Genomic DNA, 56,225 nt, shown 5'->3' on the forward strand with positions numbered 1-56,225 from the left:
AGTCGGCGCCATGCAGGCGCGCCAGCTGCTCGGTAGCGAAGAAACTGATCCCGCATTCCCCCAGCTTCTGGCTGTAGCCCTTGATATCCAGGTGGCTTGGCATGGGGCTATCGGAAATCACCAGGTCCAGGCGCTGGATGGCCAGGTCGGCGAGCAGGCGTTCCAGCTTGTCTTCACGGCAGGTGAGGCGGATCGGTTCGCTCAGCTCCATGGTCGGGGCGATCAGCCGGTAGACGATGGACTTGGGCACCACATCCGCCACTCCCACGCGGAACTGGATCTGCTGTTCATCGGGGCGGGCCCGGAGCATGGCCTCCAGTTCGCCGCCGAGCTGGAACATCTGCTCGGCATAGGGCAGCGTCTGGCGCCCGGCTTCGGTCAGCTCCAGTTGGCGCCCGACCCGGCGAAACAGTTCCACGCCATAGGTCTGCTCCAGCAGGGTGATCTGCCCGCTGATGGTCTGGGGCGTCAGGTTGAGCTGCTCGCAGGCGCGGACGATGCTGCCGGTCTTGGCCACGACCCAGAAGTAGTGCAATTGGCGGTAGTTGAGCATGGCTGGCCTGTATTCGAAAAAATCGAAGTATAACTGCTAAAAATACGAATTTTCCTGAAGTATCGCGCTCCTTAGAATGCCACGCCATCGACGGGCCATCCCTTGGTCCTGTCCGTTCTATCGAGGAAAGAGCATGTCATTGAAGAACCTGGGCGCGGTCACGCTGCTGGCCCTCTCTATGCTGACCCTGGCGGGCTGTGATCAGGCGGAAAAGAGTGCCCAGCACGTGCTGGATAAAACGGCGCAAGTGGCCAAGCAAGCCATCGACGACACTCACAAGGCGGCGGAGCAGGCCCTGAGCGATGCCACCCGCGGTGTCGTCGGCAAGGACAAAGACCAGGATGAGGACGCCAAGCAGGCCGAAGCGTCCCAGGAAATCTGACCTTTCATTCAACCGAGCCAGGATTGAACCATGGATTACCTTTTACAGCTTGCCGCCAGCCCCACCGCCTGGGTCGCCCTGGCGACCCTGGTGGTGATGGAGATCGTGCTTGGCATCGATAACCTGATCTTCATTTCCATCCTCACCAACAAGTTGCCGGAACAGCACCGGGCCAAGGCGCGGCGGCTGGGTATCGGCATGGCCCTGTTCATGCGCCTGGCCTTGCTCAGCACGGTGGCGTTCATCGTCCAGCTCACCGAGCCGGTGATCGAGGTGATGGGGCAGAGCTTCTCCTGGAAGGACATGATCCTGATCGCCGGCGGCCTGTTCCTGGTATGGAAAGCCACGACGGAAATCCATCACAGCATGGATTCCAAGCCTGAAGAGGCCAAGCCCGAGACGCCCAGCGTGGCCATCGGCTTCGCCGCGGCGATCGGCCAGATCCTGCTGCTGGACATGGTGTTCTCCATCGACAGCATCATTACCGCCGTGGGCATGACCGAGCACCTGCCGATCATGATCATCGCCGTAGTGGTCTCGGTGCTGGTGATGCTGCTGGCCGCCGAGCCGCTGGCCAAGTTCATCAATGACAACCCGACCGTGGTAATGCTGGCGCTGGGCTTCTTGATCATGATCGGCATGACCCTGATCGCCGAAGGTTTCGGTGCCCACGTGCCCAAGGGCTATGTCTATGCGGCGATGGCGTTCTCGGCTGCCATCGAGTGCCTGAACATGCTGGCCCGCCGGGCCCGGCAGAAACGCCAGGAGAGCCAGGCCCAGGCCTGACCTGGACGGCAGGCATGCCCCGCGGCCGCCTTGACTCCCTGGAGTCGGGCGGCCGCTTGGTTTCTGGACTTGGGGTCAGTCAATGGACAGTGGCGGGGCGGCGATCGGCCTTTTGCACGGGGGCGGCGGCGGGTTGCCGTGAATGGTGATGGCGCCGGGTGATGCGCAACACGCCCCAGAGCATGGCGCCGGCTACGGCCAGCCAGCCCAGGACCAGCATCAGGATCGTTGTCGTCAGGCTCATAAGTGCCTCCTTTCGTGCCCTTGTGGGGCACACACTCTTACTAATCGACAGTCTAGTAGGCTCTGTGTTTCAAGCTATTGACCAATAGTCGAGCGTCTTCGAACACTTCGCTCTATGGTTTTAAATTAACTGCCCCCCGGCGCTATACCCCTGCTCGCGAGAGCCCTATGATCAGGGCCCCAGCCGGGAGCGGGTCGCCCGGCAGCAGATATATAGAGAGCGATGATGGTGCGGGTATTTCCTCGATTTCGAGCGGCGCTGCTGGCCAGCGCCTGTGTCTTGGGCCTGGTCGGTTGTGCCGGCAGTGTGCCGCCGCAGCTCAAGCGCTTGCCTGAGCGGGTGGAACTGAGCAGCGTGCCGTTCTTCCGTGGCGAGATGTACCAGAGCGGACCAGGGGCGTTGGCCAGCATGCTGTCGCAGCAGGGCATCGTGATCACCCCAGGGTTGCTGGACAAGCCCCTGCATTTGCCGGGAGCCGAGGCCCAGTTGCAGCAGAACATGCAGAACCTGGCCCGGGAATACGGCATGGTGGTCTATCCCCTGGACGATAACCTGGCGGCCTTGCTGACCCAGGTGGCCGCCGGTTATCCGGTACTGGTGCGCTTCACCGAAGGCAAGGCATTCTGGAGCGAACCGCGCTATGCGGTGCTGGCGGGTTACAACCAGGATAAGCAGACGGTGCTGCTGCGGGGGGCCAAGTTGCGTCGGCAGTTGATGGAATTCGGCGAGTTCGAGTCGGCCTGGAAGGATGCCGGTAGCTTCGCGGTGCTGATCCAGGCTCCCGAGCAACTGCCGGCGGGTGTCGATCGCCAGCGTTGGCTGAAGGCGGTCAATGAGCTGGCCCAGGCTGGCCAGGAGCAGGCAGCTGCCAGGGCCGGCAAGGCCCTCGACAAACGTTGAACCTGTAATAACGACAACGGCGCCCGAAGGCGCCGTTGTTGCAAGAGAGGGCTGCGGATCAGTGGGAGGCCTGGGTGGCTCCCACCTGCCGGCTCTTGAGGTTCTTCTCGGCCTTGTAGCGCAGGGCCACATCCGGCACCGAGCCGCTCTTGCCGGTCTCTACCCAGTTGCGGATCCGGCTGGCATCGGCGAAGTGGGTGTACTTGCCGAAGGCATCGAGAATCACCAGGGCCACCGGACGATTGCCCATGCTGGTCACCAGCACCAGGCAATGACCGGCCTCGTTGGTGAAGCCGGTCTTGGTGATCTTGATGTCCCATTTTTCCTTGTTCACCAAATGGTCGGTATTGCGAAAGCCCAGGGTGTAGTTGGGCTTGCGGAATGCCACGGTCTTTTCCTTGGTGGTGCTCAGTTCGCTGAGCATCGGATATTTGCGTGCGGCCAGCAGCAGCTTGCTCAGGTCGCGGGCGGTGGACACGTTATGGATCGACAGGCCGGTGGGCTCCACGTAGCGGGTGTGGGTCATGCCCAGGGACTTGGCCTTGGCGTTCATCGCGGCGATGAAGGCGGCGTAGCCACCCGGGTAGTGGTGGGCCAGGCTGGCGGCGGCGCGGTTTTCCGAGGACATCAGGGTGATCAGGAGCATTTCATGGCGGCTGAGCTCGCTATTGAGCTTGACTCGGGAGAACACGCCTTTCATTTCCGGGGTGTCGCTGATATTGACGGAAATGTATTCGTTCATGGGCTGCTTGGCGTCCAGCACCACCATGGCGGTCATGAGCTTGGTGACCGAGGCGATGGGCACCACGACGTCCGGGTTGCTGGAATAGATGACTTTGTTGGTCTGCAGGTCGAGCAGCAGGGCGCTGCCGGAGGCGATGTGCAATTGTGAAGTGTCTCTTGGCGCCGCGGTGGTTTCGGCGGCGTCGACGCTCTGCGCGACCAGGGTACCGGACACAGCAAACAACAAGCTGAGGATGGAGAGACGAATTTTCACGCTGGTGGACTCGATAGGATGGATATGCCGTCTTGCAACGGGCTTTCTTGGAAAAACGTTACATTCTATGAGTATGGCTGAAGAACTGTCGATTGCTCTTCAGCAGTCAGGTGAAAGCCCTTCAAAACCAAGAAAAAAACCGATTTTTTCCTGAACGGTAGTGCATGGTCGGTCTGGTTCGCATGGCAGGCGCCGGGCCAGAAGTCGCCAGCGATAAGGGGAGGTAAATACTGGGGTGTTACAGAATAAAGAAAGCCCGCCGATGGCGGGCTTTTGTGTGCGCAAGGGCGCTCAGCTGTGCAGCGTTTCGGCGGCGTACAGGGTATTTTCCAGCAGGCAGGCGCGGGTCATGGGGCCTACGCCACCTGGCACCGGCGTAATCCAGCCGGCACGGGGCAGGGCGGTGTCATACACCACGTCGCCCACCAGCTTGCCGTCTTCCTGGCGGTTGATGCCGACGTCGATGACGATCGCGCCTTCCTTGATCCATTCGCCCTTGACCAGGCCCGGCTTGCCGGCGGCCACGACTACCAGGTCGGCACGGCTGACATGGCCGGCCAGGTCCTTGGTGAAGCGATGGGTCACGGTCACGGTGCAGCCGGCCAGCAGCAACTCCATGGCCATGGGGCGGCCGACGATGTTGGATGCGCCTACGACGACCGCATCCATGCCGTACAGGTCGGCACCGGTGCTCTCCAGCAGGGTCATGATGCCCTTGGGGGTGCAGGGGCGCAGCAGCGGGATACGCTGGGCCAGGCGACCGACGTTATAAGGATGGAAGCCATCCACGTCCTTGTCCGGGCGGATGCGCTCCAGCAACAGAGAAGAGTCCAGATGCTCCGGCAGAGGCAGTTGCAGCAGGACGCCATCGATATTCGGGTCATCGTTGAGGCGGTCGATCAGGCCGGCCAGGGCCTCTTGGGTGGTATCGGCCGGTAGATCGTAGGCTTGGGAAAGGAAGCCTACCTCTTCGCAGTCTTTACGCTTGTGCGAGACATAGACCTGGGAGGCCGGGTCGCTGCCGACCAGAATCACCGCAAGACCAGGAGTACGCAGGCCTTGCTGGCGACGCTCGGCGACACGCTTGGCGATCTGCTGGCGCAGGCTAGCGGCGATCGCTTTGCCGTCGATTAGTTGTGCAGTCATGACGCGTGATTAACCATCGAGAGGGAGAGAAAATGGGAACACATTCTCGCATGTCGGAACGAGAGGGCAAAGGCGCTTGGTCCGTGAATTGCCCTAACTCCTTTAATTAAATGAATTTTTTTTAAAAAAGAGTTGACGACCTAACGGCTCGTCTATAACATTCGTCGCACTTGTCGGGCACAGCCTAGCACTGGTTAAGAAGGTCGGGCAGAGTTGAAGTTAAACTCGTAACGACTGAAGCAATTAGTTTGTAGTCATCTAAGAGTACAGATTAATAAGGCGCCCGTAGCTCAGCTGGATAGAGCATCCGCCTTCTAAGCGGATGGTCGCAGGTTCGAGTCCTGCCGGGTGCGCCATTAGGCAGCTTTGGCACAAGTAACGCAATATGGTGGGCGTAGCTCAGTTGGTAGAGCACAGGATTGTGACTCCTGTTGTCGTGGGTTCGATCCCCATCGTCCACCCCATATTCGAAAAGGCGCCAGATTAATAGTCTGGCGCCTTTGCTTTAAAAGTCTGTTACGCGGACGTGGTGGAATTGGTAGACACACTGGATTTAGGTTCCAGCGCCGCAAGGTGTAAGAGTTCGAGTCTCTTCGTCCGCACCAATAAAGTAGCTAGTTAATAGCAGATGACGGCGCAGTACCTGAAAAGGTCTGCGCCGTTTTCGTTTCCGGTCTTGGTGCGTCCCGTGCGCGCGGCACGCCAGGTGGTGAAATGCCCGTGCTGTATTCGTCAGCTTTCTCGGCGAATGGCTGCTGTTGGCTGGTACGTTCGAGGGGCTCGTTCAGGTTCCTTCTATATATAGAGGGGCTGATGCTGAGGCCCTGGTTCGGTTCGTAGTATTTGCTCTCATGGCGGGGCTGGAACCTTTGTCCCCGTCTTCACATTGCTGGCCGCTTTTTACCCGTTTTCAGTAGGGTGACTTCTTGAGTTCGACCCACTAGAATGCATGCCCTTGATTCTGGGGTCGGAAAACGGCCGGCTAATCGTCTGTGCAACGAGGAATATCCATGCAAGTTTCTGTTGAAAATACTTCTGCTCTTGAGCGCCGCATGAGCATCACCGTGCCGGCTGAGCGCATCGAGAGCCAGGTCAACAAGCGTCTGCAGCAGACTGCCCAAAAGGCCAAAATCCCAGGCTTCCGTCCTGGCAAGGTTCCAATGAGCGTGATTCGCCAGCGTTATGAGGCTGATGCACGTCAAGAAGCAGTAGGTGATGTGATCCAGGCTTCCTTTTATGAGGCCGTTGTCGAGCAGAAGCTGAACCCGGCTGGCGCTCCTTCGGTCGAGCCTAAGGTGCTGGAAAAAGGCAAGGACCTGGAATACGTCGCCACTTTCGAAGTTTTCCCTGAGTTCACCGTTGCCGGTTTCGAAGGTATCTCTGTCGAGCGCCTGAGCGCCGAAGTGGCTGATGCCGATCTGGACAAGATGCTAGAAATCCTGCGCAAGCAAAACGTTCGTTTCGAAGTGGCCGACCGCGCTGCCCAGAACGATGACCAGCTGAACATCGATTTTGTTGGCAAGATCGACGGCGAAGCTTTCGCTGGCGGTTCGGCCAAGGGCACCCAGCTGGTATTGGGTTCCGGCCGCATGATCCCGGGCTTCGAAGATGGCCTGGTTGGCGCCAAGGCTGGTGAAGAGCGCGTTCTGAATCTGACCTTCCCCGAGAACTACCAGAACCTGGACCTGGCCAATAAGGCTGCCGAGTTCACCGTTACCGTCAACAGCGTTTCCGAACCCAAGCTGCCTGAACTGACTGAAGAGTTCTTCGCGCAATTCGGTATCAAGGAAGCTGGCCTGGATGGTTTCCGTGCCGAAGTTCGCAAGAACATGGAGCGTGAACTGCGTCAGGCCATCAAGTCAAAGGTGAAGAACCAGGTCATGGATGGTCTGCTGGCCGCCAACCCGATCGAAGTACCGAAGGCTCTGCTGGATAACGAAGTCAACCGTCTGCGCGTTCAGGCTGTTCAGCAGTTCGGTGGCAATATCAAGCCTGATCAACTGCCAGCCGAGCTGTTCGAAGAACAAGCCAAGCGCCGCGTAGTACTGGGTCTGATCGTTGCTGAAGTGGTCAAGCAATTCGACCTCAAGCCTGACGAAGCACGCGTTCGTGAACTGATCCAGGAAATGGCTTCTGCCTACCAGGAACCAGAGCAAGTCGTGTCCTGGTACTACAAGAACGAGCAGCAACTGAACGAAGTTCGTTCGGTTGTGCTGGAAGAACAAGTTGTGGATACTGTTCTGCAGAAAGCTAGCGTGACCGACAAATCGGTCTCTTACGAAGAAGCGGTCAAGCCGGTAGAAGCACCTCAAGCCGACTAATCTTCTTTATCGTTCGAAGCACACACCATAAGCCAGCCTTCGTGCTGGCTTATGCGTATTCAAGACATGACTATTTGGGAGTAACTGCAGGACATGTCCCGCAATTCTTATTATCAGCAGAGCTCTGACATTCAGGCCGCAGGTGGTCTGGTCCCGATGGTTATCGAGCAGTCCGCCCGTGGCGAGCGCGCCTACGACATCTACTCGCGCCTCCTCAAGGAGCGGGTGATCTTCCTGATCGGCCCGGTAGAAGACTACATGGCCAACCTGGTTGCGGCGCAGCTGCTTTTCCTTGAAGCCGAAAACCCGGACAAGGACATCCATCTGTACATCAACTCGCCAGGTGGTTCGGTGACCGCCGGCATGTCGATCTACGACACCATGCAGTTCATCAAGCCTGACGTTTCCACTATTTGCATCGGCCAGGCATGCAGCATGGGTGCATTCCTGCTTGCAGGTGGTGCGGCTGGCAAGCGCCACTGCCTGCCGAACTCGCGCATGATGATCCACCAGCCGCTCGGCGGTTTCCAAGGCCAGGCGTCGGATATCGACATCCATGCCAAGGAAATCCTGCACATCCGTTCGCGACTGAACTCGCTGCTGGCCCATCACACTGGCCAGAGCCTGGAAACGATTGAGCGTGATACCGAGCGCGATAACTTCATGAGCGCCGAGCGCGCTGCGGAGTACGGCCTGATCGACTCCGTGATCAACAAGCGTCAAATGCCCGCCTAAGCAACTTGAATGGAGGCGACTGGTTTGACCGGTCGCCTGCGGACTTGAAAAAGCCCGCAATTGCCTTCATCTTGTGTTGCAAGCCTATCGGATTTGGATCGATCGAATGACTGACACCCGCAACGGCGAGGACAACGGCAAACTGCTTTATTGCTCCTTCTGTGGCAAAAGCCAGCATGAAGTGCGCAAATTGATTGCCGGCCCCTCGGTCTTTATCTGCGACGAGTGCGTCGACCTGTGCAATGACATCATCCGTGAGGAGGTGCAGGAAGCACAGGCTGAGAGCAGCGCGCACAAATTGCCTTCGCCTAAAGAAATCAGCGGCATCCTTGATCAGTATGTGATTGGTCAGGAGCGTGCGAAGAAGGTTCTGGCGGTAGCGGTGTACAACCACTACAAGCGTCTGAACCAGCGTGACAAGAAAAGTGACGATGTCGAACTCGGCAAGAGCAACATTTTGCTGATCGGCCCTACAGGTTCGGGTAAAACACTGTTGGCCGAAACCTTGGCGCGCCTGTTGAACGTGCCTTTCACCATTGCCGACGCGACCACCCTGACCGAAGCCGGTTACGTGGGTGAGGACGTCGAGAACATCATTCAGAAGCTGCTGCAGAAGTGCGACTACGATGTGGAAAAAGCCCAGATGGGCATTGTCTACATCGATGAAATCGACAAGATTTCCCGCAAGTCCGACAACCCTTCGATTACCCGGGACGTTTCCGGCGAAGGCGTGCAGCAGGCATTGTTGAAGCTGATCGAAGGCACGGTCGCCTCGGTTCCACCTCAAGGTGGCCGCAAGCATCCCCAGCAGGAGTTCCTGCAGGTCGACACCCGCAACATCCTGTTCATCTGTGGCGGTGCGTTCTCCGGCCTGGAGAAGGTCATCCAGAATCGCTCCACTCGCGGTGGCATCGGCTTCAATGCCGAAGTCCGCAGCAAGGAAGAGGGCAAGAAGGTTGGCGAGTCCCTGCGTGAAGTCGAGCCTGACGATCTGGTCAAGTTTGGCCTGATTCCAGAGTTCGTCGGTCGTCTGCCGGTTCTGGCAACCCTGGACGAGCTGGATGAGGCTGCGCTGATCCAGATCCTCACCGAACCGAAGAACGCCTTGACCAAGCAGTACGGCAAGCTGTTCGAGATGGAAGGTGTCGACCTGGAGTTCCGCACGGACGCACTGAAGGCCGTCGCCAAGCGGGCGTTGGAGCGCAAGACTGGCGCCCGTGGGCTGCGCTCGATTCTCGAAGGCGTGCTGCTCGACACTATGTACGAGATCCCCTCGCAGTCCGAGGTGAGTAAAGTAGTGATCGACGAAAGCGTTATTGAAGGCAAGTCCCAGCCACTGTTCATTTATGAAAACAGTGAGCCGACTGCCAAGGCGGCTCCCGACGCGTAAGCTTCGGGCTGTTCGAGTGAAAGAAGGGGCCTTCGGGCCCCTTTGTTTTTAGCGTCTTTGAAACGCTGTCTTTGAGCTTGTTTTTTTTTCAGGCAGCCCCCATCTTGGTTTCACGTTTACTTCCACCTGTTTACGGCCGTATGGCCGCCGTAGAGGCGAAATCATGAAGACAACCATCGAATTGCCTCTCCTGCCATTGCGTGATGTCGTAGTTTATCCGCACATGGTTATCCCGCTGTTCGTGGGGCGCGAGAAGTCGATCGAAGCCCTTGAGGCAGCGATGACGGGCGACAAGCAGATTCTGCTGCTGGCACAGAGAAACCCTGCTGATGACGATCCCGGTGAGGATGCACTCTATCGCGTAGGTACCATTGCGACTGTGTTGCAGTTGCTCAAGCTGCCCGATGGCACTGTCAAGGTGCTTGTCGAGGGCGAGCAGCGCGGCGCTGTCGAGCGCTTCAGCGAAGTGGACGGCCACTGCCGTGCCGAAGTCGCCCTGATTGATGAGGTCGAAGCTCCCGACCGCGAGTCGGAAGTTTTCGTTCGCAGCTTGCTGTCTCAGTTCGAGCAATATGTACAGCTGGGCAAGAAGGTCCCTGCCGAAGTTCTTTCTTCCCTCAATAGTATCGATGAGCCCAGTCGCCTGGTGGATACCATGGCGGCGCACATGGCGCTGAAGATCGAGCAGAAGCAGGAAATCCTCGAGATCATCGACCTGTCCGCACGGGTCGAGCATGTCCTGGCCCTGCTGGATGCCGAGATCGATCTGCTGCAAGTGGAAAAACGCATCCGTGGTCGCGTCAAGAAGCAGATGGAGCGCAGCCAGCGCGAGTACTACCTGAATGAGCAGATGAAGGCCATTCAGAAAGAGCTGGGCGATGGTGACGAAGGTCACAACGAAATCGAAGAACTGAAGAAGCGCATCGATGCCGCCGGGCTGCCGAAGGACGCCATGGCCAAGGCCCAGGCCGAGCTGAACAAGCTCAAGCAGATGTCGCCGATGTCCGCCGAGGCCACCGTGGTTCGCTCCTACATCGACTGGCTGGTGCAGGTGCCTTGGAAGGCCCAGAGCAAGGTACGCCTGGACCTGGCGCGCGCCGAGGACATCCTCGATGCCGACCACTACGGCCTGGAAGAGGTCAAGGAACGGATCCTCGAATACCTCGCCGTGCAGAAGCGCGTGAAGAAGATTCGCGGCCCGGTTCTGTGCCTGGTGGGCCCGCCCGGGGTCGGCAAGACCTCCCTGGCGGAATCGATCGCCAATGCCACCAACCGCAAGTTCGTGCGCATGGCCCTGGGTGGTGTGCGTGACGAAGCGGAAATTCGTGGGCACCGGCGGACCTACATCGGTTCGATGCCGGGAAGATTGATTCAAAAGATGACCAAGGTTGGCGTGCGCAACCCGCTGTTCCTGCTCGATGAAATCGACAAGATGGGCAGCGACATGCGCGGCGATCCAGCCTCGGCCCTGCTTGAGGTGCTGGACCCCGAGCAGAACCACAACTTCAACGATCACTATCTGGAGGTCGACTACGACCTGTCCGATGTGATGTTCCTCTGCACCTCCAACTCGATGAACATTCCGCCAGCCCTGCTGGACCGGATGGAAGTGATCCGCCTGCCCGGGTACACCGAGGACGAGAAGATCAACATCGCGGTCAAGTACCTTGCGCCCAAGCAGGTCCAGGCCAATGGCCTGAAGAAGGGCGAGCTGGAATTCGACCCGGCGGCGATCCGCGACATCATCCGCTACTACACTCGCGAGGCAGGTGTGCGCGGCCTGGAGCGCCAGATCGCCAAGGTCTGCCGCAAGGCGGTGAAGGAGCATGCGTTGGAAAAACGCTTCTCGGTGAAGGTCACTTCCGACCTGCTGGAGCATTTCCTGGGCGTGCGCAAATTCCGCTACGGCCTGGCCGAGCAGCAGGACCAGATCGGCCAGGTGACCGGCCTGGCGTGGACCCAGGTGGGGGGTGAGCTGTTGACCATCGAGGCGGCCGTGGTGCCGGGCAAGGGGCAACTGATCAAGACCGGTTCCCTGGGCGATGTCATGGTCGAGTCGATCACCGCCGCGCAGACCGTAGTTCGCAGCCGCGCCAAGAGCCTGGGCATTCCCCTGGATTTCCATGAGAAGCGCGATACCCATATCCACATGCCCGAAGGCGCGACTCCGAAAGACGGCCCGAGCGCGGGCATAGGCATGTGCACGGCATTGGTTTCGGCCCTGACCGGTATTCCGGTACGAGCGGATGTAGCGATGACCGGCGAGATCACTCTGCGTGGTCAGGTATTGGCTATCGGTGGTTTGAAAGAGAAACTACTGGCGGCTCATCGGGGCGGAATCAAGACCGTGATCATTCCTGAAGAGAACGTTCGCGATTTGAAAGAAATTCCAGACAATATCAAGCAGGATCTGCAGATCAAACCAGTTAAATGGATTGACGAAGTCCTGCAAATTGCGCTGCAATACGCGCCGGAGCCCTTGCCGGATGTGGCTCCCGAGATAGTTGCAAAGGACGAAAAACGCGAGTCTGACTCTAAGGAAAGAATTAGCACGCATTAGTACGCATTAGCCTGGGGGGCTTCCTTGACAGCTTTTTAGAGCCCTTGTTATAAAGCGGCTCTTAAATGCCTGTAGGCCATTCAGCACTCGTTTTTGCTTTCACCAAAAAACTTAGAATCATACTCATAGATATATAAGGGGACTTAGAGTGAACAAGTCGGAACTGATTGATGCTATCGCTGCATCTGCTGATCTCCCGAAAGCTGCTGCTGGCCGTGCGCTGGATGCAGTGATCGAATCCGTTACTGGCGCTCTGAAGGCCGGTGACTCTGTTGTGCTGGTTGGTTTCGGTACTTTCTCGGTAACTGATCGTCCAGCTCGTGTTGGTCGTAACCCACAGACCGGCAAGACTCTGGAAATCGCTGCTGCTAAAAAGCCAGGTTTCAAAGCCGGTAAAGCTCTGAAAGAAGCGGTCAACTAAGTTTCTTCAGGGCCTTTGCCCATCCGGGTCGGGGTCATGCCTGATCTGGCAGCGGGGCGCCAGTCGACCGGTGCTACCGGTTCACGCCGAGAGTCGCAGGTTCAGCTCTTGTCCGCTCCGCCAGTTACGAGAAGGCGCATCCTCGGATGCGCCTTTCTTCTATCCGGACTCTACCCACGCTCCACGGTTGCTTGAACAGAAGTACAGCCGTTTCTGGGGGACGCATGCTGCAGAATATCAGGGACAATTCACAAGGCTGGATTGCCAAAACCATCATCGGGGTCATCGTCGCATTGATGGCGTTGACCGGTTTCGATGCCATTTTCAACGCGACTAGCCATAAACAGGATGCGGCCAAGGTCAACGGCGAGGAGATCACTCAGAACGAGTTGAGCCAGGCCGTCGACATGCAACGCCGCCAGCTGATGCAGCAATTGGGCAAGGACTTCGATGCCTCCCTGCTCGACGAGAAGATGCTGCGTGAAGCGGCCCTGAAAGGGTTGATCGACCGCAAGTTGCTGCTGCAAGGTGCCCAGGACTCCAAGTTCGCTTTCTCCGAAGGTGCCCTGGACCAGGTGATCCTGCAAACACCGGAATTCCAGGTTGAAGGCAAGTTCAGCCCCGAGCGTTTCGATCAGGTCATTCGCCAGCTGGGTTATAGCCGCATGCAGTTCCGGCAGATGCTCAGCCAGGAAATGCTCATCGGCCAGATCCGTGCCGGCCTGGCTGGCAGCGGTTTCGTCACCGACGCCCAGGTGCTGGCATTCGCCCGGCTGGAGAAACAGACCCGCGACTTCGCTTCCCTGACCGTCAAGGCCGATCCGGCAGCCATCAAGCTGACCGATGACGAGGTCAAGGCCTATTACGACCAGCACGCCAAGGAGTTCATGACGCCTGACCAAGTGGTGATCGATTACATCGAGCTGAAGAAAGCCGCGTTCTTCGACCAAGTCAGTGTCAAGGACGAAGACCTGCAGGCGCTTTATCAGAAAGAGATCGGCAACCTGGCCGAGCAGCGCCGTGCCGCGCATATCCTGATCGAGGTCAACGACAAGGTCGACGAAGCCCAGGCCAAGGCCAAGATCGAAGACATCCAGGCTCGCCTGGCCAAGGGCGAGAAGTTCGAGGCGCTGGCCAAGGAGTTCTCTCAGGATCCGGGTTCGGCCAATAACGGTGGTGACCTGGGTTACGCAGGTCCCGGCGTCTACGATCCAGCCTTCGAGAAAGCGCTGTACGCGTTGAACAAGGACCAGGTCTCCGCCCCGGTACGCACCGATTTCGGTTTCCACCTGATCAAGCTGCTCGGTGTCGAGGCGCCTGAGGTGCCGAGCTTCGCCAGCCTCAAGGACAAGCTGACCCGCGAGCTGAAGGCGCAACAGGTCGAACAGCGTTTCGTCGATGCCACCAAGCAGCTGGAAGACTCGTCGTTCGAAGCCTCCGACCTGGCCCAGCCGGCCCAGGACCTGAAACTCACCGTGCATACCTCCGCGCCGTTCGGCCGTGAGGGTGGCGACGGTATCGCGGCCAACCGCGCCGTCATCCAGGCGGCTTTCAGTACCGAAGTCCTCGACGAGGGGGCCAACAGCGGCGCCATCGAACTGGATCCGGAAACCGTCGTGGTACTGCGTGCCAAGGAGCACCGCAAGCCCGAGCAACTGCCCCTGGAGAGCGTAGCCAGTTCCATTCGCACGCAATTGGCCAAGGAGCACGCCAGCGCTGCGGCCAAGACCAAGGCTGAAGAGCTGATCGCCAGTCTGCGCGATGGCAAGGTTGCGCTGAACAAGCCCGTGGACGGCCAGGACTGGAAAGTCGCTAAAGCCGTTACCCGCGGCCAGGACGGTATCGATCCGACCGTACTGCAGGCTCTGTTCCGCATGAGCAAGCCTGAGTCCAAGGACAAGCCGAGCTTCACCAGCGTGACCCTGCCTAACGGCAACCTGCTGGTGCTGCAGCTCAACGCGGTCAACGAAGCCACGGCGCCGACCGAGGAAGAGAAGGCCCAGTACCGTCGCTTCCTGGCTTCGCGCCAAGGGCAGCAAGACTTCGCGGCCTACCGCAAGCAACTGGAAAGCCAAGCGGATATCAAGCGCTACTGATGCCTGTTCCCCTGTGTTGAAAAGACCCCGGCCTCAAAGCCGGGGTCTTTTTTTGCGTGGATGATCCCCATCCATGAGCGGTTAGCGATAAGCCGCAAACCCTTGTCGCTTGGCACCCACCGCTACCAGCAGGGCCGTCAGCAGCAGGCCGCCGATCACCCAGGGGAAGCTGGTCACCCCCGGCCCCTGGAGCAGCACTGCGCCGCCCAGGCCGCCCCCGGCGATTGCCAGGTTCCACAAGGTCACCAGCATCGACTGCGCGGCGTCGGCATGTTCACCAGCAGATTTGGCCAGCGCGGTTTGCAATAGGGTGGGAATACCTCCGAACGAAAGCCCCCAGATCACTGTCGCGACATAGATCGTCGTCGGTCCCTGGGGAAGCAGCCCCAGCAGCAGGGTCGAGGCGATGAACAGTAGGCAACTGACCAGTACCAGTGCCCTTAGCCAGCGATCGATCAGCAACCCGATCGCCCAGATACTCAACAGGGCGGCCAGGCCGAACACCAGCAGCACACGCTCGATCTGTCCGCCAAGGCCGGCTGGTCCAAGGAAGGGCGCAATGTAGGTGTAGAGAATGTTGTGGCCCAATACATAGGTAAAGGTCACGAACAACACCGGCCTGACGCCCGGCAATGCCAGTACCCGGCGCAGGGGAAGGCGTTTCTGGGGGCGTAGCCCCGGGAAGTCCGGTACCTGCCGGAGTACCCAGACGACCAGCCCGAGGGTCAGTAACGTCATGATGGCGAAACTCATGCGCCAGCCCACCATGTTGCCGAGCAAGGTTCCCGCCGGAATACCGATGGACAACGCGACAGGGGCACCGAGCATGGCCATGGCGATCGCTCGTCCCTGCAGGTGAGGCGCCACCATGCGACTGGCGTAGCCGGCGAGCAGGGCCCAGAGCAAACCGGCGAAGACTCCAGCACAGAAGCGAGCGGCCAGGGTCAGGCTGTAGTCGCTGGAAAGGGCGGTAATGCTGTTGACGATGGCGAACCCGCCAACGGCGATCAGCAACAGGGGGCGCCGTCGCCAACTTTGAGTCAGGGTCACCAGCGGAATGGCCGCCAGCAACGAGCCCAGGGCATACAAGGTGACCAATTGCCCGATCAGAGGCGGCGAGACCTCAAGGCCCTGGCTCATTTGTGGCAGTAATCCGGCCGGCATGGCTTCGGTCAACAGGGTGATGAAACCTGCGCTCGCCAGGGCCAGAAGGCCGCCGACGGGAAGGCGTTCAGAAGTTTCAGTAACAGGGGGCAGCAGCTCGCAGGCATCCACTGGGCGATTCATGGAAGGCTCCATGGTTGAAAGGGAGATACAGGGTAGGGCGCTGTCCATGGGGGAAAAATAGGCTAAGGTTCCGAACTTATCGGACATCCAGGTCCTTAATTCCGGAGTTGGCAATGGATTGGTTAGGCAGTATCCCGGTGTTCATGCAGGTGGCGGAGACTCGCAGCTTCACCGAGGCCGGGCGCCTTCTGGGGGTGTCGTCCTCGGCTGTGGGCAAAAGCATCGCGCGCTTGGAGGAGCGATTGGAAACCCGCCTCTTTCATCGCACCACCCGCAGTATCAGCCTTACCGCCGAAGGGGCGGGGTTGCTGGAGCGGTGCCGCCGGATTGCCGCCGAGGTCGAGCTGGCCCAATTCCAGTTATGCGATTCGGCCAGTGCCCCCGTGGGCAAACTGCGGATCAGCGCGCCCCAGGCCCACAGTCTGTTGATGCCGGTACTGGCGGAGTTCATGTTGCGCTATCCGCAGATCGAGCTGGATGTCGATCTTTCCGACCGCATGGTGGACGTCGTGGAAGAGGGCTTCGATCTGGTGGTACGCACCGGCAACCCCAAGGATTCACGCTTGCTGGCCCGGCAGGTGGGGCGTTTTCGCATGGTGCTGGTGGGCAGCCCGGGCTACTTCCAGGCCCGCGGACTGCCCCAGTCACCCCAGGAGTTGCATGGGCACGCCTGCCTGCGGCACATCTTCCATCACACCGGCAAGCTTGAGGCCTGGCCATTCAAGCCTCGGCTCCACCAGCCTGAACCGCTGCTGCCGACTCGCTTGACCAGTAGCTCTATCGAAGCACTGGAGCAAGCGGCCCGCAGCGGCCTGGGCATCGCCTGCTTGCCGGACTTCATGGTGCGTTCCGCCATTGAGCGCCAAGAGCTGCAGGTGGTACTCGACGAGTACCTGGAGTTCAAGGGCACCTTCTGGTTGCTGTGGCCGTCGAGCCGGCACGCCGCTGCCAAGCTGCGAGTGCTGATCGAACATTTGAGCGAACGACTTTTTCCGGTAAACAGTGGTCAGTAACCTTGCGTGAGATCAACGCCATCAATTAGCCGAGCTGCGCGACGCTGATCTGTAGCACAATACGCGCCGAAGCGTTTTCCTCAGGATTCTCGATGTTTAGATCATTTCCCCTGCGCTCGGCAACCGCGGTATTGCTGTTGTCCGCGGTCGCCGGTTGTTCATCGCACAAGACGGCCATCTACGAGCATGAAAGCTTCGACGATTCGGGTACGTTCTCGCGCAACTATCCGGTCAGCGAGACGGCATCTTGCGAGGCTGCGCGACGCGCACTGCTGAGCCAGGGCTACATCATCACCAGCAATGATCCGAAGCTGGTCAGTGGCCACAAGAGCTTCCAGCAGACCGGCGAGACCCACCTGGAAATCAGCTTCAACATCGTCTGTGCCAAGGATGGGACCGGTGGTCGTCGCTCGACGGTGTTCGCCAACGCCCTGCAGGACCGCTATGCCCTGAAGAAACTGAACAACTCGGCGAGCCTCGGGGTCGGGGTCCTGGGCTCGGTATCGATGCCCATCGGCTCCACTGACGATTCGATGGTCAAGGTGGCCAGCGAGACGGTGTCATCCGCCAAGTTCTATGAGCGCTACTTTGCCCTGTTGGAATTGTTCCTGCCCGAGGAAACCAAGGCAGCCACCCATGTCGAGGACAAGCCCAAGGCCGATCTCGGGGTTCCCGAGAACAAGCCGGACAGCCAGGCCCAGCTTCCGGCCAAGGCAGAGCCCCAGCCTGCATCATTGGCTCCGCCGGTCGTGCCCTCAGCGGTCCCAAGTACCCCGGTCGCCGAGCCTGAGCCGAGCCTGTCGCAGCCGGTGGTGCCGCCGGTGCAGGGGGCTCCGATAGTGCCGGCTCCAGCAAGCGAGCCAGCGCCGGCAAGCGATGTGCTCGTTCCAGAGCCCGTCATTACTCCTCCTCCCGCCAGCACGCTGCCACCGCCTTCCGAGCCGATCCAGGCGTTGCCGCGCTGAGGTGCCATGGCGATGGCGGTTCCGCCATCGCGGCACCCGGTCGCCAGGGCCTGGCTTGTCCAACAGTTGCTGCTTCCCTTGTCGACAGGGTCGCTGTTCGCCGTTCGGGCAGGGCGATAGCGGTTGCCTGTTTAAATTGTTTATGGGCCGTTACGTTTCAATGACAGAAATCCTGACTTGGGGGGTAGTATTTTTCCTGTCATCCCGGCAACTTATGCTGATCCTGGCGATAAACGAGCGCAGGTCCATTCAATCAACGGAAAAGGAGTCTCCATGGACGATTACCAAGAAGAGCTGCTGGAGTATCAAGCTTTCGAGCTGGATCCTCTGGAACCCGCAGACGATGCCACCGAGCTGTAAAGCCGGTGGTTTTTTTTAGCCGAACTGCCGGTGGCTGCGGCGAAACTCCCCCGGAGTCTGGCCGTTCCAGCGCTTGAAGGCCCGCTGAAAGGCCTCGGCTGAGGCGAACCCCAACAGATAGGCAATCTCGCCGAACGCCAGTTCGGTGTCGCGGATGTAAGTCATGGCCAGGTCGCGCCGGGTGTCGTTGAGAATCGCCCGGAACTGCGTACCTTCCTCGGCCAGCTTGCGGCGCAAGGTCCAGGTCGGCAGCTTCAGGCGCGCCGCCACTTCCTCCAGGTCCGGTTCCCGGCCACCGTTGAGCAACGGTCCGAGCAATTGAATGATGCGTTCGCGCAGGCTGCGGGTGCGGGTCAGTTGCTCCAGTTCCCTTTCGCACAACAGCAACAGGTGGCGCCAGGTGCTCGGGCAATGCTCGGGGTTGCGCAAGGCCAGGCTGGCCTGGTCCAGGCGCAGTTGGTTGCGCTCGGCGCCGAAGTGCACCGTGGTAGGGCCGAGCAGGGCATAGGCCTCGTGGTAGTCGGGCTGTTCGAATTCGATGTCGATCCGTTGCGCGTGCAGCGTTTTCCCGGCCAGGTTGGACAACTGCTGCAACCAGCCGGAGATGATCGAGTCCACCACGAAACGGTTGTAGGCGTTGTACGGGCTGATGGAATAGAAGCGCAGCCAGGCGCCGTCGGTATCCTCGCAAAAGCTCGACTGGCCGCGATAGTTGGAGCCGTACAGGGCTTCGAAGCGCGTCAGGCAGCGTGCCGCTTCACGCACGGTGGGCGCCTGGGCGGCGGTGACACCGGCCAGGCCGGCCTGGCTCAGGCGGCTGAGGCGACCCATGCGCAATCCCAGGGCCGGATCCCCGGTGAGCTGGATCGCCCCGTGGCCCAGGCGCATGTAGCGTGGAATCGACAGGCGCGCCCCGGCTTCGGCCAGCCGCGCGCTGTCCAGTCCATACTGCTCCAACAGGGGAGCAGGGTCCTGGCCATGGCTGCGGACCGCATCCGCCAGACTATGGACGAAGCCCACCGACAGGTCGCCCAGGCGCATCGGTGCGCTTTTCAAGGCTCTACAGCCAGAGGTTCAGCAGGCGGGCGCCACGGCTGCCATCGTCGGCGAAGGTCTGGCCTGCGCTGCTCAGGAAGCTCTGGCCGCTGGTGCCCAGGTCCCAGAACTGGCCACGCAGGAAGACGCTGGCGCCACCGCTGGCCAGGCTCTGGGAGGCGCGGCTGGTGAGGGTCAGGCGCTGCCACGCCGTGCCCTCGCTGGTATTCGGCGCGAGGGCTGCAAGTGCGGCACTGTGGTCGCCGCGCCAGGGTTGCTCCCAGCGGCCCTTGCCCATGATGAAGGCCGGCACCGCCACCAACTGTGCCTGCTGTGCGTCGAGCTTGCGGTAGTTCTCCGGATACCAGCTATCGCTGCCGATCAGGACCCCGAGACGCCCGGCCGGAGTGTCGAAGACCTGCGGCGCCGCGCCGACATCGCCATGGATATAGCCGCTCTCGGAGAGGCTGGGGTAGATCTGGCGCTGCGGCTGGCCAATGGGCTGGCCATCGCTGCCGAACACCAGGGCGCTGTTGTACAGGGCGCCAGTACCCACCAGCAGGCTGCCCTGGTTGACGCTGGGTTCGGGGAGCACGATGGAGCCGGCCACCAGGGTCACCTGGAATTCCCGGGCCAGGCCGCCGAAGAGCTCCTGATAGTCCCTGGCCATCTGCTGGGCTTTCATCCGCAGGTGGGCGTCGTCCAGCCGGCTGGCGCCCTTGGCGGCGGCCAAGGCCTTGACGAACAGCAGCGGGTTGCTCACCGCCAGCCAGTTCATGGCCTCCTTCAGGGTGGTGGCCTGGTACAGCTCGTTCTTCTCGCCACTGACCATCAGCCAGGTACCGATATGTTCGGGCAGCACGACGATGGTCTTGGCATTCACCAGGCCGCGCTCACGAGCCTGTTGCAGGTAGGCCGCAAGCTTGCGGTGCAGGCGTGCGCTGCTTTGGTAGTCAGTGGGAAACAGCTCCGGCTGGATCGCCAGCAGGTTGCCGTGGTCGGCGCGCGCGCCATGGTCCACCGCCAGCGTGATGCGCAGGTCCGACAGGTAGTGCGCCCCCGGGCGATCGCGGGTCCAGGCTCCATAGCTGCCGATGGCGGCGACCAGGGCCAGGGCGAGGGTGATGTACAGAAGTTTGCGCATGGGAAAACAGTCGACAACCGTGTGCAGGATTCGCCGCCTAGGGTAGGGCGACAGCCGACGCTTGCCAAGGGTCGCTGTGCGTTTGGATCAATAACTTGTCAGTTACGGTCATTGAGCCTACAGCGGGTGTGCTTTTAGTCTGTGCCGCACTACCGACGGGAGCCGCAGAGCTTCCGCACCTACCGTGATAGCCCGATCTGGAGTGACGCCATGGCTGCTGCCCCGTACCCGCATTTGCTGGCCCCCCTCGACCTGGGGTTCACCACCCTGCGCAACCGCACCCTGATGGGCTCCATGCACACCGGCCTGGAAGAAAAGCCCGGCGGCTTCGAGCGCATGGCGGCGTATTTTGCCGAGCGCGCCCGCGGCGGCGTGGGCCTGATGGTCACCGGCGGCATCGGCCCCAACGATGAAGGTGGGGTGTATTCCGGAGCGGCCAAGCTGACTACCGAGGAAGAGGCGCAGAAGCACCTGATCGTGACCCGCGCGGTGCACGAGGCCGGTGGCAAGATCTGCATGCAGATCCTGCACGCCGGACGTTACGCCTACAGCCCCAAGCAGGTCGCGCCCAGCGCCATCCAGGCGCCGATCAACCCGTTCAAGCCCAAGGAGCTGGACGAGGAGGGCATCGAGAAGCAGATCCGCGATTTCGTCACCTGCTCGACCCTCGCCCAGAAGGCCGAATACGACGGCGTCGAGATCATGGGGTCCGAGGGCTACTTCATCAACCAGTTCCTCGCCGCCCATACCAACCACCGTACCGACCGCTGGGGTGGCAGCTACGAGAACCGCATGCGCCTGCCGCTGGAGATCGTGCGTCGGGTGCGTGAAGCGGTAGGCCCGAACTTCATCATCATCTTCCGCCTATCGATGCTCGACCTGGTGGAAGGCGGCAGCACCTGGGAAGAGATCGTGCAACTGGCCCAGGCCATCGAGAAGGCCGGCGCCACCCTCATCAACACCGGTATCGGCTGGCACGAAGCGCGCATCCCGACCATCGCCACCAAGGTGCCGCGCGCCGCGTTCAGCAAGGTCACGGCCAAGCTGCGGGGTTCGGTGGGCATCCCGCTGATCACCACCAACCGCATCAATACCCCGGAAGTGGCGGAGCAGATCCTGGCCGAGGGTGATGCCGACATGGTGTCCATGGCCCGGCCGTTCCTGGCCGATCCGGACTTCGTCAACAAGGCTGCCGCCGGCCGTGCCGACGAGATCAACACCTGCATCGGCTGCAACCAGGCGTGCCTGGACCACACCTTCGGCGGCAAGCTGACCAGTTGCCTGGTCAACCCCCGCGCCTGCCACGAGACCGAGCTCAATTACCTGCCGGTCCAGCAGATCAAGAAGATCGCCGTGGTCGGTGCCGGTCCGGCCGGTTTGTCCGCCGCCACCGTGGCCGCCGAGCGTGGGCACCAGGTGACCCTGTTCGATTCGGCCAGCGAAATTGGCGGCCAGTTCAATATCGCCAAGCGTGTGCCGGGCAAGGAGGAGTTCTACGAAACCCTGCGTTACTTCAAGCGCAAATTGCAGACCACGCATGTCGAGTTGTGCCTGGATACCCGGGTGGATGTCGAGCAACTGGTGGCCGGCGGGTTCGATGAAATCATCCTCGCCACCGGCATCGCACCACGGGTGCCGGCGATTCCCGGGGTGGAACACGCCAAGGTCCTGAGCTACCTGGACGTGCTGCTCGAGCGCAAGCCGGTGGGCCAGAAGGTGGCGGTGATCGGTGCTGGCGGCATCGGCTTCGACGTCTCCGAGTTCCTCGTGCACCAGGGCGTAGCCACCAGCCAGGATCGCGAGGCGTTCTGGAAGGAGTGGGGCATCGACACCCGCTTGCAGGCTCGCGGCGGCATCGCCGGGATCAAGGCCGAACCCCATGCTCCGGCGCGCCAGGTGTTCCTGCTGCAGCGCAAGAAGAGCAAGGTCGGTGATGGCCTGGGCAAGACCACGGGCTGGATCCATCGCACTGGCTTGAAGAACAAGCAGGTGCAGATGCTCAACAGCGTCGAGTACCTGAAGATCGACGACGCCGGCCTGCATATCCGCGTTGGCGAAGCGGGCGAGCCCCAGGTGCTGCCGGTGGACAACGTGGTGATCTGCGCCGGCCAGGACCCGCTGCGCGAATTGCACGATGGCCTGGTGGCCGCCGGGCAGAACGTGCACCTGATCGGTGGCGCCGACGTGGCGGCCGAGCTGGATGCCAAGCGCGCCATCAACCAGGGTTCGCGCCTGGCCGCCGAGCTCTGATCCCTCCTGCCCCGGCAGCGGCCCTGTAGCCGCTGCCGAAGGCTGCGCATGCCCCGCAGGGGCACGACGATCTTCCATTCCTGCACCTTCCCGTTGGCCTCTGAAGGTCTTACCTGCCCCGTAGGGGCACGGCGATCCTCGATCCCTGCACCCACACCTGCCCTTTGCCCCTGAAGGCCCTGCGGTCCTTTGCGCAGCCTTCGGCAGCGGTTACACGAAGCTTGTGTCGCTGGGGCACGGCGATCTGGTCCAGGGTTGCTAGAATGCGCACCCCTGTCTGCCGAGTCGCCAGCGATGCCCCTTGCCGAGTCCTTCGATCACTTGCCCCAGGCCCCGCTACAGCGGCTGGAGCTGGATTGGCTGCACCAGGCCGGGGTCGAGGTGGCGGTGCTGCGCCTGGACCTGATCGATCCGCTGATCAGCGGCAACAAGTGGTTCAAGCTCAACCACCACCTGCAGGCGGCGCGCCGCCAGGGCGCGCGGGGCATCATCAGCCTCGGCGGCGCCCATTCCAATCACCTGCATGCCCTGGCCGCCGCCGGCCAGCGTTTCGCCTTCGCCACGGTCGGGCTGCTGCGCGGGCAGCGCCAGGACACGCCGACCGTGCTCGACCTGGAGCGCTTCGGCATGCAGTTGCACTGGCTCGGCTACGGCGGCTACCGGGCGCGCCATCAAGCGGGTTTCTGGACACCCTGGCAGGCCCGGTATCCCGACCTTTACCCGGTACCCGAGGGCGGTGGCGGCCTGGCCGGAGCATTGGGCTGCGTGCCGCTGCTGGAGCAGGTGCGCTCGCAACTGCCGGCCCTGGGCTGGAGCGATTATCACGGCTGGTGGCTGGCCGCCGGCACTGGCACCACGCTGGCCGGGCTGGTCCTGGCCGAGGCCGGGGCGCACCCGGTGCAGGGTGCCCTGGCGGTGCCGATGGACCACGGCGTACCGCAGCAAGTCGCCGGTATCCTGGGGGAAGCCGGCAGGGCGCTCGAAGGTTATGCCTTGCTGGACGCCAGCCGTGGCGGCTTCGCCAAGGTGGACCGGGTGCTGGAGGCGTTCATCGAGCAGACGGAAAAGGCCAGCGGCCTGCCGCTGGAGCCGCTGTACACCGGCAAGGCCCTGCTGGCCCTGCACGAGCAGGTCCAGGCCGGAAGATTCGCCCCGGGTTGCCGGTTGATCTTCGTCCACAGCGGCGGCCTGCAGGGGCGCCGCGGCTTTGCCGGTCAGGCCTGACCGCGCTGGTGCCACATCCGCTGCAGGGTGTTGTCGCGCATCACGTAGTGGTGATACAGCCCGGCCAGGGCATGCAGGCCGATCAGCCAGTAGCCCAGGGTGCCCAGCAGTTCGTGCCAGCCCTGGAGCTGTTTGGCCAGGGCTTTGTCTTCATGCAGCAGCAATGGCAGGTCCAGGCCATAGAACATCACCTGGTGCCCCTTGGCGCTGGTGGTCAGCCAGCCCAGCAGCGGCATGGCGATCATGAACAGGTACAGCGCCCAGTGCATCAGCGTCGCCAGCAGCCTCTGCCACTGTGGCGGCGTGGGCTGGATCCTTGGCGCCACGCCCTGGGCCCGGGCGAACAACCGCAGCCAGACCAGGACGAACACGGTCAGGCCGAGCATGAAGTGGGCCTCGGTGATCAGGGTGCGGCCACCGCTGCCCTTGGGGAAGATGCCGCGAAATTCGATACAGGCGTAGACCACCGCCAGCAGGACCAGCATCAGCCAGTGCAGGGCGATTGTCATGGTGCTATAGCGCGCCTCGGTGTTTTTCCAGGGCATGGGGGCTTCCTCGGTCATCAGGTCTGAAGTCTCCGTTCTTGAGCGACGGAGTGCTTTAACTGTAAGCCGCTTTTGCCCGGTTTGCCTGGTGCGCCGCAAGCTTTCATCGCCTGGATGCCGAGCGCCAGCCGATAAAGCAACGGCGACTTGTATCAGTCGCCGTCCGGTCATTTTCACGGATGAAGTTCACCGCCCCTGGGGCATTTCTCCCCGGGCCAGGCGCTGGTTGATATCGGCGATCACCTGGGGCAGGTCGGCGATGGTGTCGATCATGTAGTGCGGGCGCGATGGCTCGAATAGCGTGTGGATGCGCTGGCGCTCGCTGGCCAGGGTATCGCTGGCCAAGGCGCGGTAGCCCTCGTAGCTCAGGCCCAGGGCGTTGCCCGAGCAGGTCAGGGCCACGGTCCACATGCCGGCGCGGCGGCCTTCGAGAATCCCCGGCACGGTGTCGTCGATCTTCACGCAGGCGGCGACATCGTCGATGCCCAGGGCGATCACGTTGGCCAGGGCCTGGGTCGGCCAGGGGCGACCGTTGGGCACTTCGTCGGTGGCCACCACGTGGTCGGCGACATAGCCGTTGGTCGCGGCCAGGGCCACCACCCGGTCCATCACCTGTTTCGGATAGCCGGAGCAGGAGCCGATCTTGATGCCTTGCTCACGCAGCTTGGCGATCACCTCCAAAGCCCCGGGGATCAGGGCCGAGTGCTCGGCGATCTTCTCGATCTGCAACGGCATGAAGCGCTCGTAGATGGCGGTGACGTCGGCATCGGTCGGGGTGCGGCCGAAGACCTTGCGATAGCGCTCGGCCACTTGCGGCAAATCGCACAGGGTGCGGATGTGGTCCCACTTGCCCATGCCCATCGGGCCGCGGGCTTCTTCGATGGAGACCTCTACATCGAACTCGGCGAAGGCCTCGACGAAGATCTGGGTCGGGGCGAAGGAGCCGAAATCGACCACGGTGCCGGCCCAGTCGAGGATCGCGGCTTGCAGCTGGTTGGGGTTGGTGTAGTTCATCGTTCAAGGACCTGTACAAGAGGCGAGGACGGCCGTGCCCGGCGGGCACGGTGATGGGGCGATCAGATATCCAGTACTTCCATTTCCCGCAGCACCTGGGCCACGGCAGCGACGGCGGCCTGCATGCCGGCTCGGTCGACGTGGCCGATGCAGCCGACGCGGAAGGTCTCGACCTGGGTCAGCTTGCCCGGGTAGAGGATGAAACCCTTGGCCTTGACCCGCTCGTAGAAGTCCTTGAACTGGTAGCGCGGGTCTTGTGGGGCGTGGAAGGTAACGATGATCGGCGCCTGGATCGCCGCTGGCAGGAAGCTGCGCAGGCCCAACTCGCCCATGCCTTGCAACAGGGCCTGGCAGTTGTCGCGGTAGCGTGCCAGGCGTGCCGGCAAGCCGCCCTCCTCGTGGTATTGCAGCAAGGCTTCGTGCAGCGCAGCCACCACGTGGGTCGGCGGGGTGAAACGCCACTGGCCGGTCTTGGCCATGTAGGCGTGCTGGTCGTGCAGGTCCATGGCCAGGGAATGGGCATTGCCCGCCGCCTGGGCCAGGGACTCCTTGCGAGCGAAGACGAAGCCCATGCCGGGCACGCCTTCCAGGCACTTGCCGGACGCGGCGATCAGCGCATCGAAGGCGATCTCGCGGGCATCGATGGGCAAGGCGCCGAAGGAACTCATGGCGTCGATGATCAGGCGCTTGCCGTGGCGGGCGACCACCTGGGCGATCTCCGGCAGCGGGTTGAGGATGCCGGTGCTGGTCTCGCAGTGGATCAGCGCCACGTGGCTGATGGACGGGTCGGCCAGCAGCAGGCGCTCGACATCGGCGGCGGTGGTGGGCTCGTCCTCGGCGGTTTCGAAGGTACTGAAGTCACGGCCGAGCACTTCGCAGATCTTCGCCAGGCGCTGGCCGTAGGCGCCGTTGATCAGCACCAGGACCTTGCCATCGCGGGGCACCAGGGTGCCGATGGCGGCTTCCACGGCGAAAGTGCCGCTGCCTTGGAGGGGGACACAGTGATGGGTGGCCTGGCCGTTGACGATGGCCAGCAATTGCGCGCACAGGCTGGCGGTCAGCTGGTTGAAGTCGCGATCCCAGGAGCCCCAGTCCACCAGCATCGCCCGGCGGGTGCGGGCGGACGTGGTCAGGGGGCCGGGGGTAAGCAGGATTGGCTCGGCGATGCTCATGCTGTGTCCTCGAAAATGATGGGAGTTAGGGTCTGTTGCCGTTTCGGCGCAAACCGCGTTGCCGCGTCAAATGGCGCCAGACTAGGCGTAGGACGCAGGCAATGGTCGCTCCCTTGCCAAGTCCTGCAACGACGCATGGCGCCATTTGACGCGCAACCCGAAGGGACGGGCCGGTTTTAGCGCGGCGCGTCGTTACTCGACGGCTCATTTGGAATGCCAAACCTCGCGTCTCGTGCCTAGCTCCGCGCTAAAACTGGCTCCGGCGCGGTCGCGGCGAAATGGCAACAGACCCTAGCTACGGCGACTAAATTGCAATTTGCCTTATCATCAATCAAATTGTTTGTTGTTATGCCTGCCATAAGTGAGGCCGATAGATATGAATCTGTTCCAGCTCCGCGCATTCGACGCCGTGGCCCGAGAAGGCAGTTTCACCCGGGCCGCCGGGCGCCTGTTCATCAGCCAGCCGGCGGTTACCGGGCACATCAAGGCCTTGGAGGAGCACTACCAGATCACCCTGCTGCGGCGTACCGCCCGGCGGGTGGAACTGACCGAGGAGGGCACCAAGCTGGCGGCCATTACCCGGGCGATGTTCGGCCTCGCCGAAGAAGCCCAGGCCATGCTCGAGGCCAACCGCCAGCTCTTGACCGGGCGCCTGGAAGTAGCGGCGGACGGTCCGCACCTGGTCATGCCGATGCTGGCCCGCCTGCGCGAGCGTTATCCGGGGGTGACCGTCAACCTGCGACTGGGCAACGCTCAGGAGACCCTGGCCGCGTTGCTCTCGGAGCATGCCGACGTGGCGGTGTTGACCGAGGTCGAGGAGCGCAAGGGCCTGCACCTGCAGAGCCTTGGGCAGTCGCGGATGTGTGCCCTGGTGCCCCAGGGCCATGAATGGCTAGAGCTGGCCGAAGGCATCGCCATCGAGCAACTGGACCAGGTGATCATGGTGCTGCGCGAGCCTAGCTCCATCACCCGTCGCACCTTCGACCAGGCGTGCGGACTTTCCAAGGTCCAGCCCCGGGTGCTGCTGGAGCTGGACAGTCGCGAGGCGGTGACCGAGGCGGTGGCGGCGCACCTGGGGGTCGGGGTCGTCAGTTCGCTGGAAGTGGGCCACGACCCACGGGTGCGGGTGGTGCCGCTTCGTGGCGCGGGCCTGGTCAACCAGCACATGATCGGCTGCCTGGAGCGGCGCCGGGAACTGCGGCTGATCCAGGCCTTCCTCGGCCTCGCCCCGCAAGCCCGGTAGCCGTTGCCGCAGGCTGCGTAGCAGACGCGGTGCCGGAGGTTCCAGGGCAAGGTCCTGCGGACCTTTGCGCAACCTCGCCGTGGCTCGACAGCGGCTACAGGTGGGACGGTCGGTTGTCGAGCACCAGGTCGAGGAAGGTGGCGACGATCCGCCGCGAACGCTGTTCGCGCAGGCACACCAGGGTCTCGGTCATGCGCTGCTGGCAGTCGACGATAGGCAGGGCGCAGATCCGCGAGTCGGCACCGAACTCCGCCGCTGACACCACACCCACGCCGATACCCGCCACCACCGCCTCGCGCGCCGCCTCCCGGCCTTCGACCTGGATCGCCGGGCGGATCCGCAGCCCGGCACGGTGCATTTCCGCCTCCACGATCTGGCGGGTCACCGAGCCGGTTTCCCGCAACACCATGGGCGTATCGTCGAGGTCGGCCAGGCAGATGGACTGGCGCTCGGCCCAGGGATGATGGCGCGAGACGAACGCCACCATCGGGTCATTGCCCAGGGTCAGCGACCACAGGCGCTCATCGTCCACTTCGCGTCCCAGCAGGGCCAGGTCGGCCTGGTAGCTGAACAGGCGCAGCAGGGATTCGTCGGTGTTGCCGGTCTCGATGCGCACGTTGATCCCCGGATACAACTGGCAGAAGCGGGCGACCTGCGCCAGCACGTGCACTGGCGCATCCACCGCCAGCACCAGGCTACCGGTTTGCAGGGCCTGGGAGTCCTGCAACAGTTCCTTGGCTTCGGCTTCGGCGACGAACAGGCGCTGGGTGATGGCCAGTAACCGCTGCCCCAGGTCTGTGAGCTGCACCGAGCGCTTGTTGCGATGGAACAGCAGGACGCCGAAACGCTCCTCCAGCTTGCGCACCTGGTCCGAAATGGCCGGTTGGGTCAGGTACAGGCGTTCGGCGGCCCGGGTGAAGCTGCCGTGCACGGCTACGGCATGGAAGGCTTTCAACTGCGCATGGGAAACCGACATGACCACCTCTTACAAGCTGGGCTTATATTTGAAATACGATAAATCGATTTCATTTATTAATTGCTAATTGCTTCCATCTTTCAAGGCCCGGTGACCGGTCGGTCGATCGCCACCGGGTCCTGGGGCCTGTGCGTGCGCTCGCAACCTCCCGCCCGGGAGCGCAACAGGCCCCGTCTGACCGGCAGCGCCCGCCACCAGGGCCCTGCCGTCGTGCTCAACAACAAAAAACACAGGCGTTTGCTTCGCATCCTGCCGGCACACTCACCCTGAGGTCAGAATCACGATGAACAAGCAGATCGGCACCATCAAACGTTGGCGCGTGCAGATTTTCGCCATCACCTGGATCGCCTACGCGGCCTTCTACTTCACTCGCAAGGCCTTTTCCGTCGCCAAGCTGGGGATCGCCGACGATCCAGGCTTCACCCTCGACAAGATGGCCATGGCCAACCTCGACGCCATCTACCTGGCGGCCTACGCCGTGGGGCAGTTCACCTGGGGCATGTTCGCCGACCGCTTCGGCCCGCGGGTGGTGGTGCTGGGCGGCCTGTTGATTTCCGCCGTCGCGGCGCTGGTGATGGGCAGCTTCGCCACCTTGCCGGTGTTCGCCACCTGCATGCTGGTCCAGGGGCTGGCGCAATCCACCGGCTGGTCCGGGTTGTGCAAGAACATCGGCAGCTTCTTTCCCGCCGAGCAACGGGGGCGGGTCCTGGGCCTGTGGAGTTCGTGCTACGCCTTTGGCGGCCTGGTGGCCTCGCCCTTCGCCGGCTGGTGGGCCTACACCCTGGTGGGAACCTGGCATGCAGCGTTCATCTCCAGTGCGGTGGTGGTGGGCCTGACCGCGCTGTTGTTCTTCATCTTCCAGCGCAATACCCCGCAGGACGTGGGCCTGCTAGCGGTGGAGGAGCCGGCGGCCCGAGAGCCTGCAACGGGTTGCCGCCTTGGGGTCTGGGCGCCACTGCGGGCGATCCTGCGCAATCGCCCGGTGCTGGTGCTGGGGCTGGCGTACTTCCTGCTCAAGCCGGCGCGCTACGCGATCCTGTTGTGGGGGCCGGTGATCGTCTACGAGCAGATGCCCTCGGTGGGCAAGGTCGGCGCGGCGATCGTGCCCACCGCCTTCGAGCTGGCCGGGTTGCTGGGACCGATCATGATCGGCCTGGCCTCGGACAAGCTGTTCAGCGCCCGGCGCATGCCGGCCTGCGTCCTCAGTTTGCTGGCCCTGACCCTGAGCCTGGGACTGTTCATGGGCGCGCTGCATAGCGGCAGCGTAGCGCTGGTGGTGGCGCTGCTGTTCGTCATGGGCCTGACCCTGTACGGACCGGACTCGATGATCAGCGGCGCGGCCGCCATCGATTTCGGCGCCGCCGGGGCCGGGGCTACGGCGGCCGGGTTCGTCAACGGTTGCGGTTCGGTGGGGGCGATCCTCGGTGGCCTGTTGCCGGGCTACTTCGATACGGTGACGGTGTTCCTGCTGTTTGCCGGCTGCGCCCTGGTGGCGGCGCTGTTGCTGGTGCCATTCTGGAACAGCCGGCCCAGTGGGGTCGAACCGGCGCCTGCGCTGGCCTCCAACGAACCCCTGCTGGCCAGGCCGGTGCGCTCCTGAGGTCCTCGCGCCGGGAGCCGCTGCTGCGCTCCCGGCAAATCCGACAAGGGCCGGAGCTCGGCCGGCCACTGACTTTTTGGTCGATCAGGGCCCAGAGGACGTATAAACTTGCGCCTCGCGTCGGCCAAATCCAACTCGACGCCATAGATCAAAGAGAGTGAGTAATGGGCGCACAGTGGAAGGTTAAACACAAAGAAGCAGCAGCCAACGCCAAGGGCAAGATCTTCGGCAAGCTGGTGAAGGAAATCACCATCGCTGCACGCAACGGCGCTGATGTAGCCACCAACGCCCACCTGCGGCTGGTGGTCGAGCAAGCGAAAAAGGCCTCGATGCCTCGCGAAACCCTGGAGCGTGCGATCAAGAAGGGCTCGGGCCAGCTGGGCGAGACCGTGCAGTACCACCGCGTGACCTACGAAGGTTTCGCCCCGCACCAGGTGCCGCTGATCGTCGAGTGCGTAACCGATAACATCAACCGTACCGTGGCGGAAATCCGCGTGGCCTTCCGCAAGGGCCAGCTGGGCGCCTCGGGTTCGGTGTCCTGGGATTTCAACCACGTGGGCATGATCGAGGCCTCGCCGGACAGCCCGGACGCCGATCCGGAACTGGCGGCCATCGAGGCCGGCGCCCAGGATTTCGAGCCGGGCGAAGAGGGCGCGACCCTGTTCCTGACCGAGCCTGCGGACCTGGACGCCGTACAGAAGGCCCTGCCGGAGCAAGGCTTCACCGTGCTGTCGGCCAAGCTGGGCTACCAGCCGAAGAACCCGGTCAGTGGCCTGAGCGATGAGCAGATGGCCGAAGTCGAGGCGTTCCTCGAAGGCCTGGATAACCACGACGACGTCCAGGACATGTTCGTCGGCCTGGCCGGCTAAGCCGCGCTGCGCGATTCGTTCGCCGGCCAGTGAGCTCCTGCAAGGAGGCTTGCTGGCCGGCGAAGTCGTTTCTAGAGGCTGTCCAACTCGCGGATCACCTGCTCGAAAGCCGGGCGCGCCAGGACGTGCGGTTGCTGGCAACGTTGCACCAGGTCCCGCAGGCCCTGGTGCTGCGCAGGGGCCAGCGAACCATCCTGGCGATCGAGCAGTTCCTCCAGCAAGATGCCGAAGGCCCGTACTTCCAGGCGTTGCAGGGCCTGGCTCTGGGGTGTGTCGTCCTGGGCGTGGAACGACGCTGCGCCAAAGTCCCCCAACAGGCAATCGCCCTGGGCATCGAACAAGGTGTTGTGGCCATACAGGTCGCCATGGGTGATGCCCTGGGCGTGCAGGTGGCCGGCTACCGAGGCGATGCCCCGGGCCAGGCGCAGGATCGCCCCAGCGCTGAAGCTGGCGTCCTCGGGATAGATGTCCCGGGAGCAGGAGTCCAGGCTCGGCAGCGCGGCGAGGTTGGCATAGCTGGGGTCGATCAACTGCATCACCAGACCGTCCTGGCCCTGGGGGTGATCGGTGATGCGGCCCTCGACCCGGATCAGGTTGGGGTGTAGCCCGGCGCTGATGCAGGCGTGCATTTCATGCAGCGGCGAGCCATCGCTGGTCATCTGGCCCTTGTACAGCTTGACCGCCACGGCCCGCGCTGGTTGCCCGGGAGCCTGCCACTGCGCTTGGTGGATCACCCCGGAGGCGCCTTCGCCCAGGCGTTGGGCCAGTTCCAGCTGGGTCCAGGGAATGCTGGGCGTGGATGCCAGGGCTGCGGCATCGACCTGGGACTCCAGCGGGTTACCGGCATAGGCCAGCCAGGTCAGGCTCGGCAAGGCCAGCAGGAACGGCGGCAGTTCGGTCAGGCGGTTGGCAGCGATCCGCAGCAGCTCCAGGCGCTGGCACTGCTCCAGGCTTTGCGGCAGCGCGGTCAGGCGATTGCCGGACAGCATGAGTTTTTGCAGCAGCGGGCGCCGGCCCAACTCGTCCGGCAGTTCAGTGATGCGGTTGTCGGTGAGGATCAGCCAACGCAGCAGGGGCGGCAGGGCGGCGGCCGGTACCCGCTCGATGCGGTTGGCCTTGAAGCCGATCATGCTCAGGTGTGCACAACGGCCCAGGCATTCCGGCAGTTCGCTGAACAGGTTGTCCGAGCAGAACAGGATGCGCAGGTGGCTGAGGCGGTGCAGGTCCTCGGGCAGGCTGTGCAGGGCGTTGCCGCTGAGATTGAGGATCTCCAGGGAGTCGGCGAGATCGAAGATCTCCCGGGGGAATTCAGTCAATCCGCAAGACAGATCCAGGCGCTTGATGCCGGCCAGCTGGCCGGCCCGCAGTTGGGCAAGGGTATCCATGAACAGCGTCGACACTCGAATGGGGAGGCCAGGGCCCCGGGAAAAGGCGCCCATGATAGCCATTGGCGCGCGGGCTTGCTCAGGCAAGTGCGCTGTCGGGGCCGACCTGGCGCAATTGTCCGAGGCGGCTGCGGGTCCGCGCCAGGTCGGCGACCTGGCCATCCAGGCCTTGTGCCAGGGGGAGTTGGCCAATCAGCAGCAGCTGCTTGTCCTGGTCGTAGAGCACATCGATCAGGTTGATGAAGCGCTGCTGGGCGGCCACCGAGCAACTGTCCAGCGCCGGCAGCTCGTCGATGATCCAGGTATCGAAGCGCCGGCTCAGTTCCAGGTAGTCCATTACCGCCGTGGGTCGTTCGCACAGGTCGTCGAACTCGAAGCGGATACTGCGTTGGCCGACCTGGCGCACGTCCAGGTGACGGTTGCCCACCGCCAGCCGCGTGGCCGGGGCATGGCGCTCGGGCAGTTGCAGTGCCTGGCGCTGGGCCGGGCTGCCGGGCCACACATATTGGCCCCGGGTGAAGGCTTGCTGGTCGTGGCTGCGGGCCCGGGTTCGATAATCCTGGTCGCCCCCCACTTCCAGGACGTGCATGCGTGCGTTGATCAAGTCGATCACTGGCTTGAAGCGCGCGTGATACAGCGGGTTGGGCAGCAGGCCCTCGGGGGCGTAGTTGGAAGTCACCAGCAGCAGGATGCCGCGCTGGAACAGGGCCTTGAACAGCCGGGTGATGAGCATGGCGTCGCCGATGTCGTGCACGTGGAACTCATCGAAGCACAGCACCCGGCACTGCTGCAGCAGTTCATCCAGGGTGGTTTGCAGGGCGTCGTCGTGCTGTTGGTGGCGGAACATGCCCTGGTGCAGCTGGTTGAAGAAATCGTGGAAATGCAGGCGGCGCTTTTCGGCGATGGGCAGGGCACGGAAAAAACCGTCCAGCAGCCAGCTTTTGCCGCGGCCGACGGCGCCATGCAGGTACAGGCTGCGGGCTTGGTGCGGAGCATACTGCAGGGCCTGGGCCTGGCGGGCCATGCTGTCGATCACCTGCAACTGGCCGGGGCTCAGGGTGTAGCCCAGTTCCTGCGCCTTGTGCCGAAAGTAGCCGTGGATCGATCCGTCCGTGGCAGGTTGCCGGCGTGCCCTGGCCAACCAGCGGCGCCAGAGCGATGGGATCGATGCAGGTGGTGGCGATGAAGCGGTCAATGCTGGTTATCCCGGATGTTGGCCCGGCGCCCACCTTAAAAGCGCCATGGCCGTTTGACCAATAGAAAACCCGGTGGCCAGTGATCTCGAAAAGGCATGGCTGTGGTGGCGCAAGTGCCTGGGCCGGGCCCTGGGGCCAATTAATACGCAAACTGGCGGTTTTGGCCCGGGTTGCTAACCTCATGGCAGCTAATGCTTCTCATCAGGGAATCGAGGCCTTGAATGGATGTAAGGGTTTGGCAGTCATGAGCGCATTGCTCGGCGTAACGGCAGGCGCCGCTGACCTGCAGGTGCAGGTCCGGGTCGATGTGGCACGTGGCTGCCAGTTGGTGGGGCAACAGCGCGAGGCCGGGGTGGCCCAGCTCGGCACCCTGGACTTCGGTACCACCGCACGCCTGGATGACTCTCGCGGCCCCTTGGGCGCGGCGCTGGGTGGCAGCCGCCAGCCACGCCTGGAGTGCAATCCCGATACTCCCTACCAGATGCGTATCGACGGCGGCCTGCACGGCGGCGTCGGTGAAGTGCGCTACCTGGCCGGCGCTGATTCTGCCGGCAAGCCGATCCCTTACCGTCTCTACCAGGACCCGGCGCGGCGCATCCCGTTGCCGGTCAATGTCCCGGTCAGCGGCCGGGTGCCGGATTCCGGCACGGTGGACCTGCCCTTGTACGGGCGTATCGAGCCCCTGGCCGAGATTCCGCGGGCCGGGGATTACTCCGATGTTTTGAAGGTGACCCTGACCTGGTAGCCAGGGGCATCGACGCTGTCGCGGGGGAACCGCGCAGAACAGGAATAGCCGCTGCAAGTGCACGGCTCAAGTGGGAGTCCTGATGGAACCGGGATGGGGGCAATGAAAGGCAAGACCTGGACGATCATCGCCCTGGGCTCGTTGTGCCTGGTGGTCGACGATGCGCAAGCGGCCATCAGCGGGCAGATCCAGGCGCGCCTGGTGATCACCGCCAGTTGCCAGGTCAGCAGCGGCGGTTCCGCCACCCACCCGGTCACGGATCCGGGCATGCTCGACTTCGGCCGGCAAGGGCCGACCTGGGTCAACCCCATCAAGGCCAGCCTCACCGACGAGGTCCATGGCCAGTTGCAGGTGGCCTGCAATCCCTCGGTCACCGGTTTCACGGTGAGCATCAACGGCGGCCTCAACGGCGACGGTACGACCCGGCGTTTGAGCAACGGCCGCCAGACCATCCCTTATCGATTGTTCGTCGATGCCTCGGGTAGCGATAGCTACAGCATCGGCCAGCAGCGCAATTTCGCAGTGAGCAGCGGTGGCCGGATCCCCATTCCGGTGTTCGGCTCGGTGGTCGCGAATACCCGCGCGGTTCCGGCAGGGGTCTACACCGACACCCTGACCATCACGCTGGATTGGTAAACCACGAGAGGACGTACATCATGCACGCGCTTGTATCCCGAATCGGCTGGCCATTGCTGGGCCTGCTCATGGCCTCCACGGCCCAGGCGGCGACCACGGTCACCGGGCAGATCACCTCGACCCTGATCCTCACCAGCAGTTGCCAGGTCAACGGCGTGGGCGGCACCACCGGATTGAATTTCGGCGCCTTGAACTTCGGCACCACCAACAGCCTGTTCACCACCGCCAGCGGCCAGGTGCTGGGTGGCGGTGGCGGTGCCCTGTCGATCCTCTGCTCGGCCGGCACCACCCCGAGCCTCACCGTGCAGGGCGGCAGCAACGACGGCAAGTCCACCGGCGGCACCCGGGCCCTGTACGACGGGGTGGGCAACTACGTGCCTTATGACCTGTATACCGATGCCGGGCATTCGCAGCTCCTGGCGATCAACGGAGTGATCGCCCTGGCGCCGAGCACCGGTGTGGCCCAGACGGTCAATATCTATGGCCAGGCAGTGGGCAAGGCCGGGCTGCCGGCGGGCACCTATACCGACACGGTGTCCGTGCAATTGACCTTCTGACGCCATGGCTCGCCATGGTCCTGCGGTGCTGGCCCTGGTGTGTGCCACTGCCTGGTCCGGCTGGCTTGCCGCGGCCACCAGCCAGAGCTTCCAGGTCAGCGCCACCGTCGCGGCCGGATGCCTGGTAATCGGCGGTGTCAGCAATTACGGCAGCCTGGTGTTCGGTAGCCAACCGGCATTGTCCACCAGTTCCGTGAGAGTGGCGCTGAGCGGCGGTGTGCAGCTGCAATGCACGCCCGGGGTGAGCCTGAACATGACGGTCGACGGCGGCCAGAACAACAACGGTGGGCGGAACATGCGGCTCAACAGCGGCAGCGCCCGGGTGGCCTACCAGCTGTTTCGCGATGCGGCCTACAGCCAGGGCCTGGGGGTCGGCCAGAATGTGGCGGTGACCTACAGCGATGCCAATAACATCAGCCTGCCGATTTATGGACAGGTGCAGTTGCCGGGCAATCAGCCTGGGGGGACCTATAGCGATGTGCTGCAGGTGCAGCTGTCGTGGTGATGGGGCGTTTCAACGACCAGCCGGCAGGCGGACAAGGAGTAGCAGCATGCGTTTATCTGTACGGGGCCTGAGGGCCTGCGGTTACCTGATACTGGCCGGGCTGTTGTCCAGCGCCCCGGGAGCCTGGGCCGCCAGTTCGGTATTGATCTGGCCGATCGATCCGGTGCTGGAAGCCGACCAGCAGGCCAGCGCGTTGTGGCTGGAGAACCGTGGCAGCGAGACCGCCAACCTGCAGATCCGGGTCTTCGCCTGGAGCCAGAGCGATTTTGCCGACCAGTACCAGAACCAGCGGGATGTAATCGGCAGCCCACCGGTGGCGAAGATCGAGCCCGGGCAAAAACAGCTGGTGCGCCTGACCCGTACCCGGGACATCCCGCCGGGCCAGGAGCTGGCCTATCGGATCATCATCGATGAAATCCCTTCCGCCACCCCCAAAGACCCTCGGAGCGATGCCGAGAGTGTGGCCGCGATTCGCTTCCAGATGCGTTATTCGGTGCCGCTGTTCGCCTATGGCGCGGGCTTGTGGAGCAAGGAAGATGCCAACCGGGCCAGGGACCCCAAGGGCATCGGCGTGCCCAACCTCAGCTGGCGCAAGGTGAACGCCGATGGCAAGACCTTCCTCGAAATGCGCAACCAGGGCGCGGTGCATGCCCGCCTGACGGATGTCGCCTTCAAGCAGGGCGGGCAGAACCGCCCCCTGGCGCCGGGCCTGTTGGGCTATGTGTTGCCTGGAGCGGTAATGCGCTGGCCACTCTCGCAAACCCTGGCCGGCGATTCGCACCTGCAACTGCGGGTCAATGGCGCACCGCAGGTCCAGGACCTGCCACCTTCACGCTGAACGGCGCGAAGACCGCCGCCGGGTATCGGCGGCAAGGACGGATGCGCGGGCCTTAGCGCATGCGCCCAGGGATGGAGAGGTCCATGGATGGACTTGAACCGCTCATGAGCCATGACCCGGCTCGGCGCTTTGGGGGCTGGAAGGGGCTGCTGGCTGGCTTGTGGGGCTTGCTGCTGGCGGCTCCGATCCAGGCTGGCGAGCTGCCGCCGCCGCCCAGCAGCCTGGAGTCGATGGCCGATGCGCAGCTGTTCCTGGAGTTGGTGATCAACCAGATGGATACGGGCAAGGTGGTGGCGGTGGAGCAACGTGCAGGGCGGCTGTTCATGCCAGCCAGCGCCTTGCGCGAGACGGGCATCAAGCTGGCGCAGGAACTGGAGAGCGAGGTCGATCTCGAAGCCTTGCCGGGGCTGCACAGCGATTACGACAGCCAGGGCCAGCGCCTGTTGCTGAACGTACCGCCGGACTGGTTGCCGGAGCAGTTGATCGGCAGTCGCCAGGCCTATCCGCGGACCCCGGCCCTGAGCAGCTTCGGCGCGTTGCTCAACTATGACCTGTACTTCAACGACACCGACGACGGCGGCAGCTACCTGGCGGCGGGGAACGAGCTGCGGTTGTTCGATAGCTGGGGCACCCTCACCAGCAGCGGGCAATACCGGCGAACCCTGTCCGGGGCCCGCAGCGCTTCGCTGAACAATGGCTATCGACGCTACGACACCACCTGGCGCTTCTCCGATGACGAGCGCATGTTGACCTACGAGGCCGGTGACCTGGTCAGCGGCGCCTTGCCGTGGAGCAGCTCGGTGCGCCTGGGCGGGCTCCAGTTGTCCAGGGACTTCGCCGTGCGCCCGGACCTGGTGACCTATCCCTTGCCGCAGTTCGCCGGGGAAGCGGCGGTGCCCAGCTCGGTGGACCTGTTCATCAATGGCTACAAGGCCAGCAGCGCCGAACTGCAACCTGGGCCCTACACCCTGACCAACATTCCCTTCATCAACGGCGCGGGGGAGGCGGTGGTGGTCACCACCGATGCCCTGGGACGCCAGGTGTCCACCACCGTGCCGTTCTATGTCACCAGCAACTTGTTGCACAAGGGCCTGACGGACTTCTCGGTGGCCGCCGGTACCTTGCGTCGCGACTACACCCTGCGGGACTTCGGCTACGGCCCCGGCGTGACCTCCGCCAGCCTGCGCCACGGCCTGAGCGACAGCCTGACCCTGGAAAGCCATGCCGAGGCCTCGCAGTCCCTGGCCCTGGGCGGGCTCGGCGGCAACCTGCGGCTGGGCCAGTTCGGGATCCTCAACACCGCCTTCAGCCAGAGCCGCTTCGACGGCAATGGCGGCCAGCAACTGAGCTTCGGCTACCAGTACAGCAGCCAACGCTACAGCCTGTCCTACCAGCGCGTGCAGCGCCGCGACCGGTACGCCGACCTGACGGTGGTGGATAGCCCCTACACCCGCCTCAGCCAGCGCAGCGAGCAATTGACCCTGAGCCTGAACCTGGAGCGTTTCGGCAGCCTCGGCGCCGGTTACTTCGACGTGCGCGCCGCCGATTCGACCCGCACCCGGCTGCTGAACCTGACCTGGAGCAAACCGCTGTGGCACAACAGCAGTTTCTACCTGTCGGCCAACCGCGAGATCGGCCAGCGCCAATGGGCGATGCAGGCCCAGTTGGTGGTGCCCTTCGACCTGTATGGCAGCCTGAGCTTGAGCAACGAGCGCAGCAAGGCCGGGGAAAACCGCCAGCGGGTCAACTTCAGCCGCTCGGTGCCGCTGGAGGGCGGGCTGGGCTACAACCTCGGCTACGCCACCGGCGATGGCCCGGACTACCGCCAGGCCGACCTGACCTGGCGCTTGCAGTCGGTGCGCCTGCAAGCCGGGGTCTACGGCACTCGCGAGGCCGAGACGCGCTGGGCCGATGCCAGCGGTTCGCTGGTCTGGATGGACCGCGAGGTGTTCGCCGCCAACCGTATCGACGATGCCTTCGTGGTGGTCAGCACCGGTGGCTACAAGGACATCCCGGTGCGCTACGAAAACCAGTTGGTGGGCCAGACCGACAAGAATGGCCACCTGCTGGTGCCCTGGAGCAGCGCCTACTACCGGGGCAAGTACGAGATCGATCCATTGAACCTGCCGGCCAACGTGCAGAGCCCGGACGTCGAGCAAAGGGTCGCGGTGCGTCGTGGCAGCGGCTACCTGCTGGAGTTCCCGCTGACCCGGGTGATCGCCGCGAGCATCGTCCTGGTGGACGCTCGCCAGCAGGAACTGCCCCTGGGCAGTAGCGTCATCCACTCGCAGAGCGGGGCCCAAGCGGTGGTCGGCTGGGATGGCCTGGTGTACCTGGAGAACCTCTCGGCCCATAACACCCTGGAGGTCGGCCTGGCCGATGGCAGCCATTGCCGGGCGCAGTTCGACATCGATCTGGAGCAACAGCAGATCCCGCTGATCGGCTCGCTGGTCTGCCAGTAGCCGCACAGCCACCACAGGAGGTCACATGAATGGATTCAAGGCCTGGCGGGGCCGGACATGGGGACTATGGACCCTGGGCTTGCTGGCCTGGTTGCCGGCGCTGCCGGCCCTGGCGCTCTGTTCCACGGTCAGTACCACCCCGGCGGCGTTCGGCACCGTCAGTTCGATCCTGGTGCGCACTACCTCGCAGCCGGCTTCCACCACCAATGCCGGCCTGAGTTGCACCGGCTCGCTGTTGTCGTTGTTGGCCACCACCGACCACTTCTACGCCACCGTCACTTCCAGTACCAGCGGCATGGTCGGGCCTACCGGCGATGTCATCAACTACACCCTGTATGCCAACAACAGCACCAGCTATCCCATCACCCGGGGCGTGGCCTTCGACTTCGCGCGCAATTCGATCATCGACCTGCTGGGCCTGCTGGGCAGCCCCACGGTGGCCAAGACGGTGCCGATCTACCTGGGCACCGTCACCGGCAGCAATGTCGCGGCGGGGGTCTATACCGAGAACCTGAGCATCTTCTGGAGCTGGAACTATTGTTCCGGAATCGGTGCCTTGGGCGCCTGCCTGGGGCGGGACATCGGCAGCGGCACCCAGAGCCTCACGGTGAACATGACCGTGTCCAACGACTGCGTGATCACCGCACCCAACATCAGCTTCGGCAGCGCACCGGTGGTCAGCGCCTTTGCCACGGTCACCGGGCAGACCATCAACCTGGCCTGCACCAAGGGCAGTGCCTACACCGTGGGTTTGAGCGACGGCCAGAACCCGATCAGTGCTGGCGGTCGGCGGCGCATGGTCTCCGGCGGCAACTACCTGGCCTATGACATCTTCAAGAGCGCTGGGACCACCCGCTGGGGCAGCGTCGGCAGTGCCCGGCGTTCCAGTACCGATGCCGAGGTCAACCCTGGCAACGGCCTGGGCACCGGCAGCCAGGTGTTCAACTACAACGCCAGGATCTATACCGACCAGAGCACGCCGCCGGCCGGTACCTACCTGGATAACGTGGTGCTGGACGTGGGTTTCTGAACGTCAGGCACTTTCCAGCGGGCAGGGCTGGCTGGCGCGCGGGCGCTGTGGGGCCAGGCTCCATAGCCAGTAGCCCAGCGCCATGGCATTGATGCCCGCGCCCAGCAGGCAGACGCCGGTCCAGCCGGCCCAGGCATAGGTGCCGGTGGCGGCGATGGAGCCCGTGGCGCTGCCGATGGAGTAGAACAGCATGTAGCCGGCCGCCAGGCGGCTCTGGGCCTCGGGACGCACACTGTAGATCAGGCTCTGGCTGGTGACATGCACGGCCTGCAGGCCCAGGTCGAGGCCGATTACCCCAACCAGCAGGGCCCACAGCGACCATTGGGTCAGGCCGATGGGGATCCAGCAGAGCAGCATCAGGCCCAGGGCCAGGCCGCTGGCCCATTGCGCCAGGCCTCGGTCGGCCAGTTGTCCGGCCCGCGCGGCCCCTAGGGCGCCGGCGGCCCCGGCCAGGCCGAACAGGCCGATCTGGGTATGGCTGAGCGACAGCGGCGGGGCGCTCAGGGGCAGCACCAGCGGCGTCCATAGGGTGGTGGCCGCGGCGAAGGTCAGCATGGCCAGCACGGCCCGGTCACGCAGGATCTTCTCCTCTTTGAACAAATGCAGCAGCGAGCCCAACAGGTGCAGGTAGCCCTGGGCTGCCGGGGGGCGCTGCACGGCCGGCAGGACCCGCCACAGGGCCAGGGCCACCATCAGGGTCAGTCCGGCGGACAGCAGGTACACCGAACGCCAACCCGCCAGGTCGGCCATGCCCCCGGCCACGGTACGGGCCAGGAGGATGCCCAGCACCACGCCACTGGTGACCACGCCGACCACCCGCCCGCGTTGTTCCGGTTGCGCCAGGTTGGCGGCGTAGGCCACCAGGACCTGGGTCACCACCGCCAGCAAGCCGACGCCCGCCATGCCCAGCAGTAGCCAGGTGCCGTTCGGCGCCAGAGCCACGACCAGCAGCGCCAGCACCGAGAGCAGGGTCTGGGTGACGATCAGCCGGCGACGGTCGAGCAGGTCGCCCAGGGGGACCAGCAACAGCAGGCCCAGGCCGTAGCCCACCTGGGTCAGCGTGATGACGATGCCCACGGTGGCCGGGGCCAGGCCGAAGCTTTGGGCCATGGCGTCCAGCAGCGGCTGGGCGTAGTAGACGTTGCCGACCGCCAGGCCGCAGGCGGTGGCGAATAGCAGCACCACTTTGGATGAGAGCGTCGCGGCGGCGATGGTGGGCGAATCAGCTGGCATGGCAGGCTCCGTTTCTGGTTGCTTTATGAAACCAGTTGTACGGTAGTCGTCACGGTTTTATATTGCAACCAGTTTTCCCAGGCTTATCGGAGTTTCCCCACCATGGTCAAACGCACCCGCCTGCAAGACGCTGAATGCCCGGTGGCGCGCTCACTCGACGCCATCGGCGATTGGTGGTCGTTGCTGATCGTGCGCGACGCCTTCGACGGTATCCGCCGTTTCGGCGAGTTCCAGCGCAACCTCGGCATGGCCAAGAACATCCTCGCCGCGCGCCTGCGGACCTTGGTGGAGCACGGGGTGCTGGACGTGGTGCCGGCTTCCGACGGCAGCGCCTACCAGGAGTACGTGCTGACGGACAAGGGCAAGGGCCTGTTCCCTTTGATCATCGGCTTGCGCCAATGGGGCGAGGCGTTTTTCTATGCGGAGGGGGAGGCGCATTCGCAACTGGTCGACCGCCAGACCCGGCAACCGCTGCGGGCGCTGGAGCTGCGTTCTGCCGACGGTCGGTTGCTGGGGCCGGAGGACTGCCTGCGGATACCCGTGGCTTGAGACCGCGACGACTGCGCGAGGGGCTCGCGCAGTCGTGGGTTTCGCTCAGCGCAGGCTGTCCACCAGGTCGGCCAGGGTGCTCAGCACATCCTTGCCCAGCTGCATGGAGCGCTTGCCGGACCAGCCGGTGAGCGGGTTGGGCGCATCGTTGTGGTCCTTGAACGGCATTTCCAGGGTCAGCGCCAGGCAATCGTATTTTTCCCCGACGGCATTGCAGGCCAGGGTCATGTTGGCCTGGCCGGGGTTGTCGCGGGTATAGCCGTGGAGGGTCTGGAAGTCCCGGGTCTTGTGCTTCAGGTGACTGCGAAAATGTTCTTCGAGCTTGGCCAGGCGCGGGGTGTAGCCCGGGTTGCCTTCACAGCCGGCCGTGAAGACATGGGGAATCTCCTCGTCGCCATGGATGTCGAGGAACAGGTCGACCCCGTACTGCTCCATTTGCTGCTGGACGAACAGCACTTCCGGGCTGAGCTCCTGGCTGGCGTCCTGCCAGGCGCGGTTCAGGTCCTGGCCCTTGGCATTGGTGCGCAAGTGGCCGTGGAAGGCGCCGTCCGGGTTCATGTTCGGCACCAGGTACAGGTCGGCCTTGGCCAGCAGGGCGTTGAGCTCGGCGTCATCATGGCGTTGCAAGCGTTCGATCACGCCTTCCATGAACCACTCGGCCATGTGCTCGCCGGGGTGCTGCTGGGCGATGATCCACAGCTTGCGCTGGCCTGGGGCGCCGCTGCCCTTGCGCAGCAACTGGATGTCGCGGCCTTCGACGCTCTTGCCCACGGCCAGCAGTTCGGTGCCGGCCTTGGTCAGGGCCTGGTCGATCAGCCAGTCGTGGCGGCCACGGCTGTAGGGTTCGAAGTAGGCGAACCAGGCGTGGGTCTGGGTGGCTTCGAGACTGAAGCGCAGGGCGTCGCCTTCGAAGATCGTCGGGACGCGAAACCAGTTCACGTGGTCGTAGGAGGCGACGGCGTGGTAGCCGGTCCAGGCCTTGTTGTAGGAGGACTGGCTGGCGTTGGTCAGGCGGAACCAATGTTCCTGGCCGACATGCAGGCCGCTGACCTTGAAGTGAAACCACTGGAAGTGCGGGCTCTGGGTATCAGGGCGGATGGCCAGCTCTACCTGGAGCGGATTGCTGGTGTCCAGCACATTGATGTTGCCGCTGTCGAAGTCGGCGCTGATGTGAAAAGAAGAGTGATTGCCCACCGTCATGGTCGGTTCCTGAACAGGATTGTTGTGACCGCTACTCTACACATCGGAGGGGGCAAAAGAAGGGGGGCGTCGTCCTTGACGCTGATGAAGCTTAGTTTGTATGCGATTGATTCTCAAGCGCTACTTTAGGAAATGCGGGGCCTTCTAGCGCGGCCCTTTGCTTGCAAAAGGGCATTCTTTTGCTATCATCGCCGCCATTATTTTTGCGTCATCCACGTCTTCATTAGCCTGAAGCCAAGCCAGCATGACTGGCAAAAAAAAGACCCGGCGCAAAAGCCGGGTCAAAAACCGTGATTAGCCTGATGAGGAGATAATCCAGAGGTCCGACCTAAGGTCCCTTGGATCATCGACCGATCTCGCGATCAGCTGCTTGCAATAATAATCATTATCATTTGCAAGTCAAACGTTTTTCCCTGCCTGCTCGAATTTTTTCACCCTGGATTCCCCTGCACCCGTTTCGGGCTGGCGGGGCGTCTGCATTTCAGGCGATTTCATGCCGTTGGCCTTCCAGGGACTTGTCCACCAGGGCCTTGGCCAGGTCGATCATATGCACCACCGAGAACGCCAGGTCTCGATTGGGCCCATGCAGGTTGTCGGCCGCGCCGTAGGCGGTGGCGGCCGCGCAGCGCAGCAGGTCGGAGGCATGGATCATGGCTTCCTCGCTGCTGAGGCTGCTTCTTATCTCGAAGAATTTCTCCTCCTTGCCGATGCTGCCGTGGGGTGGCTCCATAGGGTGGTCCATCGCTCGTCGCATTGCATGCTTGCCCGTAAGTGAGCTGAATGAGGCCTCTGTATCGAGTTCCGGCACGTCCTTGCTGCTTGTGTTCATGGGTTCTGCCTTGTCTTGAGAAAATGAAAAGAGGGGGGCAGGCACAGATTAATACTTATTGTAATTGTGACGCCATTTCAAATACTACAACTTGTGTGTTGAGGCGGAAAATACACAACGTATTGTTCCGCCCATGGATAAATGGATCGAGTTGGTCAAGGCCAACATGAAAGGCCGCAAGGTCACGCAGGAGAAGCTCGCCGAGCGCCTGGGCATGTCCCAGGGCGGCATTGGCCATTGGTTGAGCAAGCGGCGCCAGCCCAAGATCGAAGACATGAACCGGGTGCTGGAAGAGATCGGCATGGGTTTTCTCGAAGTGGTGCTGGTGGTCCGTGAAAAGCCCTTGGTCAACGATCACGGCGAGCCCCTGGAGCAGGAACCTTCGCTGGTGGACAGGTACAACCCGTACTTCCGTTATCCGGTCAGTGATTGGCGCAGCGCCGGCGAAGTCCGTGAGGATGGCCAGCCGAGCTATGTGCCTGAGCGCTACGAGTTGTCCGACTACCAGGCCCAGGGCGCGGCGTTCTGGTTGAGGGTGGTGGGTGACGCGATGATCGCGCCCACTGGCATGAGCATCAGCCAGGGCATGTTGATCCTGGTGGACCCGGCCATTGCGGCCGAGCCCGGCAAGCTGGTGGTCGTGCAGTGTCCCGGCAGCGCCGAGGCGCTCTTTCGCAAGTTGGTGCAGGAGGGCGGCCAGCGTTACCTGGCGCCTCTCAATCCCACATACCCGAAGATGCTCTACAACGACGATTGCCGGATCATCGGCGTGGTGGTGCAAGCGACCGCGAAGTTCTGAAGACGCAGGCGCCCTCAGTCGACAAAGCCCCTTCCTGGTTTCAGGAAGGGGCTTTTTGCATCCGGGGCTAGTCCATGGCTGCGTGTGGGCCGCAGCGTTCACGCAGCCCGCCTGGCGGCGGGCCTTGCTCATCAGGCTGGCTGTTCCAGCTCCACCAGCGCACTGCCTTCGCTGACCATCTCGCCTTCCTGGCAATACAGCGCCTTGACGATACCGGCGTGGGGCGCGCGGATGCTGTGTTCCATCTTCATGGCCTCGAGCACCACCAGTTGCGCGCCGGCTTCGACGCTTTGCCCGACGTCCACCAGGACCCGGACAATGCTGCCGTTCATGGGGGCAGTGAGGCCGCCGTGCTGGCTGTGGCTGGCGTCGGCCGCGGCGATCGGGTCGTAGGCCGTGACGCTGTGCATCTCGCCCTGCCAGTGCAGGTAGAGGGTGTCGCCACGACGGATGGCCCGGTGCTCGCGGCGCACGCCTTGGCGCTCCACCAGCAGGCGTTCACCCTGCAAGCGGTAGTCGACGCCAAGGGTCTGCAGGCTGATGGCCCGGTCCTGGCCGTCGGCGCTCAGGTGCAGGGTGACCTGCGCCGGCAAGCCGCTGCGCCAGCCATCGACCGCCGCCCAGGGCGAATGCGGATCGTCCTGGCGCTCGCGCCGCGCCAGGCTCTGGCTGTAGGCCTGGGCCGCCGCCTGCCAGAAGTCCTCGTCCAGCTCGCGGGCCGCCGGCAGCAGTTGCTCCTGGTAGCGTGGAATGAAGCCGGTATCCAGTTGGGCCTCGGCGAAGGCCGGGTGGGCGATGATCCGGCGCAGGAACGCCAGGTTGGTCTTCAGGCCGCCGATGGCGAACTCATCGAGCATGCTCAGCAGGCGCTGGCGAGCCTGTTCCCGGTCCTCGCCCCAGGCGATCAGCTTGCCCAGCATCGGGTCGTAGAACGGCGATACGCTGTCGCCTTCCTCGACGCCGCTGTCCACGCGCCGGCCAGGGCCACTGGCGGACTCACGATACAGCTCCAGGCGGCCGGTGGCCGGCAGGAAGTCGTTGCCCGGGTCCTCGGCGTACAGACGCACTTCGATGGCATGGCCCAGCAGGGGTACCTGGTCCTGGGTCATGGGCAGGGTTTCGCCACGGGCCACGCGGATCTGCCAGGCCACCAGGTCCAGGCCGGTGATGGCTTCGGTGACCGGGTGTTCCACCTGCAGGCGGGTGTTCATCTCCATGAAGAAGAATTCACCGCGGGCGTCGAGCAGGAATTCCACGGTGCCGGCGCCGACGTAGCCGATGGCCTGGGCCGCCCGTACCGCGGCTTCGCCCATGGCCTTGCGCAGCTCGGCGCTCAAGCCGGGAGCCGGGGCTTCTTCCACCACTTTCTGGTGGCGGCGCTGGATCGAGCAGTCGCGCTCGTTGAGGTACAGGCAGTTGCCGTGCTGGTCGGCAAAGACCTGGATCTCCACGTGCCGTGGCTTGAGCAGGTATTTTTCCACCAGCATCCGCGAATCGCCGAACGACGACTGTGCTTCACGCTGGGCCGAGGCCAGTGCTTCGGCCAGCTGGCTGACGTCCTCCACCACCTTCATGCCCTTGCCGCCGCCACCGGCGGTGGCCTTGAGCAGCACCGGATAGCCGATGCGCTCGGCGGCGCTGCGGAAGGTTTCCAGGTCCTGGGCCTCGCCGTGGTAGCCCGGCACCAGCGGTACACCGGCGGTTTCCATCAGGGCCTTGGCCGCCGACTTGCTGCCCATGGCGTCGATGGCCGAAGCCGGTGGGCCGAGGAAGATCAGCCCGGCGGCCTCGATGGCCCGGGCGAAACCGGCGTTCTCGGAAAGAAAGCCATAACCGGGGTGGATGGCCTGGGCGCCGCTGGCCTTGGCGGCGGCGATCAGCTTGTCGATCTGCAGGTAGCTTTCGCTGGCCTTGCTGCCGCCCAGGTCCACGCGGATATCCGCTTCACGGCTGTGGCGGGCATCGCGGTCGGTGGCGCTGTGCACGGCCACGGTGGTCAGGCCCAGGGCCTTGGCGGTGCGCATCACGCGGCAGGCGATCTCGCCGCGGTTGGCCACCAGCAGGGTATCTAGGATCGGCGCGCTCATCAGCGGGACTCCTTGGTCGTGGTCTCGGTCTGCCAGCTGGGTGGGCGTTTTTCCAGGAACGCCCGCAGGCCTTCCTGCCCTTCGGGACTGACGCGGATCCGCGCGATTGCATTTTCGCAGTAGCGGCGCAGGGCGGTGGTCAGGGCGCCGTTGCCCACTTCGCGCAACAGGTCCTTGCTGGCACGCATGGCCTGGGGGCTGTTGAGCAGCAGGTTGTCGATCCAGCGGGTGACGTGCTGTTCCAGCTCTGCCGCCGGGTAGCTCTCGGCCAGCAGGCCGATGTCCCGCGCACGCGGACCGTCGAAGCGCTCGGCGGTCAAGGCATAGCGCCGGGCAGCGCGTTCGCCGATGGCCTGGACCACGAACGGGCTGATCACCGCCGGGGCCAGGCCAATGCGCACTTCCGACAAACAGAATTGTGCGTCGTCGCTGGCGATGGCCATGTCGCAGCAGCTGATCAGGCCCAGGGCACCGCCGAAGGCCGCGCCTTGCACCACCGCCAGGGTCGGGATCTTCAGCTTGGCCAGGTTGTACATCAACTCCGCCAGTTCCCGGGCGTCGTCGAGGTTGGTGTTGTAGTCCAGTTCGGCCGACTGCTGCATCCAGGCCAGGTCGGCGCCGGCGCTGAAATGCCGGCCACGACCGCGCAACAGCAAGAAGCGCAGGTTGGGGTCGCCTTGCACCTGGTCCAGGGCCAGGATCAGCTCGCGGATCATCTCGGCGTTGAAGGCGTTGTTCTTTTCTTCACGGCTGAGCCACAAGGTGGCGAAGCCACGAGGGTCGCGCAGCAGTTCCAGGGTATTGAAATCGCTCATGATCTTCTCGCGCAGGATTACATGCGGAACACGCCGAAACGGCTCTGTTCGATAGGGGCGTTGAGGGATGCGGACAACGCCAGGGCCAGCACCTCGCGGGTCTGCGCCGGGTCGATGACGCCGTCGTCCCACAGCCGTGCGCTGGAGTAGTAGGGGTGTCCCTGGTGCTCGTACTGGTCGAGGATCGGTTGCTTGATCTGGGCTTCCTGGGTCGCGTCGAGCCCCTGTCCGCTGCGTTCCGCCTGCTCGCGCTTGACCTGTACCAGCACGCCGGCGGCCTGCTCGGCGCCCATCACGCCGATCCGCGCGTTGGGCCACATCCACAAGAAGCGTGGATCGTAGGCGCGGCCGCACATGCCGTAGTTACCGGCACCGAAGCTGCCCCCGATGATCACGGTGAATTTCGGCACCTGGGCGCACGCCACCGCCGTCACCAGCTTGGCGCCATGCTTGGCGATGCCGCCGGCCTCGTATTTCTGCCCCACCATGAAGCCGGTGATGTTCTGCAGGAACAGCAACGGGATGCCGCGCTGGCACGCCAGTTCGATGAAGTGGGCGCCTTTTTGCGCCGCCTCGGCGAACAGGATGCCGTTGTTGGCCAGGATCGCCACCGGGTAGCCGTGCAGGTGGGCGAAGCCGCATACCAGGGTGGTGCCGAACAGCGCCTTGAATTCATCGAACAACGAACCGTCCACCAGGCGCGCGATGACTTCGCGCACGTCGAACGGCTGTTTGGGATCGGCCGGCACCACGCCATACAGCTCATCCCGAGCATACAGCGGGGCGATCGGCGTGCGTTGCTGCAACTGGCCCTGCTTGTGCCAGTTGAGGTTGGCCACGCTACGGCGCGCCAGGGCCAGGGCGTGCTCATCGCTCTCGGCATAGTGGTCGGCCACCCCGGAAACCTTGCAGTGCACGTCGGCACCGCCCAGGTCCTCGGCGCTCACCACCTCGCCGGTGGCGGCCTTCACCAGCGGCGGGCCGGCGAGGAAGATAGTGGCTTGCTCGCGGACCATGATCGCTTCGTCGGCCATGGCCGGTACGTAGGCGCCGCCGGCGGTGCAGGAGCCCATGACCACGGCGATCTGCGGGATGCCCTGGGCGCTCATGTTGGCCTGGTTGAAGAAGATCCGTCCGAAGTGCTCGCGATCCGGGAACACTTCGTCCTGGCGGGGCAGGTTGGCGCCGCCGGAGTCCACCAGGTAGATGCACGGCAGGCGATTCTGCAGGGCGATGGTCTGCGCGCGCAGGTGCTTTTTCACCGTCAGCGGGTAATAGGAGCCGCCTTTGACCGTGGCATCGTTGGCCACGATCATGCACTCCACGCCTTCCACCCGGCCGATGCCGGCGATCACCCCGGCGGCGGGCACGTCTTCGCCGTAGACCTCGTAGGCCGCCAGCGGGCTGATCTCCAGGAACGGCGAACCCGGGTCGAGCAGGCGGTTGATCCGCTCGCGGGGCAGCAGCTTGCCGCGCGAGGTATGGCGTTCCTGGGCCTTGGCGCCGCCGCCTTGCTGGACCTGGGCCAGCAAGGTATGCAGGGCGTCGACCTGGGCCGCCATGGCGCTCCAGTTCTGCGCGAACTCTGGTGATTTAGTGTTCAACTGTGACTTCAGGATCATCATGACTCCTCACGCAGAATCAAGCCTCAAGCTTCAAGCTGCAAGAATGTTCAGTGTTGTGGCTGCAAGCGCGCATCGCTGTTTGTCTTGCTGCTTGTAGCTTTCTGCTTGAAGCTGCTTCAGCGGGTTTCGTTGAACAGTTCGCGGCCGATCAGCATGCGGCGGATTTCGCTGGTGCCGGCACCGATCTCGTAGAGCTTGGCGTCGCGCAGCAGGCGGCCGGCCGGGAATTCGTTGATGTAGCCGTTGCCACCCAGGATCTGGATCGCATCCAGGGCCATCTGGGTCGCACGTTCGGCGGAGTAGAGGATCACCCCGGCGGCATCCTTGCGGGTGGTCTCGCCACGCTCGCAAGCCTGGGCCACGGCGTACAGGTAGGCGCGGCTGGCGTTGAGCTGGGTGTACATGTCGGCGATCTTGCCCTGGATCAGCTGGAACTCGCCGATGCTCTGGCCGAATTGCTTGCGGTCGTGGATGTAGGGCACCACCAGGTCCATGCAGGCCTGCATGATCCCGGTCGGGCCGCCGGAGAGCACCACGCGCTCGTAGTCCAGGCCGCTCATCAGGACCCGCACGCCGCCGTTGACTGCACCCAGTACGTTCTCTTCCGGCACTTCGACGTCATCGAAGAACAGCTCGCAGGTGTTGGAGCCGCGCATGCCCAGCTTGTCGAACTTGTTGCTGCGGCTGAAACCTTTCCAGTCACGCTCGACGATGAACGCGGTGATGCCGTGGGGACCCTTTTCCAGGTCGGTCTTGGCATAGATCACATAGGTGTTGGCGTCGGGGCCGTTGGTGATCCAGGTCTTGCTGCCGTTGAGTACGAAGCGGTCGCCGCGCTTGTCGGCGCGCAGCTTCATCGACACCACGTCGGAGCCGGCGTTGGGTTCGCTCATGGCCAGGGCGCCGATGTGCTCGCCGCTGATCAACTTGGGCAGGTACTTGCTCTTTTGCTCATGGTTGCCGTTGCGGTTGATCTGGTTGACGCACAGGTTGGAGTGGGCGCCGTAGGACAGGGCCACCGAGGCCGAGCCGCGGCTGATTTCTTCCATGGCCACCACATGGGCCAGGTAGCCCAGGCCGGCACCGCCGTATTCTTCCGGCACGGTGATGCCCAACAGGCCCATGTCGCCGAACTTGCGCCACATGTCGGCAGGGAACAGGTTATCGGCGTCGATCTGTGCCGCCCGGGGCGCCAGCTCCGCCTTGACGAAGGCCTGGACCTGTTGGCGCAGCATGTCGATGGTTTCACCGAGGGCGAAGTTCAGGGTCGGGTAACTCATGGCGGGGCACCTTCAAAATTTGTTTTTGTCGAGGGAACGAGACGCGGAGAGCAGGCGGCCTGGCTCTCACCTTTACGTTAACGTAAACCTGCGTCGAATGGCTGTCAATCGCCCTTTACGTAAACGTCAACTTGCGCCAGAGTAATCGGGCTTTCGCTTGGAGCCTGGCTTGTTCGCGCCATCGGCCTGGCTCCTGAACACCCACTAATAAAGACAATAGGGGGCGTCATGGAACACTCGGGTTCCCAGCCGGATCGCAGCTATACCCGTGGCACGCAAGACCGCGCCTTGCTGGCGCAGACCATTGGCCAGGCCTTCGACAGCACCGTCGCCGCCCATCCCCAGGGCGAGGCACTGGTGGTCCACCACCAGCAGTTGCGCTACACCTGGCAGCAACTACGCGAGACGGTCGACCTGCATGCCCGGGCCATGCTGGCCCTGGGGCTCAAGACCGGCGACCGCTTGGGGATCTGGGCCCCCAATTGTGCCCAGTGGTGCATTGCCCAGTTCGCCAGCGCCAAGATCGGCGTGATCCTGGTGAACATCAACCCGGCTTATCGCGCCGCCGAACTGGAGTACGTGCTCAAGCAGTCCGGCTGCCAATGGCTGATCTGCGCCGGGGCCTTCAAGACGTCCGATTACCACGGCATGCTCCAGGGGTTGCTGCCGGAGCTGGCCGAACAGTCCATTGGCCAGTTGCACAGCCAGCTGCTGCCGGAGTTGCGTGGGGTGATCAGCCTGGACGCCCGGCCACCGTCGGGCTTCCTGCCGTGGTCGCAGCTCGGCGACCTGGCCGCCGGCGCCAGCGCCGAGCAGTTGCAGGCCCGCCAGGACAGCCTGGATTTCGATCAGCCAGTGAATATCCAGTACACCTCGGGCACCACCGGCTTCCCCAAGGGCGCGACCCTGAGCCACTACAACATTCTCAACAACGGCTACATGGTCGGTGAAAGCCTGGGCCTCACCGCCGCCGATCGGCTGGTGATCCCGGTGCCCTTGTATCACTGCTTCGGCATGGTCATGGGCAACCTGGGTTGCATCACCCACGGCAGCACCATGATCTATCCTAACGATGCCTTCGACCCGCTGCTGACCCTGGGGGCCGTGGCCAAGGAGCGGGCCACCGCGCTGTATGGCGTGCCCACCATGTTCATCGCGATGCTCGACCAGCCCCGGCGCCACGAGTTCGACCTGTCGAGCCTGCGCACCGGGATCATGGCTGGCGCCACCTGTCCGATCGAAGTGATGCGCCGGGTGATCAGCGAGATGCACATGAGCGAGGTGCAGATCGCCTATGGCATGACCGAGACCAGTCCGGTTTCACTGCAGACCGGCCCGGACGACGAGCTGGAACTGCGGGTGACCACCGTGGGGCGGACCCAGCCGCACCTGGAAAGCAAGATCATCGATGAGGCCGGCAATGTGTTGCCGCGTGGCGCCATTGGCGAGCTCTGCACCCGGGGCTATAGCGTGATGCTCGGCTACTGGAACAATCCCGAAAGTACCCGCGAGTCCATCGACCCGGCGGGCTGGATGCACACCGGCGACCTGGCGACGATGGACGAGCGGGGGTACGTGCGTATTGCCGGGCGCAACAAGGACATGATCATCCGCGGTGGCGAGAACATCTATCCGCGGGAGCTGGAGGAGTTCTTCTTCACTCATCCTGCGGTGGCCGATGTACAGGTGGTGGGGGTGCCATGTGCCCGTTATGGCGAGGAGATCGTGGCCTGGATCAAGTTCCATCCCGGACACACGGCCAACGAGCTGGAGTTGCAGGCCTGGTGCAAGGAGCGCATCGCGCACTTCAAGACGCCTCGTTACTTCAAGTTCGTCGAGGAGTTCCCGATGACCGTCACCGGCAAGATCCAGAAATTCCGCATGCGGGAAATCAGCACCGAAGAACTGCGCGAGCATCTGGGCAGGGGCTGATCGTCTTGGGGCGTGCATCGGTCCCGGTGCACGCAGCTGGGGCGGGCAGGGTGCAAAACACGAAAGTCAGGAAGCACAAAGGGGAGCCGAGGCTCCCCTTTAATTTGTCGTTGCGTGCTCTTTTTTATTATTGAGGGGCGGCCTGTTGTTGTTTTTGTCGACCGTGGCCCTTTACCGCTGTTTTGGGCGACCCCCATCCGGGATCAAGAGCAAACGTATTTTTTTGAGCGCTGATCCAATGTGTCGCCAGGGCGATCCAACCGGTTCGGGAGCTACCTCGAGGGTAGTTTTATTGTTCTCTGACCGATTGCGGATGGCTCTTGCAAGCCGTCCCGCACAGTGCACCTTCTCCAAAAAAATCTGTTAGCTGCGTCTCTGCCGTGTTGTTCTTGTTATGTCAGAGTCGTTTCGTCTTATTTTTATTAGGTTTGCAGCTTTTTATTCTTGTTATGCCATAGAGATAGCAGAAGCTGTGCCAACTTTTTAAAACCCTTTAAAATCAATGGCTTGATCATTTTGTAGGACAAGCTGCTCCGCAAAAAAATCAACAAACTGTTTCCGTGTTACTCGTTTCCGCCCCATTCCAGAGCGGTCGGTAACACACCGGCGCACACTTTGCTCAGCCGGCGCTACGTGCCTTGGCCACCCGCGAGCCGGTGGCCCGGCCCAGCACTTCGCTGATGCGGTTACCGGCGGCGATCAGGCGGTCCATGTCGATACCGGTGTGGATCCCCAGGCCGTCGAGCAGATACAGCACGTCCTCGGTGGCGACGTTACCGCTGGCGCCCTTGGCATAGGGGCAGCCGCCCAGCCCGGCCACGGAGCTGTCGAATACCGCGATGCCTTCTTGCAGGCTGGCATAGATATTGGCCAGAGCCTGGCCATAGGTGTCGTGGAAGTGCCCGGCCAGCTTGTCCCGTGGGACATTTGCGGCCACTGCCTCGAACATCCGCCGGGTAGCGCCGGCGGTGCCGGTACCTATGGTGTCGCCCAGGGACACTTCGTAGCAGCCCATGGCGTACAGCTCGCGGGCCACCAGGGCCACTTGTCCGGGGGCGATCGATCCTTCATACGGACAGCCCAGCACGCAGGACACATAGCCGCGCACGCTGATGCCGTGCTGCCGGGCGGCCTCCATGATCGGCGCGAAGCGTTCCAGGCTCTCGCTGATGGAGCAATTGATGTTGCGCTGGGAGAAGGCTTCCGAGGCGGCGGCGAACACCGCGACTTCCTTGACCCCGGCCGCCAGGGCATCCTCGAAACCGCGCAGGTTCGGTGCCAGGGCGCCGTAGACCACCCCCGGCTTGCGCTGGATGCGGGCGAACACTTCGGCCGAGCCGGCCATCTGCGGCACCCACTTGGGCGAGACGAAACTGCCGACTTCTATATAGCCCAGGCCGGCCTCGGTCAGGGCGTCCACCAGGCGCACCTTGTCGTCGACGCTGATGGGCTGGGCTTCGTTCTGCAGGCCGTCGCGGGGGCCGACTTCGACCAGGCGTACGTGGCTGGGGAGGGACATGGGGTTCACCTTCTCTCAAGTGATGACGGGGAGCGCTGCGCACCGCATGGTCGCTGGCGTCATTGGGCGGTGTTGTTCTGACTCTGGAGGGTCTGTTGCAGCGCCTGGGTGCAGCGCTCCTCGGCGGTATCCAGTTCCAGTTTCATCTGTTCGATGTCCAGCAGTTGCTGTTCGAGCTGTGCGCGACGCTCGGCGATCTTCGCCAACATGCTGTGCAGTTGCTTGAGGTTGCCGCTGGAGGGGTCGTAGAGCTCGATCAGCTCGCGGCATTCGGCCAGGGAGAAGCCGATGCGCTTGCCCCGCAGGATCAGTTTCAGGCTGACCTTGTCCCGTGGCGAATAGATGCGCTCCTGGCCCCGACGCTCAGGGGCCAGCAGACCCTGCTCCTCATAGAAGCGAATGGCCCGGGTGGTGATGTCGAGCTCGCGGGCGAGGTCGGAAATACTGTAGGTCTGACTGCTCATGGAGACGCTCAAGGGAGGACGTGGCGCTAAGCTAAAGGTAGGTTGACGTATACGTCAAGCAGTGCCCTTGCATCGCCGACCCGCTCCTGGCCGCCAGGCCCGGAAGCGGATCCGCTGGCGGTTCGGGCTCAGACTGCCTGCTGGTCGAGTTTTTTCTCGTGGGCGGCGACCTGCTGGCACAGCTCGATCATCTGCTCGCGCATCCAGCGGTTGGCCGGGTCCTGGTCGGTGCTTTCGTGCCAGTAGAGATGGGTTTCCACTGGCGGCACGTCGTTGACCGGCAGGTTGAAAGCCTGCAAGTCGTGGCGTCTTGCAAAACGCGCCGGCACGGTCATGACCATGTCGGTCTGTTGCAAGACCAGGGAGGCCATCAAGTAATGCTGGGAACGCAGGGCGATCTTGCGCTGGATGCCCATCTTGCCCAGGGCCAGGTCCACATGGCCGAGGCCGCTGCGGCGGCTGGAAATATGGATATGGGTCAGGGACAGGTAGTCGTCCAGGGTGAATTTTTCCTTGCCCGCCAGTGGATGGCCCTTGCGCATGGCGCAGACATAGCGGTCCTCCATGAGCTTGACGTGACGCACCTGGGGGTCGGTGTTGAGCGGTGCATCCACGGCGAAATCCAGGCGCCCGGCCGCCAGTTCCTTGGTGGTTTCCCGGCGCTTGGAGAGAAAGCTCTCGATCGCCACCGTCGGCGCCAGGCGCCGCAGGCGCTGGAACAGCGGCGGCAGGATCACCGCCTCGGTCAGGTCGGTCATGCTGATGCGGTAGGTCTTTACCGCCTGCAGGGGGTTGAAGATCCGGCTCTCCTGGACCGAGACCCGCAGCAGCGAGAGGGCGTTGCGCACCGGCCCGATGATGTTCTGCGCCATGGGAGTCGGCACCATGCCCTGGGCGGTCCGGACGAACAGCGGGTCATTGAAGGTTTCGCGCAGGCGGGCCAGGGCGTTGGACACCGCCGGCTGGGTGATGCCGACGATCTGGCCGGCGCGGGTCAGGTTGGCTTCGGTGTAGATCGCGTCGAAAACGATGAAGAGGTTGAGGTCGACCTTGCTCAGATTCATGGCGCTGCACTCTTGTTGTTGGCCTCGGCGAGGGGCTGTTAGGGCACGTGAGGGGGCGGCTTGGAAGCCAGCAGAATCAGCCGATCATATATCGGTGATGAATGTTAATACACGCCGAGAATAGGCTAGGTAAATTTTCGTAGCTGAACTAGCATCGATTCCAGTCCCTCCACACCCGTTTGCATAGAGGTAGAGCTGCTCATGGAATTCGCCTATTCCCCCAAGGTCCAGGAACTGCGTGAGCGCG

50 protein-coding genes and 3 tRNA genes (2 of these 53 running past the window's edge) are annotated in these 56,225 nt (G+C 63.3%); 30 read left to right on the forward strand and 23 right to left on the reverse strand.

The genetic code is table 11. The features are described from left to right. Window positions 1–553, reverse strand: partial view of a transcriptional activator NhaR gene (gene nhaR, locus H7A76_RS13435; RefSeq protein WP_185698941.1) — the 5' portion only. The gene continues 353 nt to the left of window position 1, outside the view; 553 of the gene's 906 nt are visible here — the first part of the coding sequence; the start codon lies at window positions 551–553; its stop codon lies beyond the left edge, outside the window. A gap of 133 nt (window positions 554–686) precedes the next feature. Between nhaR and H7A76_RS13440 the strand changes: the two genes are divergently transcribed. Further along, window positions 687–935 carry a hypothetical protein gene (locus H7A76_RS13440; RefSeq protein ID WP_185698942.1) on the forward strand — a complete coding sequence of 83 codons (249 nt, stop codon included), beginning with the start codon at window positions 687–689 and terminating at the stop codon, window positions 933–935. 30 nt (window positions 936–965) lie between these two features. Continuing rightward, complete coding sequence (locus tag H7A76_RS13445) at window positions 966–1,721, forward strand: TerC family protein (RefSeq protein ID WP_022639738.1); 756 nt, start codon at window positions 966–968, stop codon at window positions 1,719–1,721. A gap of 79 nt (window positions 1,722–1,800) precedes the next feature. On the opposite strand, the gene H7A76_RS13450 is transcribed toward H7A76_RS13445, so the two are convergent. Continuing rightward, window positions 1,801–1,965: a hypothetical protein gene (locus H7A76_RS13450; protein WP_185698943.1), complete on the reverse strand. Its 165-nt coding sequence runs from the start codon at window positions 1,963–1,965 to the stop codon at window positions 1,801–1,803. Between the two features lie 225 nt (window positions 1,966–2,190). On the opposite strand from H7A76_RS13450, the gene H7A76_RS13455 reads away from it, so the two are divergent. Continuing rightward, complete coding sequence (locus H7A76_RS13455; protein ID WP_260497969.1) at window positions 2,191–2,865, forward strand: peptidase C39 family protein; 675 nt, start codon at window positions 2,191–2,193, stop codon at window positions 2,863–2,865. A 58-nt stretch (window positions 2,866–2,923) separates the two neighbouring features. On the opposite strand, the gene pbpG is transcribed toward H7A76_RS13455, so the two are convergent. Both pbpG and folD read right to left on the reverse strand, forming a co-directional pair. Beyond that, a complete protein-coding gene (gene pbpG / locus H7A76_RS13460; RefSeq protein WP_185698945.1) occupies window positions 2,924–3,862 on the reverse strand; it encodes a D-alanyl-D-alanine endopeptidase in 939 nt (312 codons plus the stop codon). Window positions 3,863–4,153: 291 nt separating this feature from the next. Beyond that, window positions 4,154–5,008: a bifunctional methylenetetrahydrofolate dehydrogenase/methenyltetrahydrofolate cyclohydrolase FolD gene (gene folD / locus H7A76_RS13465; protein WP_185698946.1), complete on the reverse strand. Its 855-nt coding sequence runs from the start codon at window positions 5,006–5,008 to the stop codon at window positions 4,154–4,156. A gap of 279 nt (window positions 5,009–5,287) precedes the next feature. Here folD and H7A76_RS13470 point away from each other — a divergent pair. From H7A76_RS13470 to H7A76_RS13510, 9 genes are all read left to right on the forward strand, one after another. Continuing rightward, window positions 5,288–5,364: transfer RNA gene (locus H7A76_RS13470), tRNA-Arg, on the forward strand. Between the two features lie 32 nt (window positions 5,365–5,396). Further along, window positions 5,397–5,472: transfer RNA gene (locus H7A76_RS13475), tRNA-His, on the forward strand. Window positions 5,473–5,528: 56 nt separating this feature from the next. Further along, window positions 5,529–5,613: transfer RNA gene (locus tag H7A76_RS13480), tRNA-Leu, on the forward strand. Between the two features lie 405 nt (window positions 5,614–6,018). Next, window positions 6,019–7,329, forward strand: a complete 1,311-nt coding sequence (gene tig / locus H7A76_RS13485) for a trigger factor (RefSeq protein ID WP_185698947.1) — start codon at window positions 6,019–6,021, stop codon at window positions 7,327–7,329. A 93-nt stretch (window positions 7,330–7,422) separates the two neighbouring features. After that, entirely contained in the window at window positions 7,423–8,064 is a 642-nt protein-coding gene (gene clpP, locus H7A76_RS13490) for an ATP-dependent Clp endopeptidase proteolytic subunit ClpP (RefSeq protein WP_016965272.1), read from the forward strand. Window positions 8,065–8,170: 106 nt separating this feature from the next. Beyond that, complete coding sequence (gene clpX / locus H7A76_RS13495; RefSeq protein WP_185698948.1) at window positions 8,171–9,454, forward strand: ATP-dependent Clp protease ATP-binding subunit ClpX; 1,284 nt, start codon at window positions 8,171–8,173, stop codon at window positions 9,452–9,454. 163 nt (window positions 9,455–9,617) lie between these two features. Continuing rightward, window positions 9,618–12,014: an endopeptidase La gene (gene lon, locus H7A76_RS13500; protein WP_185698949.1), complete on the forward strand. Its 2,397-nt coding sequence runs from the start codon at window positions 9,618–9,620 to the stop codon at window positions 12,012–12,014. Between the two features lie 148 nt (window positions 12,015–12,162). After that, window positions 12,163–12,435, forward strand: coding sequence for an HU family DNA-binding protein (locus H7A76_RS13505; protein WP_022639715.1), 273 nt, complete (start codon window positions 12,163–12,165; stop codon window positions 12,433–12,435). Between the two features lie 224 nt (window positions 12,436–12,659). Next, on the forward strand, window positions 12,660–14,531 hold the full coding sequence (locus H7A76_RS13510) for a SurA N-terminal domain-containing protein (protein ID WP_185698950.1): 1,872 nt from the start codon (window positions 12,660–12,662) through the stop codon (window positions 14,529–14,531). Window positions 14,532–14,612: 81 nt separating this feature from the next. Here the strand turns inward: H7A76_RS13510 and H7A76_RS13515 are convergent, their stop codons facing one another. Then, window positions 14,613–15,818 carry an MFS transporter gene (locus H7A76_RS13515; RefSeq protein ID WP_185698951.1) on the reverse strand — a complete coding sequence of 402 codons (1,206 nt, stop codon included), beginning with the start codon at window positions 15,816–15,818 and terminating at the stop codon, window positions 14,613–14,615. Between the two features lie 113 nt (window positions 15,819–15,931). On the opposite strand from H7A76_RS13515, the gene H7A76_RS13520 reads away from it, so the two are divergent. Together H7A76_RS13520 and H7A76_RS13525 are read left to right on the forward strand one after the other, a co-directional pair. Next, window positions 15,932–16,831, forward strand: a complete 900-nt coding sequence (locus tag H7A76_RS13520; protein WP_185698952.1) for a LysR family transcriptional regulator — start codon at window positions 15,932–15,934, stop codon at window positions 16,829–16,831. A gap of 92 nt (window positions 16,832–16,923) precedes the next feature. Beyond that, window positions 16,924–17,796 carry a DUF2242 domain-containing protein gene (locus H7A76_RS13525; RefSeq protein ID WP_185698953.1) on the forward strand — a complete coding sequence of 291 codons (873 nt, stop codon included), beginning with the start codon at window positions 16,924–16,926 and terminating at the stop codon, window positions 17,794–17,796. A 375-nt stretch (window positions 17,797–18,171) separates the two neighbouring features. On the opposite strand, the gene H7A76_RS13530 is transcribed toward H7A76_RS13525, so the two are convergent. Further along, window positions 18,172–19,212 (reverse strand): AraC family transcriptional regulator, encoded by a 1,041-nt coding sequence (locus H7A76_RS13530; RefSeq protein WP_185698954.1) that lies wholly within the window; start codon window positions 19,210–19,212, stop codon window positions 18,172–18,174. A 4-nt stretch (window positions 19,213–19,216) separates the two neighbouring features. Beyond that, window positions 19,217–20,335: a carbon-nitrogen hydrolase family protein gene (locus H7A76_RS13535; protein WP_185698955.1), complete on the reverse strand. Its 1,119-nt coding sequence runs from the start codon at window positions 20,333–20,335 to the stop codon at window positions 19,217–19,219. Between the two features lie 210 nt (window positions 20,336–20,545). Here H7A76_RS13535 and H7A76_RS13540 point away from each other — a divergent pair, with 210 nt between their 5' ends. Continuing rightward, on the forward strand, window positions 20,546–22,585 hold the full coding sequence (locus H7A76_RS13540; RefSeq protein ID WP_185698956.1) for an FAD-dependent oxidoreductase: 2,040 nt from the start codon (window positions 20,546–20,548) through the stop codon (window positions 22,583–22,585). A gap of 294 nt (window positions 22,586–22,879) precedes the next feature. Further along, a complete protein-coding gene (locus H7A76_RS13545) occupies window positions 22,880–23,809 on the forward strand; it encodes a 1-aminocyclopropane-1-carboxylate deaminase/D-cysteine desulfhydrase (protein WP_185698957.1) in 930 nt (309 codons plus the stop codon). Here the strand turns inward: H7A76_RS13545 and H7A76_RS13550 are convergent. The 3 genes from H7A76_RS13550 to H7A76_RS13560 form a co-directional block, all read right to left on the reverse strand. After that, a complete protein-coding gene (locus H7A76_RS13550; protein WP_185698958.1) occupies window positions 23,800–24,354 on the reverse strand; it encodes a cytochrome b in 555 nt (184 codons plus the stop codon). The genes H7A76_RS13545 and H7A76_RS13550 overlap by 10 nt on opposite strands. Before the next feature lie 186 nt (window positions 24,355–24,540). Further along, complete coding sequence (gene phnX, locus H7A76_RS13555; RefSeq protein WP_185698959.1) at window positions 24,541–25,368, reverse strand: phosphonoacetaldehyde hydrolase; 828 nt, start codon at window positions 25,366–25,368, stop codon at window positions 24,541–24,543. Window positions 25,369–25,430: 62 nt separating this feature from the next. Continuing rightward, entirely contained in the window at window positions 25,431–26,540 is a 1,110-nt protein-coding gene (locus H7A76_RS13560; RefSeq protein WP_185698960.1) for a 2-aminoethylphosphonate--pyruvate transaminase, read from the reverse strand. Window positions 26,541–26,916: 376 nt separating this feature from the next. Here H7A76_RS13560 and H7A76_RS13565 point away from each other — a divergent pair, with 376 nt between their 5' ends. Beyond that, a complete protein-coding gene (locus tag H7A76_RS13565; protein ID WP_185698961.1) occupies window positions 26,917–27,783 on the forward strand; it encodes a LysR substrate-binding domain-containing protein in 867 nt (288 codons plus the stop codon). A gap of 94 nt (window positions 27,784–27,877) precedes the next feature. On the opposite strand, the gene H7A76_RS13570 is transcribed toward H7A76_RS13565, so the two are convergent. After that, on the reverse strand, window positions 27,878–28,759 hold the full coding sequence (locus tag H7A76_RS13570; RefSeq protein ID WP_185698962.1) for a LysR substrate-binding domain-containing protein: 882 nt from the start codon (window positions 28,757–28,759) through the stop codon (window positions 27,878–27,880). Window positions 28,760–29,042: 283 nt separating this feature from the next. Between H7A76_RS13570 and H7A76_RS13575 the strand changes: the two genes are divergently transcribed. Further along, window positions 29,043–30,359, forward strand: a complete 1,317-nt coding sequence (locus H7A76_RS13575) for an MFS transporter (RefSeq protein WP_185698963.1) — start codon at window positions 29,043–29,045, stop codon at window positions 30,357–30,359. Between the two features lie 164 nt (window positions 30,360–30,523). Further along, window positions 30,524–31,228 (forward strand): YebC/PmpR family DNA-binding transcriptional regulator, encoded by a 705-nt coding sequence (locus H7A76_RS13580; protein WP_060840179.1) that lies wholly within the window; start codon window positions 30,524–30,526, stop codon window positions 31,226–31,228. 71 nt (window positions 31,229–31,299) lie between these two features. On the opposite strand, the gene H7A76_RS13585 is transcribed toward H7A76_RS13580, so the two are convergent. Together H7A76_RS13585 and zapE are read right to left on the reverse strand one after the other, a co-directional pair. After that, window positions 31,300–32,613, reverse strand: coding sequence for a leucine-rich repeat-containing protein kinase family protein (locus tag H7A76_RS13585; protein WP_185698964.1), 1,314 nt, complete (start codon window positions 32,611–32,613; stop codon window positions 31,300–31,302). A 79-nt stretch (window positions 32,614–32,692) separates the two neighbouring features. Continuing rightward, window positions 32,693–33,808, reverse strand: coding sequence for a cell division protein ZapE (gene zapE, locus H7A76_RS13590; protein WP_185698965.1), 1,116 nt, complete (start codon window positions 33,806–33,808; stop codon window positions 32,693–32,695). A 245-nt stretch (window positions 33,809–34,053) separates the two neighbouring features. On the opposite strand from zapE, the gene H7A76_RS13595 reads away from it, so the two are divergent. The 7 genes from H7A76_RS13595 to H7A76_RS13625 all read left to right on the forward strand — a co-directional run bounded on the left by H7A76_RS13595 (window position 34,054) and on the right by H7A76_RS13625 (window position 40,582). Beyond that, on the forward strand, window positions 34,054–34,554 hold the full coding sequence (locus H7A76_RS13595; protein ID WP_185698966.1) for a spore coat U domain-containing protein: 501 nt from the start codon (window positions 34,054–34,056) through the stop codon (window positions 34,552–34,554). Window positions 34,555–34,656: 102 nt separating this feature from the next. Beyond that, window positions 34,657–35,190 (forward strand): spore coat U domain-containing protein, encoded by a 534-nt coding sequence (locus H7A76_RS13600; protein ID WP_185699048.1) that lies wholly within the window; start codon window positions 34,657–34,659, stop codon window positions 35,188–35,190. 20 nt (window positions 35,191–35,210) lie between these two features. Beyond that, entirely contained in the window at window positions 35,211–35,747 is a 537-nt protein-coding gene (locus tag H7A76_RS13605; RefSeq protein ID WP_185698967.1) for a spore coat U domain-containing protein, read from the forward strand. 4 nt (window positions 35,748–35,751) lie between these two features. Next, a complete protein-coding gene (locus H7A76_RS13610) occupies window positions 35,752–36,252 on the forward strand; it encodes a spore coat U domain-containing protein (protein ID WP_185698968.1) in 501 nt (166 codons plus the stop codon). A 46-nt stretch (window positions 36,253–36,298) separates the two neighbouring features. After that, window positions 36,299–37,090, forward strand: a complete 792-nt coding sequence (locus tag H7A76_RS13615; RefSeq protein WP_185698969.1) for a molecular chaperone — start codon at window positions 36,299–36,301, stop codon at window positions 37,088–37,090. Between the two features lie 104 nt (window positions 37,091–37,194). Then, window positions 37,195–39,552, forward strand: a complete 2,358-nt coding sequence (locus H7A76_RS13620) for a fimbria/pilus outer membrane usher protein (protein WP_185699049.1) — start codon at window positions 37,195–37,197, stop codon at window positions 39,550–39,552. 25 nt (window positions 39,553–39,577) lie between these two features. Next, window positions 39,578–40,582 (forward strand): spore coat protein U domain-containing protein, encoded by a 1,005-nt coding sequence (locus tag H7A76_RS13625; RefSeq protein ID WP_185698970.1) that lies wholly within the window; start codon window positions 39,578–39,580, stop codon window positions 40,580–40,582. A 3-nt stretch (window positions 40,583–40,585) separates the two neighbouring features. Here the strand turns inward: H7A76_RS13625 and H7A76_RS13630 are convergent, their stop codons facing one another. Next, window positions 40,586–41,815 (reverse strand): MFS transporter, encoded by a 1,230-nt coding sequence (locus tag H7A76_RS13630; RefSeq protein WP_185698971.1) that lies wholly within the window; start codon window positions 41,813–41,815, stop codon window positions 40,586–40,588. Window positions 41,816–41,917: 102 nt separating this feature from the next. Here H7A76_RS13630 and H7A76_RS13635 point away from each other — a divergent pair, with 102 nt between their 5' ends. Then, window positions 41,918–42,364, forward strand: a complete 447-nt coding sequence (locus tag H7A76_RS13635) for a winged helix-turn-helix transcriptional regulator (protein WP_185698972.1) — start codon at window positions 41,918–41,920, stop codon at window positions 42,362–42,364. Window positions 42,365–42,409: 45 nt separating this feature from the next. On the opposite strand, the gene H7A76_RS13640 is transcribed toward H7A76_RS13635, so the two are convergent. Together H7A76_RS13640 and H7A76_RS13645 are read right to left on the reverse strand one after the other, a co-directional pair. After that, on the reverse strand, window positions 42,410–43,564 hold the full coding sequence (locus H7A76_RS13640; RefSeq protein WP_185698973.1) for a carboxypeptidase family protein: 1,155 nt from the start codon (window positions 43,562–43,564) through the stop codon (window positions 42,410–42,412). Window positions 43,565–44,045: 481 nt separating this feature from the next. Then, a complete protein-coding gene (locus H7A76_RS13645) occupies window positions 44,046–44,393 on the reverse strand; it encodes a DUF6124 family protein (RefSeq protein WP_185698974.1) in 348 nt (115 codons plus the stop codon). A gap of 133 nt (window positions 44,394–44,526) precedes the next feature. Between H7A76_RS13645 and H7A76_RS13650 the strand changes: the two genes are divergently transcribed. Further along, a complete protein-coding gene (locus H7A76_RS13650) occupies window positions 44,527–45,192 on the forward strand; it encodes a LexA family transcriptional regulator (protein WP_185698975.1) in 666 nt (221 codons plus the stop codon). A 131-nt stretch (window positions 45,193–45,323) separates the two neighbouring features. On the opposite strand, the gene H7A76_RS13655 is transcribed toward H7A76_RS13650, so the two are convergent. The 4 genes from H7A76_RS13655 to H7A76_RS13670 all read right to left on the reverse strand — a co-directional run bounded on the left by H7A76_RS13655 (window position 45,324) and on the right by H7A76_RS13670 (window position 50,999). Further along, a complete protein-coding gene (locus H7A76_RS13655; protein WP_185698976.1) occupies window positions 45,324–47,279 on the reverse strand; it encodes an acetyl/propionyl/methylcrotonyl-CoA carboxylase subunit alpha in 1,956 nt (651 codons plus the stop codon). Next, entirely contained in the window at window positions 47,279–48,094 is an 816-nt protein-coding gene (locus H7A76_RS13660; RefSeq protein WP_185698977.1) for a gamma-carboxygeranoyl-CoA hydratase, read from the reverse strand. Before H7A76_RS13660 ends, H7A76_RS13655 begins: the two co-directional genes overlap by 1 nt. 17 nt (window positions 48,095–48,111) lie before the next feature. Then, window positions 48,112–49,719 (reverse strand): carboxyl transferase domain-containing protein, encoded by a 1,608-nt coding sequence (locus tag H7A76_RS13665; RefSeq protein ID WP_185698978.1) that lies wholly within the window; start codon window positions 49,717–49,719, stop codon window positions 48,112–48,114. Between the two features lie 116 nt (window positions 49,720–49,835). Continuing rightward, on the reverse strand, window positions 49,836–50,999 hold the full coding sequence (locus H7A76_RS13670) for an isovaleryl-CoA dehydrogenase (RefSeq protein WP_022639680.1): 1,164 nt from the start codon (window positions 50,997–50,999) through the stop codon (window positions 49,836–49,838). A 228-nt stretch (window positions 51,000–51,227) separates the two neighbouring features. Here H7A76_RS13670 and H7A76_RS13675 point away from each other — a divergent pair, with 228 nt between their 5' ends. Next, window positions 51,228–52,931 (forward strand): AMP-binding protein, encoded by a 1,704-nt coding sequence (locus H7A76_RS13675; RefSeq protein WP_185698979.1) that lies wholly within the window; start codon window positions 51,228–51,230, stop codon window positions 52,929–52,931. 619 nt (window positions 52,932–53,550) lie between these two features. Here H7A76_RS13675 and H7A76_RS13680 read toward each other — a convergent pair. The 3 genes from H7A76_RS13680 to H7A76_RS13690 all read right to left on the reverse strand — a co-directional run bounded on the left by H7A76_RS13680 (window position 53,551) and on the right by H7A76_RS13690 (window position 55,978). Then, entirely contained in the window at window positions 53,551–54,450 is a 900-nt protein-coding gene (locus H7A76_RS13680) for a hydroxymethylglutaryl-CoA lyase (RefSeq protein WP_185698980.1), read from the reverse strand. A gap of 59 nt (window positions 54,451–54,509) precedes the next feature. Continuing rightward, entirely contained in the window at window positions 54,510–54,914 is a 405-nt protein-coding gene (locus tag H7A76_RS13685) for a MerR family transcriptional regulator (protein ID WP_185698981.1), read from the reverse strand. A gap of 128 nt (window positions 54,915–55,042) precedes the next feature. Then, entirely contained in the window at window positions 55,043–55,978 is a 936-nt protein-coding gene (locus H7A76_RS13690) for a LysR family transcriptional regulator (protein WP_085598502.1), read from the reverse strand. A 201-nt stretch (window positions 55,979–56,179) separates the two neighbouring features. Between H7A76_RS13690 and H7A76_RS13695 the strand changes: the two genes are divergently transcribed. Then, window positions 56,180–56,225, forward strand: the 5' end (the start) of a protein-coding gene (locus H7A76_RS13695) for an acyl-CoA dehydrogenase (protein ID WP_185698982.1). The gene runs 1,187 nt beyond the window's last position; only the first 46 of its 1,233 coding nucleotides appear in the window; its start codon is at window positions 56,180–56,182; its stop codon lies beyond the right edge, outside the window.

The organism is Pseudomonas sp. MSSRFD41, assembly GCF_014230245.1.
In the GTDB taxonomy this organism is placed as follows: Bacteria; Pseudomonadota; Gammaproteobacteria; order Pseudomonadales; family Pseudomonadaceae; genus Aquipseudomonas; species Aquipseudomonas piscis.

Excerpts from the sequence above, each read along its gene's own strand:
- H7A76_RS13565 (WP_185698961.1), top strand. The coding sequence starts at position 26,917 with ATGAATCTGTTCCAGCTCCGCGCATTCGACGCCGTGGCCCGAGAAGGC.
- H7A76_RS13440 (WP_185698942.1), top strand. The coding sequence starts at position 687 with ATGTCATTGAAGAACCTGGGCGCGGTCACGCTGCTGGCCCTCTCTATG.
- H7A76_RS13540 (WP_185698956.1), top strand. The coding sequence starts at position 20,546 with ATGGCTGCTGCCCCGTACCCGCATTTGCTGGCCCCCCTCGACCTGGGG.
- H7A76_RS13600 (WP_185699048.1), top strand. The coding sequence starts at position 34,657 with ATGAAAGGCAAGACCTGGACGATCATCGCCCTGGGCTCGTTGTGCCTG.
- H7A76_RS13605 (WP_185698967.1), top strand. The coding sequence starts at position 35,211 with ATGCACGCGCTTGTATCCCGAATCGGCTGGCCATTGCTGGGCCTGCTC.
- H7A76_RS13610 (WP_185698968.1), top strand. The coding sequence starts at position 35,752 with ATGGCTCGCCATGGTCCTGCGGTGCTGGCCCTGGTGTGTGCCACTGCC.
- H7A76_RS13520 (WP_185698952.1), top strand. The coding sequence starts at position 15,932 with ATGGATTGGTTAGGCAGTATCCCGGTGTTCATGCAGGTGGCGGAGACT.
- H7A76_RS13640 (WP_185698973.1), bottom strand. The coding sequence starts at position 43,564 with ATGACGGTGGGCAATCACTCTTCTTTTCACATCAGCGCCGACTTCGAC.
- H7A76_RS13450 (WP_185698943.1), bottom strand. The coding sequence starts at position 1,965 with ATGAGCCTGACGACAACGATCCTGATGCTGGTCCTGGGCTGGCTGGCC.
- lon (WP_185698949.1), top strand. The coding sequence starts at position 9,618 with ATGAAGACAACCATCGAATTGCCTCTCCTGCCATTGCGTGATGTCGTA.
- H7A76_RS13570 (WP_185698962.1), bottom strand. The coding sequence starts at position 28,759 with ATGTCGGTTTCCCATGCGCAGTTGAAAGCCTTCCATGCCGTAGCCGTG.
- H7A76_RS13680 (WP_185698980.1), bottom strand. The coding sequence starts at position 54,450 with ATGTCCCTCCCCAGCCACGTACGCCTGGTCGAAGTCGGCCCCCGCGAC.
- H7A76_RS13575 (WP_185698963.1), top strand. The coding sequence starts at position 29,043 with ATGAACAAGCAGATCGGCACCATCAAACGTTGGCGCGTGCAGATTTTC.
- H7A76_RS13635 (WP_185698972.1), top strand. The coding sequence starts at position 41,918 with ATGGTCAAACGCACCCGCCTGCAAGACGCTGAATGCCCGGTGGCGCGC.
- clpP (WP_016965272.1), top strand. The coding sequence starts at position 7,423 with ATGTCCCGCAATTCTTATTATCAGCAGAGCTCTGACATTCAGGCCGCA.
- H7A76_RS13625 (WP_185698970.1), top strand. The coding sequence starts at position 39,578 with ATGAATGGATTCAAGGCCTGGCGGGGCCGGACATGGGGACTATGGACC.
- H7A76_RS13675 (WP_185698979.1), top strand. The coding sequence starts at position 51,228 with ATGGAACACTCGGGTTCCCAGCCGGATCGCAGCTATACCCGTGGCACG.
- H7A76_RS13525 (WP_185698953.1), top strand. The coding sequence starts at position 16,924 with ATGTTTAGATCATTTCCCCTGCGCTCGGCAACCGCGGTATTGCTGTTG.
- H7A76_RS13545 (WP_185698957.1), top strand. The coding sequence starts at position 22,880 with ATGCCCCTTGCCGAGTCCTTCGATCACTTGCCCCAGGCCCCGCTACAG.
- tig (WP_185698947.1), top strand. The coding sequence starts at position 6,019 with ATGCAAGTTTCTGTTGAAAATACTTCTGCTCTTGAGCGCCGCATGAGC.
- H7A76_RS13510 (WP_185698950.1), top strand. The coding sequence starts at position 12,660 with ATGCTGCAGAATATCAGGGACAATTCACAAGGCTGGATTGCCAAAACC.
- H7A76_RS13660 (WP_185698977.1), bottom strand. The coding sequence starts at position 48,094 with ATGAGCGATTTCAATACCCTGGAACTGCTGCGCGACCCTCGTGGCTTC.
- H7A76_RS13580 (WP_060840179.1), top strand. The coding sequence starts at position 30,524 with ATGGGCGCACAGTGGAAGGTTAAACACAAAGAAGCAGCAGCCAACGCC.
- H7A76_RS13630 (WP_185698971.1), bottom strand. The coding sequence starts at position 41,815 with ATGCCAGCTGATTCGCCCACCATCGCCGCCGCGACGCTCTCATCCAAA.
- clpX (WP_185698948.1), top strand. The coding sequence starts at position 8,171 with ATGACTGACACCCGCAACGGCGAGGACAACGGCAAACTGCTTTATTGC.
- H7A76_RS13455 (WP_260497969.1), top strand. The coding sequence starts at position 2,191 with ATGGTGCGGGTATTTCCTCGATTTCGAGCGGCGCTGCTGGCCAGCGCC.
- H7A76_RS13650 (WP_185698975.1), top strand. The coding sequence starts at position 44,527 with ATGGATAAATGGATCGAGTTGGTCAAGGCCAACATGAAAGGCCGCAAG.
- H7A76_RS13560 (WP_185698960.1), bottom strand. The coding sequence starts at position 26,540 with ATGAGCATCGCCGAGCCAATCCTGCTTACCCCCGGCCCCCTGACCACG.
- H7A76_RS13550 (WP_185698958.1), bottom strand. The coding sequence starts at position 24,354 with ATGCCCTGGAAAAACACCGAGGCGCGCTATAGCACCATGACAATCGCC.
- folD (WP_185698946.1), bottom strand. The coding sequence starts at position 5,008 with ATGACTGCACAACTAATCGACGGCAAAGCGATCGCCGCTAGCCTGCGC.
- H7A76_RS13685 (WP_185698981.1), bottom strand. The coding sequence starts at position 54,914 with ATGAGCAGTCAGACCTACAGTATTTCCGACCTCGCCCGCGAGCTCGAC.
- H7A76_RS13615 (WP_185698969.1), top strand. The coding sequence starts at position 36,299 with ATGCGTTTATCTGTACGGGGCCTGAGGGCCTGCGGTTACCTGATACTG.
- H7A76_RS13595 (WP_185698966.1), top strand. The coding sequence starts at position 34,054 with ATGAGCGCATTGCTCGGCGTAACGGCAGGCGCCGCTGACCTGCAGGTG.
- H7A76_RS13535 (WP_185698955.1), bottom strand. The coding sequence starts at position 20,335 with ATGCGCAAACTTCTGTACATCACCCTCGCCCTGGCCCTGGTCGCCGCC.
- H7A76_RS13620 (WP_185699049.1), top strand. The coding sequence starts at position 37,195 with ATGAGCCATGACCCGGCTCGGCGCTTTGGGGGCTGGAAGGGGCTGCTG.
- H7A76_RS13515 (WP_185698951.1), bottom strand. The coding sequence starts at position 15,818 with ATGAATCGCCCAGTGGATGCCTGCGAGCTGCTGCCCCCTGTTACTGAA.
- H7A76_RS13665 (WP_185698978.1), bottom strand. The coding sequence starts at position 49,719 with ATGATGATCCTGAAGTCACAGTTGAACACTAAATCACCAGAGTTCGCG.
- H7A76_RS13645 (WP_185698974.1), bottom strand. The coding sequence starts at position 44,393 with ATGAACACAAGCAGCAAGGACGTGCCGGAACTCGATACAGAGGCCTCA.
- H7A76_RS13670 (WP_022639680.1), bottom strand. The coding sequence starts at position 50,999 with ATGAGTTACCCGACCCTGAACTTCGCCCTCGGTGAAACCATCGACATG.
- phnX (WP_185698959.1), bottom strand. The coding sequence starts at position 25,368 with ATGAACTACACCAACCCCAACCAGCTGCAAGCCGCGATCCTCGACTGG.
- H7A76_RS13585 (WP_185698964.1), bottom strand. The coding sequence starts at position 32,613 with ATGGATACCCTTGCCCAACTGCGGGCCGGCCAGCTGGCCGGCATCAAG.
- H7A76_RS13690 (WP_085598502.1), bottom strand. The coding sequence starts at position 55,978 with ATGAATCTGAGCAAGGTCGACCTCAACCTCTTCATCGTTTTCGACGCG.
- H7A76_RS13445 (WP_022639738.1), top strand. The coding sequence starts at position 966 with ATGGATTACCTTTTACAGCTTGCCGCCAGCCCCACCGCCTGGGTCGCC.
- H7A76_RS13655 (WP_185698976.1), bottom strand. The coding sequence starts at position 47,279 with ATGAGCGCGCCGATCCTAGATACCCTGCTGGTGGCCAACCGCGGCGAG.